This window comes from Leptospira fluminis (genome assembly GCF_004771275.1).
GTDB lineage: Bacteria > Spirochaetota > Leptospiria > Leptospirales > Leptospiraceae > Leptospira_B > Leptospira_B fluminis.
This window is the reverse complement of sequence record NZ_RQEV01000007.1, coordinates 57,672-115,342: the sequence shown is the minus strand read 5'-3', so window position 1 is coordinate 115,342 and position 57,671 is coordinate 57,672. Positions and strand designations below refer to the sequence as shown.

Here is a 57,671-nt window from a genome sequence, read left to right as displayed (position 1 = left end):
TTCATATTAAAAAAAGACCTTTCCCGCGTTTTTGTGGCAAGCACTATCTTCGGAAATTTCTTTACTAGCGAATTCGACGCGGAACCTTAGTGCATTAAAACAGTTTTTCGAAACTAGCCGTTCTGTAATCCGCGGTCAGATAAAAAGTATGGGAACAGGTCGGGCAACGATAATTCCCTTTTCCTTGCACTCTCAAAGTTTGGAAGCAGATCGGACACGCTACAAATCCGGGGGATCTCGTTTCTTTCGGATCCGATTCCCGGTTTAAAAAGGACTTGGCGTCTTCTCTGGAGTTGAACATCGGGATTGCTTTCTCCAAACCGGAGAGAGTCCATTCTTCTCTTAAACCCTCTACTAGATTGCACACGGCAAATCTTGATTCCGGATGACCGATCGCGGCCTCTCGGAGAAGGTCTAGCGCACCCCGTTCCCAATCACCGATCCCCGAGGCGTCCAAAAGAATCTTATAGGGATTCGAGGACAATACCTGCCCTATCTTTTCCCGAAATGCCGCCCCCAGCTGCAAGTCAAGTTTACCTTCCAGGTTGACGATTAATTCTTTCACGGATCTACACGGGAGATTCGTTTAGATTCTCGATTTCCGCAACCGAAAAAACCCAAAAAGATTGGACTTTTGGCATTTAAAGATATTTTTTTCCTTAATGGAACATTGGAACCGCCGGACCTTGATCTTTCCTTTGGATCTCTGCTTTATGGTCCTGTCCTACTTTTTGGCCCACTTGATTCGATTCGAATCTCTATCCTTTCTCCAAAGAACGGATACCTTTCTAATTCCTTTGGTGATCGTGGTCGTCTGCCGGTCTGTGGTTTTTCTATTTTCCAATATCTATCGTTCCATCTGGGCCTATGCTTCCATACATGATCTTTTAGAAATCATTAAAATAACCGTACTCTCCTCCTTCATCGCCACTACCGTTCTATTGTTTTATAACCGATTCGACCAGATGTCCCGGATGGTTCCGGTACTAGATACGATTCTTCTACTCAGTTTTCTTTGTCTTCGCAGTCTTTCCTGGAGAATTTTCCGGGACCAGTACATCATTCGCAAAACCAGGGAACACGGAGCTCCTACGTTGATCCTAGGTGCCGGAAAAATGGGAGCTTCCTTACTCTCCGAATTTCGCAGACACAGCGAACTGAAACTAAATCCCGTCGGATTTTTGGACGACGATGAAAGTAAAATCGGCGCTTTGATCCAAGGTGTTCCGATTCTCGGAAACATTTCCAAAGCGGAAGATACCATCCGTAAATTAGGGATCAAACAGGTCATCATAGCGATCAAAAACCCGGATGGGAAATTGATCGGAAAATTGCTCAAGACGTTCGAATCCACCGAGGTGGGTTTTAAGATCCTTCCGTCCATCGGCTCCCTCCTCTTCGATTCTCCTAAGATTCAGCAACTCCGCGAAATTCGGGTGGAAGACCTGCTCGGACGACCCGTTGTGGATTTGGAAATCGAATCCATTCGTTCTTATATCCGAGGTAAATCCATCCTAGTAACGGGCGCGGGGGGTTCGATCGGGAGCGAGATCTGTAGACAGGTCGCGGTCTTCCAACCTTCGAAACTCATTCTTGTTGATTCCTCGGAAACTCCTCTTTACGAAATCGATTACGAGCTTAGAAAAATCTTTCCGGATTCCGAAATCGAATTCTTTCCCGTGGTTGCGGATGTGAAGAATCTTTCCAGAGTCAGCTCCGTCTTCGAAGCCCATTCTCCCGAAGTGGTCTTCCACTCGGCGGCCTACAAGCACGTACCTATGATGGAAACCAATCCCTGCGAGGCGGTATTGAACAACGTCCTCGGGACCAAGAATGTAGCGGACATTTCCCGTCTGTCCGGAGTGGAACGCTTCGTTCTGATTTCCACGGACAAGGCGGTAAATCCGGTGAACATCATGGGAGCCTCCAAACGCGTGGCGGAATTGTACATCCAACATGTGTCCCGAGAAACCCGTACGAAATTCATCACGGTCCGATTCGGGAACGTGTTGGGCTCCAACGGCTCGGTCATCCCTAGGTTCCGAGAACAGATCCAAAACGGCGGACCGGTCACTGTGACCCATCCGGAAGTCATACGTTATTTTATGACCATCCCGGAAGCCACGCAGTTGGTCCTACAAGCGGGTTCCATGGGAGAACGCGGAGAGATTTTCCTATTGGAAATGGGAGAACCCGTTCGAATCCTAAGTTTAGCGGAGGAGATGATTCGACTGTCCGGACTCCGTCCGTACATAGACATTCCGATCGAATTTACGGGTTTGAGACCCGGGGAAAAATTGTTCGAAGAACTGCTGTTAGATTTAGAAGGCATCAAAAAAACCCACCATCCTAAAATCAGGATTGCAGCCCCCTTGGAAGACAATGATATTAGCAGCTTCCAAGCCCGTTTCCAAGCCATACTGAACGCCGCACGCTCCAACCAGGAAAAGGAAATCTTTTTGAGATTCAAGGAGCTCGTACCGGAATATAAGATTCATAAGGATTATATCACGGAAGAGGAAGCTAGGACCATAGGAAAGAATGGATCATAACCCCGAAGATAGCGCTGTCCTCCGTGAGTTCAAAAAACAGCTCTTCTCCCTCTATTGGGAGAGATTCGGGACGTTCTATTTGCACGCGATGCCTCATCCCGATCTGAAGATAGGCAAACGAGGATTGATCGGAGACGAACCGGAGTCCGGGATCATATTGGTCATCGGCCCCAGAGCGACTCGGGACATCCGAATCGAAGAGGACTGGGTCTATGCGGAACTCCAATTCGGCTACACTTGGGAACAGGTTTTCATTCCTTGGGACAGCGTATTCCGTTACTTCGACAAATCCCAACAAACCGTCTCCCAAATGAGAATCTTCTTGGGAAAATTGGAAGATCGTCGATCCGCAGAAGACGGACAAAGTTCCGGAACGACCTCTTCGGAACTTCCGCAAGAAGAGGTAAGCGAATCGAAATCGAAAGGGAAAAAGCGCAAAGACAACGTCATCGAAGTGGATTTCGGGAGTAAAAACAAAAAATGAGCAAATACAATTGGTTCGTACCGGGGGACCTGGACGGCTTCTTCGGTTTGATGATCGATAACCTGATCCAGATTCTAGTCCTAGTCACTCTTTGTATGGGTCCCTGCGGAATGCCCCAAGAGTTCGTTTTCCGTGTCGTCATTCCTGGCGCGGCCGTTTCCCTTTTGTTGGGAAATTTGTTTTATGCTTGGCAGGCCAGACAACTGGCCAAATCGGAAGGGAGAAGCGACGTTACCGCACTTCCTTACGGGATCAATACGGTTTCTTTATTCGCCTTCGTTTTCTTCGTTATGTTCCCCGTTTATTTGAAGACGGGAAGTTATAAGGCCGCCTGGGCCATGGGATTGTTGGCTAGCTTTCTCTCCGGACTGATAGAAATGTCCGGAGCCTTTGTAGCGGAAAGAGTGCGCAGGGCGACACCTAGAGCCGCTCTTCTTTCCGCTCTGGCCGGAATCGCACTCACGTTTATCTCCATGGACTTTCTGATCCGTACGTTCCAAAATCCGTTGGTCGCATTCGTTCCCTTTGGAATCATATTGCTACAGTATTTCGGGAGAGTGGTATTTCCCTTTAAAATTCCGGGGGGATTGATTTCCGTAATTGCCGGGACCTTGCTCGCTTGGTATTCCCCGTATTTCTCCGGAAAAGCGATTATGGATGCGGATGCGCTCCAGTCTTCGTTCCGAGTCGGATTGTATCTTCCCGTATGGAGTGCCGGAGAAATCTTTTCCCTATTTTCGGGAGCGGACGTACGGGAATACCTTTCCGTAATCCTCCCTATGGGAATTTTCAACGTAATCGGTTCCTTGCAGAACATAGAATCCGCGGAAGCTGCCGGAGACAAATTCAATACCAGAAATTCCTTATTGGTGAACGGACTCGGAACAGTAGCGGGAGCCTTTTTCGGATCCCCTTTTCCGACTACGATTTACATCGGCCATCCGGGTTGGAAGGCATTGGGCGCCAGAGCGGGGTATTCCACTCTGAACGGAGTCTTCATGACCTTGGCCGCCTTTTTCGGATTGATGGGTTTCCTTTCCAAATTGATTCCGATCGAAGCCGGAATGGCGATCGTACTCTGGATCGGAATCGTCATCGGTTCTCAAGCCTTCGAAGCCACACCGACGAGACACGCCCCCGCAGTTGTGATCGGACTCCTCCCCGCTCTTGCCGGCTGGGGAGTACTGTTGATCCAAAGTACGTTCAATTATGTGGACCCGATTTTAACGAAAGCCATCGAAGGAACGGCTGCCGCTTCCCAAACCCAGAATCTCTGGCTTTCTCTTGTTCCCCCGAACCAGCCGATTTTTCCGTATCCGCTGGAAGGACTCTTAAGCCTTTCCCAAGGTTTCTTATTGTCTTCTATGGTATGGGCAGCGATCGCTACCTTCGTCATCGATCGGGATTTTAAAAAAGCGATCCTTGCCAGCTTGACCGGAGTCTTCCTCTCGGCGACCGGATTTATCCATGCCTATTCCTTGCGCGGGAATGCGATTTTGACGCCTTTCGAACTGAATTTCGGACCGTTTGCCAAGGGTTATCTGCTTTTGGCAGCGCTTTTTCTATTAGCTTCCTTTCTTAGAAAGGAGCCGAGAACAGTCTAATATGAAACCGGGAAGGAACACCCGAGGGAGATTTGGATCCCGAATGTTTCTATAGATAAGGAGAAAAACTCACCTATGTGGATGATTCGTAGAATCGGATTGTTTGCGATTACAAACCTGGCCGTCGTCTTTACGATCGCGTTTTTGATCAGGATAACCGGCCTCGCCGGTTACTTGGAGAAGTCCGGAATTTCGTACGGCGGATTGCTTCTGTTCTGCACGGTTTGGGGAATGGGCGGAGCTTTTATTTCCCTGATGATTTCCAAATTCACCGCCAAGATGGCGATGGGAGTGGAGATCATAGATCCGAGCACGGCCTCGGGATGGCAGAGAGACCTGGTAGCCAGAGTCAAAAGATTAGCCGACGCGGCCGGACTTCCTATGCCGGAAGTAGGGTATTACCAATCTCCGGAAGTCAATGCGTTCGCGACGGGTCCCGGTAGATCTAGTGCCTTGGTTTGCGTTTCCACCGGACTATTGAACGGAATGGATAGCGGAGAAATCGACGGAGTACTCGGTCACGAATTGTCCCACGTAGCCAACGGGGATATGGTGACCATGACCTTGGTACAGGGAGTGGTGAACTCTTTCGTATTCTTCTTCGCATGGATCGTGAGCACGCTCATCGCCTCTCAATTGAGTCGGAACGACGAAAGGGAAGGAGGCGGAGGCTATTTTATGCGCTTTATGATACAGCAAGTTCTGGTCATGGTCTTCGGTCTACTCGGTTCCATCGTGGTCGCCTACGTTTCTAGAGCCAGAGAGTATAGAGCCGATGCGGGCGGAGCAAGATTGGCGGGACGGAGCAATATGATCGCGGCTTTGGAACGATTGAAAGCAGGCTTTACTATGGATCCGGTGGACCAAAGAGGAGAATCCATCGCTACTCTTAAGATTTCGAACCGAGCGGGAGGACTGGCATCTCTATTTGCGACCCACCCTCCTCTAGACGAAAGGATTGCCGCCTTACGGGCCAAAGCATATTAAAACCGAACGGAAGGCCGCTCTTAAATAGGGGCGGCTTCCAAAAAAGAATTGTTCCCGCGCTTCCGAAGATTGGAATAGGACTTCGAGCCTATGTCCGTCGTTAAATCAAAAATCCGAACCATTCCAGATTATCCGAAGAAGGGCATCCTTTTTCGAGACATTACCTCCCTATTACTCGATCCGGAAGGCTTGGCGCTTACCATCGGTACTTTTGTGGATCGATATACCGGTAAAGGAATCACGAAAGTGGCCGGAATCGAAGCCAGAGGTTTTATCGTCGGAGCTCCGGTGGCATTTCAATTGGGTGCCGGATTCATTCCGATCCGAAAAAAAGGAAAACTTCCCGCGGAGACCGTAACGGAAGAATACGATCTGGAATACGGAAAGGACGTCATCGAGATCCATAAGGACTCCATCACTCCGGGTGACAGGATTCTTTTGATGGACGATTTGATCGCGACGGGAGGCACCATGCTCGCCGCCGCCAGATTATTGAAACGTTTAGGAGCCGAAGTGGCGGAAGCGGGAGTGATCATAGACTTACCCGATTTGGGCGGAGCCGCCAAACTAAAAAGGGACTTGGGCATAGAAGTCTATTCTATCTGCGAATTCGAGGGCCATTGACGCTCGATGTCTGCTCTGAAAAAACTTTCCTTAAGCATTCTTATCCTTCTCATTTCCGTCCCCGCAGCCGCGGAAGAAAAAACGGATTTCGACGGAATCCGAAAAGCCGTCGTTCAAATTAAAGTCTATTCCCAGGCAATCAATCCGTATTCCCCTTGGACCACGGACGGAGTCCGAGCCGGATCCGGAACCGGATTCCTGATCGGAAACAAACGGATCCTTACGAACGCACATGTGGTATCCAATGCAAAATTCATCCAAGTGCAAAGATACGACCAAACGGAATGGTATAGGGTCAAGATTCTCTTCATCGCCCACGATTGCGACCTCGCGATTTTGGAAGCGGAAGACGGAACGTTTTATAAGGACTCCCGAGACCTGGAGCTCGGAGGAATTCCGGAATTAAACTCTCCCTTGATCGTGGTAGGATATCCGATCGGAGGGAATAAGGTCTCCGTCACACGAGGAATCGTTTCCAGAAAGGAACAATCGGAATATTCCCACTCTTCCGTAGACAGTCATTTGGTACTCCAAGTGGATGCCGCCATCAACCCCGGAAATTCGGGGGGACCTGCAATCCAAGGAGACAAGGCCGTCGGAGTCGCGTTTCAAGTGGCGACAAAGGGAGAAAACATAGGCTATCTCATTCCCACGAACGTAATCCGACATTTTCTGACGGACATAGAGGACGGAAGTTACGACGGTTACGTCGAACTCGGAATCAGTTTTTTGAATTCGTTTAACGCATCCCTTAGAAAAGCGAAAGGAATTCCGGACGGGTTGGAAGGAGTGTTCGTCACGAGGATTCTCCCCCATGGCTCGGCGGACGGATATTTAAAGGAAGGGGATTATCTTACGGAAATCGACGGAAGCCCCATAGGCCGAAACGGAACCACGACTCTCGACAAGGACGCGAGGGTGGATTTTACCGAGAACGTGGACAACAAACACGCGGGAGACAAGATCAGGTTTAAGGTTTTTCGCGAAGGGAAATTCACGGACATCTCATTCGAGGCCAAGAGAATGCCCGACTTCGATTTCATGCGGAACAGATACGATGCCCCGTACGATTACGCGATGATCGGAGGCCTCCTCTTTCAGGAAATGTCCCAGGATTTGCTGGCGACTTGGAGTCGTGCCGGAAATACTTCCGGCGGGAGCCAATTCCTATACCGGTACAAATACTTTATCCCGGACGGAATCAACAGATCCAAAAAAGCGGACGTGGTTCTGTACAGAAAGTTGGCGCATCCCGTAAATTCTTCTTCCGATTATTTTTTAAATCTGGTCGTCGAGTCGGTCAACGGTTCTCCCGTGAACAGTCTCGCGGATTTGAAATCCGCTTTGGCTAAAACGAAGGATCGATACCTAAGATTGAAATTTCTGGATGTGGAACTTCCCCTGATTCTAGATCGCTCGGAAGCGGAAGCCGCCGACAAACAAATCCGTTCCACGTACGGACTGGAGTGATTCTTTGAAATTACGCATTCTATTTCTCTTATTCCTTCTCGTATTTACCGTTTCCTCGACCGAATCCAAAAACGGGAAAACCTCAAAATTTTCGGTTAAAAAAAACTCCGAGACGAAAACTTCCGGAACCGTCTCCAATCGGTCCGACAACGGTTTTGAAAAAAGCATCGTTCAAATCAAAGTTTCCTACCAAGAGCCGGACTATATTTCTCCTTGGAAAAAAAAGAACCCTCGGGTAAGAAGAGGAGTCGGCATAGTCGTGAACGGAAACCGCATTTTGGTTCCCGCGCAGATCCTCCAGTATTCCACTTTGGTGGAAGTCAAAAAATTCTCCTCCTATACGGAAACCAAAGCGGATATCTCCCGTACCGATTCGGAAACGAACCTCGCGCTATTGACCGTAGAGGAAAAAGGCTTCTTCGAAGACCTAAAGCCCCTGGAATTCCAGCAAAAAATCGTCTACCCTCAACAGATCGCAATTTATCAATTGGATAACTCGGGGTCCATACAAAGTGCGAGCGGGGCCTTACTCAGTTTGGATCTGGACCTGTATCCTCAAGGCCAAGTCGAGCTGCCGATCTTGGATGTGAACTCCGCGGAAACCCTGAACGGAAACGGGGAGGTGATCGTTTCGGATGGAAAAGCCGCCGGTATCCTGTTCGATTTTACCGGAGATAAAAACGCGGGTAGAGCCATTCCTTCCTTTTTGATCCGTAAATTTTTAGGGCTTTCCGGCAAATCCGATCGGATCGCGTACAAGGGGTTCCGCCATCGCCCCGTCACGGATTCCGCTACGAAAGAGTTCTACGGAATCTCCGGCAAAAACGAAGGAATTCTCGTGGCGGAAGTGCTTCCCGGAAGTTCTGCGGACGGAGTACTCAAAGCGGGGGACGTAATTCTGGAATTCGGCGGCAAGAAGATAGATTCCAAAGGCTACTTCGAACATTCTACGTACGGCAAACAGGTTTTTTCCTTTCTTGCCCACGCAGGAGACGAATTCGGTTATGAAATAGGGAAAACCGTTCCGGTTCTGATCCTGAGAGATAAGAAAAAGATGGAAATGGACCTTCCCTTAAAACCCTTTCCCTATTCCGCCGTTCGGATTCCACATAGAGACCCTTCCAACCGGCCCGATTATTACTTAAACGGCGGCTTCTTATTCTTGGAACTTTCCGAAAATTACCTTTTGGAATGGGGAAAGGATTGGAGATCGAGGGTGGATAAAAAACTTCTGTATCTCTACGATTACCACAAATTCCGTTCTTTAGGGGAACCGCAAAGTCGTATCGTACTCCTATCCCAGGTGATCCCCGACGAATCCAATAACGGATACCACGACATTTTCGGAAGAATCCTGGAATCCGCGGACGGAATTTCAGTGAATTCCATCCAAGACCTCATGCGCAAAGTCCGAGAGTCCAAAAAAGATACCGTCTCTCTAAAGTTAGACGACGGAACCGAAGTGGTACTGGATAAGAAAGAGATGGCAAAAGCGAATTCCAGAATAGGAGCGCAGTACAAAATTCCCGCCTCCGCTATGGGTGAACGGAAATAACGACTACCAGATCGAGTACGCCAAGGGCTTGGAAATAAAGGCGATCTTTACGAAAAAAAGCGCCAATACGAACGCGACAATCCCCCAGTAATGCCAAGCGGAAAGATTTTCGTCTTCCGCCTGCCAAAACACCAAAAGCGGAATGGAAACCGTAAACATGCGGGAAATGTTTTCGTACGTAGCCCAATACAACACGTAACCGGCCGAAAAAACGGAAAATAAGGTCAGACCCAGTCCCAAACGGAACGGAAATCCTTTTCTTCTATCTCCTTGAAAGAGAAGGATGCATCCGCTGAAAAACAATAAAAGAAGGGAAAAGCGGGAGAATTTCTTCGCTATCGCCCGCAACCTTCCGCCCTCTTCCGACAATGATCCGGAAAAAAAAGCCTCATAAAGCTCTCTAAGATAGCCCGTAATACCGCCTAACGGATCGAAAAATTCCGCGAACCTGGCCGGCGAGGATTCCGACAAAACGGAACGAAGATAAAGATTCCAAACTAACGGCAAAACGAGACTACTCGCGACCCAAAGAGCTCGGCGGAATTCCTTTTTCATGAGTGCATCCAAACCGAGGGGGAACAAGAGAAAAAGCGCCTGCTCTTTCGTAAGGAGAGCAAGTCCGCCCAACAAAGAGAAAAGCAAAAACCGATCCTTTCGGTACGCCCAATAACAGAGGACCAAAAGACTCGCCAAGATCGCGTCCGAAACGAGAAGAACATAGCCCCCCAGTGCGAAGGGAGAAAAAAGATAGAACGAAGCCAAGAATTTTCTGGTTTCCGGCAACAAATCGTAAAGCGCCAAAAAAGAGAGGACCAAAAGTAAAAAATGCAGGAAGTACATTCCGAAGATCGTACCTGTCCTGCCGAACCATCCGAAAGGAGAAACCAAGAGAGGATACCCTATCCTCGGCGCCCTGACACTCGTTTCGAACCCCTTAGGCCAATCCAATCCGAAATCGGAAAGCATCCTGGAATAGAAGTAAAAAATCTGACCGTCATAACCGGATCCGAGATTTCCCTCTTCGCCCAAAAATACGATCGCGCCGTCCGGAGTGCGATCCGCGTTGAGCTGGCAGAATTCTCGGCCGAAATTCACCTGAGAACTGGGATTCCAACCGTACTTTTTCCAGACTAAAACGGAGGAAAAGACGTACGTCAGAAAAAAAATCAATAATACTACATTTCGTTTTTCTAATATTTTTATCGCGTCGGACCGGAATTTTCGAAAAACGGGAAAGGATCTGAATTGAAACAAGAGAAACTCCTATTCGATGGAAGATAATTCGGAGAAGATCCAATTCGAATACTCGTCGGTAGCGAATCTGGCGGCCCGAAAGGTCAAATGATGCGGATCCAAAAAGTCCTTCTTGTCCGAGAATAAATTCCTAGCGTCCTTAAAGGTATATCTGTTTCCGCCTAGATTTTCCAGGTACGAAACGTATCCTTTGTACCAAGGACTTTCCTCGTATAACGATCTTTCCAGCGGATTTTCCGGGGAATTGATCAATAGGACCCGGATCCCTTTCTGCTCCAAAAACCCGATTCCTTTTTTCAGATATTCCAGTTCCGACCAGGAAAAATAGGAATTTGATTCCCGCAGCTTTCGTTTGGCCATCCGAATCACTTTCAAACGAGTCAGTGCTGCCTCTCCATCTTCGCTCCTATAAATTCTTTTTTCATAATCTTCTAAATAAGCGGCGTCGCTCAGAGCGGAAATCCGATCGTCGTCTATTCCGGGAATCCGATCGTAGGAGATATTTTTACGAAAATCCCTACGGCAGAAATTCTGGGAAAGTCTGAACCCGTAAATCTCCGGAATTCCGAAGATGCGATCGTCCACTTCGTCGGAAGAAACTGGCGGTTCGATCTCGAAACGTAGTCGGACTTTCTCCACGTTACCCGGAAACCGCAACTCCAATCCGTGCCAACCTCGGTTTTCGAAGTTCTCGTTCAATAACAATAGTTCTTCCGGAGTTTCCTGAAAGATCTTTAATCCGGTGTTCTTCTTTTGGGAAAAAAAGCTATCGACCAATTTTCCGTCCTTGAGTTCGCACTCGATATGGAACTTCGGCTTGGTCCAGCCTCTTAGGTAAATTCCTTCCTCCGGCAGAATACCCGTATAATAATGATACGAACGTCCGCTACGAAGATGGTGTTCGATAAACGAATCGAACGGATCATATACGAAATTACGGTACCGAGTCAGCAGGAACAAGGATCTAGACAAGAGTTCCAAGAACACCGGTTTGCCTAACTTCCAAATCCGATCGGCATTTTCCCGAAAGAATTGATCCGGATACAGAATCCTATTTTGGTGTCTTCCCCGACTGAAATCCGAAAATAATCTTTCCTCTTCGAACGGGATGGAAGGGTCCAGCTTTCCGGTCTTCAATTCCAGTTCGCTTACGAGATAATCCAATTGTAAATCCGCCGGATTCAGAACATAGACGACCAATTTCGGCTTCTTGGAGGCTATGTCTTCCCGATAATAATAAAAATCCGATGGTGTCAAGGCGGGGTGGGCATAGAATTCCGCCCGGATCGGATTTGTTCCGGTTTCAGCCTTTCGTCTTAAATTTTCCGTTAACCGATCCGGAAACAGGGAATACAGGGCAACACTGCTTCCTACCGCTAAAATACCGGACTCGTCCCGATCGAACCGAATCCTCCGCCTCTTCTCCAGAAAATTGTACCATGGGGAAGTATCCCATTCTAATTCATTAGGAAAATTGAATAGAATAGAAGGGAATATGATTCTATCTAAAAAAAAGAAGGAGAGCAGAAACGCTATGCTCAAAAAGAGAACGCGCACTTTAGTTTTTTTTTCGTTCATTTTTGGATTTTATTGCATTCCGAACAGACGCCGTAGAGTAGGATCTCGTGGGAATCCACCCGAAAGCCTTTGGGTAGGTTCTCGATCGGAAAAGGACAGACTTCCACGTCAAAGACACGATCGCATTCGGTGCAATGAAAGTGGTGATGGTGCTCCAGATGACTGGTTTCGAAGCGTGATGATTCTCCGGGTAATTTGATTTCGTGGATCTTTTCGGATTCCAACAGATGATTCACCGTACGATAGACCGTGGCGATTCCTATATTTTTCAGGGAAAGTTTGGAGAGGTCGTGTATTTCCTTTACGGAGAGAGGGCCTTTCGCATCCTGAATTACGCGAAAAATCTCTTCTTTCTGTTTCGTTTTTCTGGAAGCGCCCTTTTTATCTTCGCTCATATTGCAATCCCGAAGAAAACTTGCGGTTTCACAGTAAGGATCTTGCGATTTATTCGCGGGCTATGTCAACCCGGATTAAATCCCGGGCCCGAAGACGTTCCGGGAAAAAACGGGCTTCCAATCCGATTCCTCTTTCTTAAAATGCATCCGTGGGCAGAATTTTTTTTCTCTTCGGCTTCCTACTTTGCCATTGCCTTTTTCATACCAAGGCTGGACTGCCTATACGGAATTCTTCGGGAAAAACGATCGCATTTTATCACCAGGATACTCGTTGGATCGGCTTTGACCAGACTCCCGAATTAATGGATCTAGCTTCCTTTTCGAAGGTGGAAACCTTGGAATTTCCCGCTTCGGATCTGGTTTCCTTGGAAGCCCTACCCGATCTGCCGAAATTGCGTTATTTGAATCTTTCGGGAACGAAGGTTCGGAATTTCAAACCCTTGGAGAAAGTTCGCAAATTGGATTCTCTGATACTGAACGGAATCCCGCTGCAAAATTCGGATCTCGCCACTTATACCTCCTGGAACCAATTGACTCGGATCGAACTTTCCGACACGAAAGTGGATTCCCTGGACTTTCTCGGCAAAGGTTGTGCCGTTCGTCATCTGGAGCTCAGGAATACTTTCGTATCGGATTTAAAGCCCCTTTTGAACTGTTCCCAATTAAGGGAATTGTACCTGCAAAGAACGAAAGTAAGGAACCTACTCCCGCTGTACGGATTAAGCGAACTCTTACATCTTCAATTGGATGGGACGGAGGTATCCGACGAGGAAATTTCCGAAATACGAAGGAAACTTCCCTATCTCAAAATCTTTCCGGGCTTACGTAAAATACTCGATTCCGAAACCGGGCTGGACCCTAAACCCTAACTCGAAAATCATTCGTAAGCCAACGGTCCCGCTTCTCCGGGATTCGTGTACAGGATCAGATCTCCCGGACGGAGAATGTTTCCGTCGGCCTGTATTTCTCCCGTAGTTTCCACCGTTTTCAAGGACCTTAACCTTGTCCTTTTACCGTCAGGTTTTTCGATCACCAAAGTCGCTTCCTTTCTTACCCTCGCGAGTCGAATCCCCCAAATCTCCAGAATTCCTTCCTTTGCTCTCAATACGACTGCGGTCACTCTTCCCGGGACCGAGGAAGCGGAGCGCCTCAATAGAAGCCCTTCCTCCTCTCCCTCGGGTCCGGGAACGAGACGGATCTCGTTCGGACCCGCTTTCCATATTAGAAATTCGAAATGATCACATTCGAATGCACGGGTCAACGCCCATCGATCCCCCGGACCCTTACTGGTGAATATCCTGCAAAGCTTGGGACGAAAGCGAAATCCTTTCCCTTCCGGATCTGCCACGAGCTTTCCTTCGAACCTTGTTTCTTCCCAATTCTTAGCTTCGGTCACGGTGAGCTGGCTGATCAAAAATTCCGGTCTATGCCTTTTGTTGTTCATGAATACCTGTCGAACATAGAAGCCGGTGGGAAGAGATCGTATCGGAGAGAAATATTCACCGTCTTCGGGAAGTGCGGTAATCCCTTCGGGGTAGTTCATTATATCCGGACGATCTATCGGAGAAGGACGAAAGGAACATTGTAAAACGAACAAAGTGATAAAAAATATATTTCCAAAATTGGAAAAATATTTCCAACGATTAAAATGCAAAAAGGTCAATGCGACTTGCTCCGAAACGGGGATCCTTCTTAATTGACCGTAGGATAGGTCGATCACCGCGTAAAGCAGATTCCTATTCCGGAAAGAGTTCCTCATGAACGGATTCCAAACTGGAGAATCGGTCTTTCTGAAAGTCCTTTTCCGGACAGGAATCGGCACGTCTCTTCGGGTTTTACGGTTTTTCCTTCTAACGATCCTTGCCCTCTTCTTAGGATATTGTTCCAATCTTCTTCATCCGAATCTGAAAGAGGACGGAAATTCGTCCTCGGCAAGCCAGTTGCTTTCGTTAGTGGCGTATTCTCCGAACTGTTCCGGAGACGGAGCGTTTTGGGCGAGAGACTTGGTTTCCAACGCCTCCTATTGCACCCAAGCACACCTCGCCGCTTCGGGTCAATACGTGAACGTCTATGCCGAGAATACTCTTCCTAATACATTAGATTATCAGAATATATCATTCGAATTCGACTCGCAAATCCATCCTAGATTGACGTCGGCTTTCGGAACGCCGAACGACCTGGACAAGGATGGAAAAGTTACCATTCTTATCCTTGATATCCGGGACGGCAGTCTCCCGGGCGGTTCCTTCGTGGCGGGCTATTTCGATCCTGCAGACTATTATCCGGACAGTATTTTCTCCCGCATCCGATCCAACTATCAGGACATGCTTTATTTGGACGGGGTCCAACTGGTGGATCTTCGGAACAGGGATTTGGCTGCGGGAAAACCGGACACGTTGTTGGCGACTCTTTCCCACGAGTACCAACATTTGGTGCGTTTCCAATATGAAGCTTTGGCTCTAGCCCAAGGAGGAAATCGGGACGAAACCTGGATCAACGAAGGCACCAGCGAAGTGGCTTCGGATATCGCAGGTTACTCTCCGCAATCCGCAAGAATCCGTTGTTATCGGGGAAATATGCCCGGGGCCTGTGCCAGAGGTGTCAACGGAACCGCACTTTTCGGGAGTCCGCTTTACAACTCCGTGGTGGACTACGCCTTCTCTTATCCGTTCATGAAATACCTATATCTTTCCGCGGGAGGAAGCGCCGATGAGAGGGATTTATTTTTCAGAGCCAGCGTGCAGGGAATTGCCGGCTTCCGTGGAACCGACGCGGTCAATCTTTTCGAAACTTTTCGTAGGACTTCTGCAGCCTACACGACACAGGATCCGATCGTCGGAGAATTGGGTCCTGCGGCGGCGGATACGTTCCGTAAAATGTTCGCGTCCTTTCTCTGGCAATCGATAGGCGATAATACGCCGGATTTCGTACAAGCGGGAACGGATACGACGGGATCTGCGGCGTTATTGCAATCTCTCGAATCGGTGATGTTTCGATTTCCGTTAATCGGAATCAATATGGATGGAATCGATTTGGAAGGACTTTACCTTCCGTACCGTTTATCCGACATTTCCCCTCTCTGGACGCTGAATCCGGGACAATTCCAATTCGTAAGGGTGGACAGACAAAACGTAAACGCTAGCCCTGGCCTATTCCTGATCAAGAAGAATTTTAGCGGAACCTTATATTCCATGCAGATCAATACGGAGCCCTATCGCGCAGGCGGAATTTCCTTTTCCTACGCCCGAACGAGCTCGGACGAGGAGACGACGGCCGGGATCGTGTTACCGGATTCGGACGAACCGAACCCTGTTTGTCCTCATGATTTTTTAAAGAATTCCGCTTCGAATCGGACGACGATCCTATCCCCCTTTTGAAGGACTAAGGCATATTGGAAAGAAGACCCTTGAACTCTCCCATCCTTTCTTCGGCCGCTTTTTGAGCTAAATCTATGGATTGGTTCACTGCCTGCTTGATGCTTTTTTGCAGAAGCTTTTTATCGTTTTTTGCCAGCAGTTCGTCTTCGATGCGGATTTCCTGGACCGTCAATTTGCCGTCCGAAATGCAGGTCACCCATTCGTTTTTGGATTTGCCTTCGAACGAGAGCGCCTGTAATTCTTTCTCCAGACGCTTCATCCGAACGCGCATCTGATTCATCTGTTTCAGGTTTTCCAGGCTTTTGCCTAACATCTTCTATTCCTCTTCCGGAAAAATCCGAGTCTTAAGAGAAAGGATTTTCTCCCTCGCACATGAGGCAAGTATTTCTCTCCTTCAAGAGGATTCTTCCGAATCTCGCTTTTTGTCGATCCGTTCCTCTATCAATCGGAATAGACTTCCCGACGGATAAGATCCGAATTTGGTCATTCTTCCGGCGGGAGCTCCGAACACCTCTGGGATTAAGTCCTCCACATGAGAGCAGGAAACGATTTTAAATCTGCCGGTTTTCATGGAGTTTAGAATCTCCTTGGGTAGATTTAAGTCCCTCACATTGTCTTTCGGAAGATAAAGAGTATACGTTTCACTCGGAGAACCCGCCAACTTTGTCACGTCATACCAAGCTTGGATCTTCGTATTCACGGATCCGACCGGTAGAATATCGCCGTATTGGGACAAGGCGCCGGTGACCGCGATATTGCAGGGGATCTCCAAATCGGACAAGGCAGAGAGAAGGGCGAGCAATTCGGCACAACTAGCGGAATCTCCGTCGATCGGGGAGCTGTTCTGTTCGAACAAAATCGAAGCGTCCAGTCCGAAGGATTGGATATGGGAAAACATTCCTTTGATATAGGACTGAAGAATAAACACTCCCTTGTCGTGCAGATCGCCGGAAAGGTTCACTTCCCTCTCTATATTGATCAGATTTCCGCTTCCCAAGGAAACCCGAGCGGAGACCTGATTTACTTGTCCGAAATCCAAAAGGGAGGATTGCAAAAGAATCACGGAGAGACCGTTGATGCGTCCCGTCTTTTTCCCCTTCAACGGAACCGAAATTAAACCTTCCTTAATGTTCTCCCGGTATTTTCTCTTATGAATTGCCGTACGTTTTTGGATCTCCTCCGGAGCGGCCTCGATCTGGGCTCGGCCCAAGGTTCTTTTGCTTTTCTTGCTCAGAGCCAGTACTTCGGTCACAAAAGAACGTAATTCCGAAAGATGCAGGGAAAGTTTTGTCTGACTATCGTTCCACCGAAGAGCCAATTCCAAAAGAGCGTCTAACGCGCTTTGGTCCAAGGAAGGATAGCCCGGTTTTTCCCAGGATTTTACCAATCCGGAAAATACGGGAAGCCAGGCGGAGGTAAGATTGACTTCGTAAGGCATGTGGATTTTAAAATCGAATCCGCCGTAAAAATCCGGATCCAATTGGGAAATGGAATCCACTTCCGTTTCCTCCCCGATTAGGATCAGTCGGAACCGGGACTCTATGCTAGGATGAAACCGATTGATATGACGCGAATCCGGTCCTTCCGGTAAGGCGAGAAAATCTATCTTTCCGGTCAGCAATACGCCTTTCAAAAAGTAATAGAGATCCGGGTCTTCCACTAAAGGGCGCAAAGGCAGTAGCAATAAACCGTCCTCCGCTTCGGCGATCCTCCCGGGCCGGTACTTTTCCGAATTGGGATAGCCCGCGAGGGAAAGTAAGGTCGGCGTAGGTTCCGCGATGACCGGCCTATGTTTCACCTGCTCCGTCAAGTACTGGGCGAATTGTAGAAGATTGGATTCGATTTCCGGTCCGGTGATCAGAATGTGCCGGAATAGCTCCGGATTTTCCAGAGCCTGGTGAAATGTCCGAACCTCTTCCTTGTGGAACACCAAAAAATCCGGCAGACCTTTCAGTTGCTTCGGTTTTACGGCCTTGAATTTCGTTTGAGCTTGGGAAGGAAGTACTCTGCGCAGCACCTCTCCATACTCCGTCCGACGTCGGATTTGCTCAATAAAAATAAGAAAGAAGGATAAAAGAGAATCTTAGAGCCGATTCAGTAGGAGCATCGCATCTCCGTAGGAATAAAAGCGGAAACCGTTCCGCAAAGCGTAGCGATACGCATTTAAAACGGCATCCTTTCCCGCGAACGCGCAGACCAAAAGCAGCAAGCTGCTCTCCGGCAAATGGAAATTCGTGATCAAACAGTCGCAGCTCAGAATCGGATCTCCCGGTTGAAGGAATAACCTCGTACTGGATTCCCCGGAAAGAAAACTTCGGGTCCCCGAATCGAAGGAGGCTTCGAGAGCTCTCAGAGTGGTAGTGCCTACGGAGATGATCCTTCTTCCTTGCTTTTTTGCAAGATTTAACGTTTCGGCAACTTCGGAAGAAATGGAAAAAAATTCTTCATGAAGTTTCTTTTCCCGAAATTGTTTGGCGGTAAGAGTGGAAAAGGTTCCGTAACCTACGCGCAATTCCAATTCCACGAATTCGACGCCGAGACGACGGACCTGTTCCAATAATTCGGGTGTAAAGTGAAGCCCGGCGGTAGGTGCGGCGACCGATCCCAAAGTCTTCGCATAAACGGTCTGGTAACGGACGGAATCTTCTTCCGAACTTTCCCGCTTGAAATAAGGAGGGATCGGAATTCTACCTATCGTTTCGAAATCGATTTCCCTGAAATCGGGAGGGGTCGCAAGTAACGTGATCTCTTCTTCTCTACCGGTAACGGTAAATTGAAAGCGACCGGACATCTCGTCTTGCAGAACCGTTCCGGGTTTCAATTTTTTGGAATTGCGGACTAAGGCTTTCCACTCGTTCCGCCTTTCGCTCGGATCCAAAAATAAAGCCTCGTGCCTTCTTCCGGAAAGAGTACGGAGAAACACCCGTCTCCGAGCGACTCTTGTGGAATTGGCGACTAATACGTCGCCTTCTTTTAGATATTTCAGAATTTCCGTAAAGAACGGTTCCTCTTTCAAAACACCGTCGGTAGAGGAAAGAACCAAAAGTCGGCTTCCGTCCCGATTGACAGCCGGCACCTTCGCGATGGACTCTTCGGGAAGATTGAAAGAATACTCGGAAAGATCTCCAATCTCCATACCTCCAGAAAAATCGGCGCTCTCCCGGAGAAAATCGATTTTTCTACCTCCGAATTTCGGCGGAGAGACCGGTCGGTTATTTGGTTGGCTTTTCGGGGCTACCGGAAAACAGTACCTGAATGCGGATCGATCTTCGGAGACGAGGGCCTCTATTTTTATTCCTCGCACTTTTAATCTTTCTGTTTTTGAACGGGATCTCCAGGATCTCGGTGTCCTCGGATTTCAAAGATTATTTCGAGGCTTCCAAAAACTTTTCCGCTCATAAGGACCTGTATGATTTGGACGTACTGGATGAGTTGGTCCAGGAACTGGAGTCCGGGAAACTCGACCTGAAGGACATCTTCAAACCTGAGGTTTTTGTACGACTCCAAACCAAAATGGATAACGTGGGGGCTTACATCTATCCGCCCACGTTCGCTTTTTTACTTTCTCCCCTTTCCTATCTGGAATATCCCGTCGCTTCGGGGATTTTTTTCTCCCTGAATTTTGCGGCCATGGTCGCGAGCCTTTTCCTGATCGCAGGACTCCTCGGGCGGGAAAAAAAATTCCTATTTCTGACCTGCCTCGTTTTTCTCTGTTACCGTTTTATCGAAAACCACCAGAACAACAATCAGGTCGGGTTCATTCTGCTCTTCCTCGTTCTTTCCGCCGTGTCCGTCAAAAAGGATTGGTTAGCCGGGCTTTTACTTAGTTTAGCGATCGTGATTAAAATCACTCCGGCGGCGTTCCTATTCTATTTCTTGGTTAAAAAAAGATATTCCGTGATATTCTATACGTTAGGTTTCGGATTCCTTTGGGTGGTCCTACCTGCGATCGCGGATCCTGCCTTTACTTGGAAAATGAACGGTACCTGGTACGAATTAGTGCTGGAAAAATATTTGAAATCGCCCGCATTACGAGCGTGGAAAAACAACCAAAGTTTGAGTTCCACGATCGCGAAATATTTTCTTCCATATGCCGACATCATGAATCAGGGACGATTCGGTATGCCTTTTTGGGAATTGAATGTAAAACAAGTCAAGTGGATCCTTACGCTTTCGACTTTAGGGATTTCCGCGCCATATCTTTACAAAGCTTACAAGGGCGCTTCGGACGGCTTTCTCTTGTCGGGGCTATTCTTTTTTTCCGTGATGTTCAGCGGAATCTCCTGGGTTCACGCTTTTGTTTTCCTATTATTCCCCGCCGCTTTCGTACTATCCTCCTTCTGGCCTGTAGAAGAGCGGTTACCTAATTTGGCGGAATGGGAAGAAGTCCTGCAAAAGAATAAGGCGGCCGTTATTTTCCTAATTCTGGCATTGCTAGTTCTGTTATTGAACCGCTCCTTTATCGGTTCGACGGCGGAGGAGAAATTGATGATGTTTTCCTACTTGTTCTATATCTGCTTCATCCAATATCTCTGCCTTTTCTTTTTAAGACCCGAACGGACTTAAGAATATGCTGATCGCCAAGGAAACCTTGAAGTACAAACCCAGAATCGCCGTCGATGCGAGGCCTTTATCCTACGGGATGAACGGAAATTCTAGGTACTTGGCGGAAGTTCTGGAGCGGGTCTTGAATCCGAATTCACCTTTGGAATACTATCTATATTCGAATAAACCCGTTCATCCGACATTCCAGGAATTGGCGAAAAGAACTCCCGCATTTCTGCCGAGTAAACTTCCCGGTCTCTTTTGGCTGAACTTTACCATGCCTTCCATATTTCGCGCTCATAGAATCGACGTTTTTTGGGGAACGCTCCAACTACTGCCCTTCCTGGGTAGGAGCATTCCGATGGCGGTAAATTATCACGATTTGAATTTTAGATCCGCACCGGAAACGATGACGACCGCGAATTATTGGCAACATAGAATTTTCTCCCCGCTAACCTTAAAAAGAGCGGGAAAAATCTTCTGTTTATCCAAAAATACGGAGAGAGAAATTCGGGAATTCTCTCCGAGCACCGCGGAAAAACTGGAGGTCGTCTATCCCGGTGCACAAGGATTCGAATCTGTGACACCTCCCGCGAAAGTCCTTCCCACGAATTTTCTTTTTTCCGTAGGGACATTGGAGCCGCGAAAAAACATCGGCACTCTCGTGGAAGCGTATCGTACATTAAAAAAAAGTGATCCTAAATATCCGTTCGCATTGGTCCTCGCCGGACGTCTAGGATGGAAATCCGCCGGATTGACCGAGATTTTGCGGGACGGTAGCACGGAATCCGAAGGGATTTATTTCATCGAAAACCCGAGCGACGGCGAACTCGGATGGCTATATAGAAACTGTTCCTATTTTTTGTTCCCTTCCCTGCATGAAGGTTTCGGACTACCGCTCCTGGAAGCGATTCGCGAAGGCAAACCCTGTATCGCTTCGGATATCCCCGTATTCCACGAGGTCCTAGATTCGGAAACGGACGATTTTGTTCCGCCGAAAGACGTTTCCCTTTGGGTGCAGGCCTTACGAAAAGCGGGAACGCGAGGCACTCCGCCTCCTCGGAAAAAGTCCCAAGATTGGTCCTGGGATTCCACGGCAAAACAGGTGGAGGAAGGCCTTCTTTCCCTTTGGAAGAATAGAAAGCGTAAGACGGGAATCCGAGTCGAGGAAAAAGTATGAATCAAACGAAAGTCCCGGAGCAAAAAAACGGTTCCTGGAGAGATTGGATGCAATCTTCTTCTCCAGGCGGAAAGAAGCGGATTTCCGCACTGCTTTTGAAAAAGAACGTGATCCCCGCGATTTTAGGAATCTTCGTGTATGCATTTTTCTTGAATTTCCTTCTCGCTTTTCAAAAACCCTTGGCGGACCTACTCTTCAAGTTCGTGGACTTTCTTCAGATTCCGAAAGTACTAAAGCTTCCTTTACTCGTGAACCCTGTTCTATATAAATATTCCGCCATGATCATCGTAGGATACGTCGCTTTCGCTTTCTTTCTGGATCTGTACCGCTTTTTGGACAGGAACTTATTCAACGACCTTCAGTGGGAAGGTTCCCGATTGAAACTTACCAGACGAGGATGGTTGGGCGGAGAATCCATCCATTGGGAACCCAATCAATCCGGATTGCAGATCCTCCACAAGTCGGGAGTAATAAGAAAATTATTGGGCCTGGAAAAGATCGTATTCTTTCTCCAAGCGCAAGGAGCGGAACTCTCCGTGATCGCCGAATCCCCCTATTTTTCTTCTCGAAAAAACGGAGAATTCCTAGACCGGCTCTTCCACTCTTAAAATGGCTTCCTTGTCCAAGATCCTGATTTCCCCCGTTCTTGCCTTGAGGAACGGATTGCTGTACAAAATCCCTTGGAAAGGTACTCTATTTCTGGCCTTACTTGCCGGAGCTCTATTCCTTTTCGATCTCCGCTTTCTTTCCCGCCATTACGATTGGGATTCCATAGTATATACTCATAATATTCGATCGGATAAGGTTTCGAAGATTTTTTTCAATCCGCATCATATCGGATTCGAAAGCACCGGTTATATTTACGCGAAATTCTGGAAATGGGCCCACGGCCCCGATTCTTTGATGTTCGGACTCCGGATCCGAACCTTAGCCGTGGCGATAACCTTTATTTTTACGCTAATGTTCGCTTATTGGCGAATGTATTCCGATATGTTAGGATCCGTTCTTCTCGGACTCGGCGTGCATTTCACGCAAGGGTTCTGGTTTTACGCCCAACACAACGATACGCCTCTGATCCATTCCTGTCTTACGGCCTGCCTTTACTTGTATTGCGTTTGGAACGCGCAAAAAGGATGGTCCGCGGGAAAATTATTCTTCGCGTATCTTTTACAGGTTTGGAACGTTTACTTCCACCAATCCGATACCATCTTTCTGACCTTCGTCCCTGCTTCGCTGCTCTTTTCCAAAGAATGGGCAGGCGCGAAATTCCACCTTTCCTCCAAGATGAAATGGATTCTGATCTATCTGTTCGGCACCGTATTAACTCTGACCGCATCCTATCTATACCTCGGTTTCGTCGTCTTGGGACGGGATCTTGTTTCCCCAACGACGAGCGAACGGAATTTCGCGAACTGGCTTTTCCTATACGCGTCCCAGGAAAAATGGGGAGCTTCCGACGGGCCAAAAAACTATGTGATGAATTTCTATAGAGGAATCGGAGACGCTTTTTTGAATTTCGAAGGCGTGAGAAACGGTCTTAGGATTCGGGCCGCCGATCTTACGGACCCTAAAGCCTATCCTTATAATTTGAATCTGTATTTTTGGATCGGTATCTTATCCGTAGCGACGATCAATCTGATCCGACTTTGGAAGGAATTCAAGATCGAACTCGTCCTGCTTTTCCTATGGGTAGGTCCTTCCTTATTGTTTTACACTTGGTGGGAAGGCTATTTTTTCGAATTCTGGGTTTCGACCGTGATCGGCTTATTGATCTTTGCCTCGCTTGTTCTGCGCTCCTTCATACTGAGCCCAGTCTATTTCGGCACGAGAGCCTTGACCCACCTCCTCCTGTTGGCCTATCTGCTTCTGCTCTTTTGCGTCAACTTCACGTTCTCCACCTATCCTCGTTCGGTAAAACCGACCGTCAGTTTTATCGAGGGGATCGAAGACAAGTACAAAGACATCACTCCGGAGCCGGTGTACGGTAAGGAATGGGAAGGACCCGAAGTTCAAAAATAGGGTTGTGAGTTTCGCTCATCGCAAAAAACTGCTCAGGAGTCGAGGAAAACCGCACTCATGCTGTTCAATTCCGCCCATTTCATGATCTTTTTGCCGATCGTTCTGATCGTAACGAAGATTTTGAAGGGAACCAATCGGAGGGTCTTCCTCCTACTTTCCAGTCTGTATTTTTATAACGCTTGGCATCCGGCGACCATCAAATGCGCCGAACTTCGCACAAGCAGTTGGTACGAATTCTGGATCGATAAATCCTTCTGCGACTTCGGGATCAACTTATACATTCTCATCCTGATCGTCTCTATGGTGGTGGATTATTTCGCCGGCCTTCTGATGAGCAAGGAAGGAGTCACGGATAGGTTCCGTAAAATCTGCCTCGTGGCCTCCTTGATCACCAATCTCGGCATTTTAGGTTACTTTAAGTACACGAATTTTCTTTTGGAGGTCTTTGCGGATCTCCAACATCTCGGCCCGACGAAAATAGACCCCTTAAAGATCATCCTTCCCGTCGGAATTTCCTTTTATACTTTCCAGTCCATGAGTTACACCATCGATGTGTTCCGCAGACAACTGGAGGCTCGAAAGTCCTTCCTGGATTTCGCGCTGTACGTTTCGTTTTTTCCCCAGTTAGTGGCCGGCCCCATCGTCAGGGCTCATACTTTCTTTCGGGATTTGGACCATCCTCCGACGGTTACCCGTCAGGATGTGGAGATCGCTTTCTGCCAGATCCTCATGGGGTTCACACGGAAGATCGTCTTTGCGGATAACCTGGGAAAAGTGACGGACTTCACTTTCAGGAATTATTCGACTCTAAATCCCGTCGAGATTTGGACCGGAACGCTGGCATTCGGCTGGCAGATCTATTTCGACTTTGCCGGATACACGGATATCGCCATCGGAGTGGCGAGGTTGTTCGGATACAAATTCGATCCGAACTTCAATTTTCCCATGGTGGCGAGAAACATCGCGGACCACTGGACTCGTTGGCATATCTCCTTTTCCACCTGGATCCGGGATTATATCTACATTCCTCTCGGAGGTTCCAGAGCGGGGAAGTGGATAACATATAGGAATCTATTCATCACTTGGCTCTTTGCGGGAGTTTGGCACGGAGCGGCGTACCATTTCGTCGGATGGGGACTCTGGCAAGGAGTGATGCTCGCAGTCCATCGCGAATACGGAGCTACCAAACTATCCGTGTGGTTAAACGAAAAAGGAGGAAGGTTATACGATATATTCGCCAGAGTACTTACGATGTTCTTTCTTGCTTTCGGATTCATCATGTTCCGCGCGGAAACGATGGGCAAAGCTTGGGAAATGATGAAATCCCTCCTCTTCCTCGTGCCCGGCGGATTCCGATCGGTACAGTCTTACGTCAATTACGATTACGGACTGTTGTTGGCGGTTTGCTATGCCGCTTCGTATTATTTTTCCAAGAATACGATCGAATCCTTGGCGGAGAGCAAACGGAAGTTTGCCCTCTTCTTTTTAGCGAACGTGTTTCTGCTTCTAATCTTCGGAATCACCGAAAGCAAGAACTTCCTTTATTTCGATTTCTGAGGCGACGAACAAATGAATCCGATGATAAGCCTAGTTCGAGACAGAAAATTCTGGATTCCGGTACTTGTCCTGATATGTTTCGACCTCTGTCTGCAAGCGGGAGTCTATCGGCCTTATCTTAAAAAAGGCTCCTTTGCCGCGAACGTGGTCAGAAACACCGAATACGTTTTGGAAAAAAAAGCGGTATTCGATCCGAGCGTGATCCTTCTCGGAACCTCCGTAGCCCACCAAGGATTATCTCTCAGAATCCTGAACGGCGCTCTCGAACCGTACGGAGAAAGAGTGCAATCTTTTGCGATGGAAGGAACGGAGATCATTGTGCAGGACGCTCTAGTGCAGAAACTATTGCCCCAATTTCCGAACGTGCATACGGTCATCCACGTTCTGGAAGTGTCCACGCCCTGGCTGGACTTACCGAATCTGGAGCTGCATACGCTTTCCATGTTAAGCGAATTGGACAGGCCCCTCGCCCTCCAAAAAATCTACGACTTCGGATACAACGTTCATTACGACGACTTGGCCTTTCTGACTTTGAAAAGCGTGGCTTACAGGCGGGATATGCGCGATTTCTTTTTGGATCCGTCCAAACGCCTGAAAGACATAGGCAGGAGAAGAAAAGAACAGAAGATAGATCCTTGGCCTTACGAGAACCCGAACCTCGCTCGCATCAGCATGTATCCGGCGGCAAAAGATGTGAATAGCTGCTTGGCTGCAACGAATCCGATAAACGGGGAATCGATTCCTGCCGGCTCGGACCATTTTCATAAAAAGGCGATTTGGGATACCTGCGTTCTAGCGGAGCGTACCCCTACTAGCGTGGGTAAAAACGCGGCCGTAGACAAATTCTTCCGACGCCTGCGGATCCTCTACGACGACATTCGTAGGATCGGAAAGCAGAACGGAAAAGAAATCAGGATCATTCCCGTTCTCGCACCGTACAGCGATATCGTCAAAGCCTGGAGAACTCCCGAAAGAAACAAGATCTGGCAGGAAGAATTGGAAAAGATACTCCCCGGAGCCAGACTCCTGGATTACCAAGCCAGCCTCGACGGACCGGAAAACGGCGACTATTATTACGACCTGATCCATTTGAATAAACTAGGAATGATTCGGTTTTCGGAAGCGATCGTTCGAGATCTGCCGGCGGAGTTGGGTCACAAAGAGAAACTAGCGAAATGATTTTTACTTCCACGTTATTCTTCCTATTCTTCCTGGTCGTTTATTTGATTTATTGGAGCTGGAACGGGCGAAAATTCCGCGAATGGGTCCTCTTAATCGCATCTTTGGCGTTTTACGCGTCTTGGAATCCTCCGTTTTTACTTCATTTATTGGGGGTTGTTTTTCTAAATTATCTTTTTCTAAAACCGATACAGCGGACGAAAAGCAAGAAACTTCTCGCTACGATCATCGTCCTCGACCTGCTCAATCTCGCGCTATTTAAGTATTTTTATTTCGTGACGGATAATCTTTTCTACGTCACGAAATGGTCGGTGTTCGACACGTCTACGATGCCCTTCCGAATCATACTTCCGTTGGCCATCAGCTTTTACACGTTCCAGATCATGGCCTATGTGATAGACGCGTACAAAGGGAAAGTTGAGGAGAATGTTTCTTTCTTTCACTTTACGCTTTTTTTACTTTTTTTCCCCCAGTTGATCGCAGGACCGATCATGCGGGCGCGGGACTTCTTTCCGAGGCTGGAACACCTCCGCATTCATAAGACGGCGATCTATACGGGACTGTTTCTCGTCGGTTTGGGAGCGAGTAAAAAGCTGCTCATCGCCGATAACCTGGGAGTGTTGATCGATCCGGTATTTGCCAGACCCAAGGATTACGGTGGACTTTCCCTTTTTCTCGCTTTAAACGGATTCGCGTGGCAAGTCTATTCGGACTTTTCCGGTTACACCGACGTGGCTCGCGGTTGCGCGCTTTTGTTCGGGTTCAATATACCTCGGAATTTTCATGCACCTTTTTTTAGCAGGAACGTGCACGAGCTTTGGAGGAGATGGCATATCACTCTGGGAACCTGGCTGAAAGATTACATCTACATCCCTCTAGGCGGGAATCGAATGTCCGAGTTCCGGACGAACTTCAACCAAACTCTGACTTTCGCGTTAGGCGGTCTTTGGCACGGGGCAAATTGGACTTATATCGCTTGGGGAGTTTCCCACGGACTTTTTTTGACCGTGGAAAGATTTCTGGAAAAGAACGGCATTCGAATCCTTCCCGCCGAGGGAAAAATTTTCCATGGAATCCGTATCTTTTGGACATACATCCTATTCGTATTTGCAATCGCTTTTTTTCGCGCTTTCACTATCTCCGATTCTTTCTATTTTATAAAAAACGGATTCTTCGGTTTCAAACCGGAAAATAAGGAAACATTCTTATCCTTCGACCTTCTCTTACCGTTTCTTTTAGGCGGATTGTTATTCCACGCCTTGGAGGAACCGAAGAGATACCCGATGTGGTTCCACAGAAATCGCGGCAAATTGCTTCTCGCTTTCCTGTTGTTAGGAGCCTTGATCTTTGGAAACTATGCGGGAAAGGGACAAGAATTCATTTATTTCGCTTTTTAGGATAGAATATGAGAACCGCAGACGTCAATTTTCCGATTCTTAGCCGTAAAATCCTTTGGATTCCGTTAGGAATCGCCGTACTCGCCATTTTTTGGGACCGTTTGCTTTCCTCGGAATGGGTCCGCCCTTATACGGAATCGGGAGCGGAATATTACTTTTATGAAATGAAAGGCCGGATCCTGGACACGATGAAACGGGAAACCGATTCCAAATCTCCGAAAGAGAAGGTGCTCACGTTCTTCGGAACTTCCCATATGGGCGAAATTTCCCTTACGGAGATCCATCGGGAAAATCCGGATTTGATCGTTTACAACCTTTCCGCTCCGTCTGCGCCCTATTCTTTCCATAACTATACTCTGGAAAGACTCTTAGACCGAAAAATCCCTTTGGACTATGCGATCTTGGAGTACTATCCGGATTCCGCTACGGATTTTGCCAATCGATTCGCCCTCCGTTATTCCTATGATTCCTCGTATTTCCTGGAACACTGGAAAGTCTTTTCCACGAACGATTGGGATACGTTTTTAAAAAGCAGGGTCTTCCGAACGTCCATCTTTCCTCCCAGATTCAAAGAGGCCCTTTCCAGGATCAAACGTCCCGAAGAACTTGCATATCTCATGGCGATCCGGAGTAAATTGAAGGACGAATCGGACCGTTTCAAAGGGGGAATTCCGAATGCCTTACTGGCCAATACTCCCGAAGACAAACTGGATTCGGAATCCGAGCGGATTTACCGGGATACGTACCGAAATTTCAGACGATCGGACGTACAAGTCGCTTTTCTAAAGGAATTCATAAGAAGGGCTTCCGCAAAAGGAATCAAGGTGGTATTGTGGTCTCCTCTCCTTTATTCCAAATTGACTGAGAAAGTAAGACAGTCTCCCTTTTACGCGGACTGGACGAAACTTCGGCAGGAACTGGTCGCGGAATTTCCGGAAACCTTGGTGCTGGATCTGGAAGAATTTCGAAATCGGGTCGGATGCCAGAAATTCATCGACCCTCACCACTTGAGCGGAGGATGTTTCGAGGAACCTACCAAAATACTGATTTCGTTTTTGGAGGAAAAGGCGGGTCTAAACAAATCTATGGGATCTAAAACGCGGTGACTTTCGACGAAGCACAACAATCGGTCGACGAATGGATCCGAACGATCGGAGTTCGCTATTTTTCCGAACTTACCAACCTGGCATTGCTGATGGAGGAAGTCGGAGAATTTTCCCGATTGGTGGCACGGAAGTATGGAGACCAATCCTTCAAAAAAGGAGAAGACCCGGAAGGAATTCCGAAAGAACTCGGAGACATCCTTTTCGTGTTGGTCTGCCTTGCTAATCAGATGGGAATTTCCCTCGAGGAAGCCTTCCGCAAAACCTTGGAAAAAAATACGAACCGAGATAAGGAAAGACACAAGAATAATCCCAAGTTGGGCGGATCCGAATCCCCTACTTAGTTTTTCGGACGGCGAGTTCTAGGGAACCGACACCTGCCTTTCTCAACAAATCCAGGATTCTAACCGCAACTCCGTAATCGGCGCTTTCGTCGGCAAAGAAACGGACCTCTTTGCCCCGTAAACCGCCGGCAGCAAGCTTACCTTCCAAGTCCGACCGATCCAATTCAGAACCGCTCCAAAGAAAAGAACCGCCGGGTAAAAGAACGATTTCGATCCTTTCCCCTTTCGGATCATCCCCGTTTCCTACGGAAGGCAAATTCAACGGAATGGACCGGATCTCCTTCCGAAAACTCACCGACAACATTACGAAAATCAAAAGAATAAAAACCACGTCGATAAAACTGGTGAGGTCGAAAGACTCCTCATCCTCGCGGAGAACCGATCTTTTCATCTGTTTCCTGTCGGAGGGATTTTGGGCCATGAAAGCGCTTCCCTTTCTAGACCCAGAATCCTGTTTTTCAGGAACTGAAACGCCCATAAGGAAGGAATCGCGACCGACAGTCCGAAAATCGTAGTCACTAAAGCCAAACGGATCCCGCCCGCAAATGCGTCCAAGCTGACGGTGCCGGCCGCTTGTAGGGAAGAAAATGCTTCCGAAATTCCCAAGACGGTTCCGAGTAGGCCCAGCATCGTAGCGATTCCGGCTAGGTGACGGACCCACACCAATCTCGTTTCCAGGAGAAACAATTTTGCCGAGACTTTCTCTTCCCAAATCCCGGAATCGATCTCGGAGCTAAACTCCGATAACAGCTCTTTTTTGAATTTAGGCACGCTCGTAATCACATGAAAAAAAGTGCCTAAATTCCAAACGGAGAGCATCCCGATCAAAGTCGATACCCAATCCCAACCATTTGCGAACATACGACTCGAAGTTTCTCTCCTTTCTCTTTTACAGGATTTGGAAAGTGACGGAACCTGTCGATCGAACAAGCGATCCGAATCCCTCTTGCCAAAGAGACTTTTCGAAAAAAATCTGAAGAAAATGACAGGATTCCGAATGCCGTCGGCGGAGAACAAGGCCGCTTTCGTAAAAAAAAACTTCGATCGAATCGCATCCAAGTACGATCGTTTCAACGATTGGAATAGCTTTTATCTGCATAGACTCTGGAAGAATCGATTGGTTAGAGAAATCGAATCCAAAACGACAGATAACATTTCTGTCCTGGACTTATGTTGCGGAACCGGCGACATCTCCGTCAGGCTGGAGCAATCCGGAAAAGTCCGGCAACTTCTCTGTATCGATTTTTCGGAGAAAATGCTGGATGTTGCGAGACATAGGCTGGAAGTCCCCGTCCGAAGCGGTCGTGTTACGATCCGTGTCGGAGACGCGACAAAATTAACTTCGATTCCTTCCGGAAGTTTGGATGCGGTGAGCGTAGGATTCGGTCTCCGCAACGTGGACGATTTGGATTCGGCCCTTTCGGAAATCCATCGGGTCCTGAAACCGGGCGGAGTATTCGCGAATTTGGATGTGGGCAAAGTCAAAAACCCCTTCGTCCGAAAAATCGCAGACTTTTACTTCTTTCGCATCGTTCCGGTATTGGGTTATCTCCTTTGGGGAGGCAAAAACGAAATGTTCGATTATTTGCCTGTCTCTTCCCTCTCCTATCCGGACCAGGAATCCCTTAAGGAACAACTCCAAGCGCAGGGTTTTACGGAAGTAGAATATACCAATTTTGTATTCGGAAACGCGACATTACATATCGCTAAAAAAAACTAATCCTTTTGTAGTACCTGCCGGAAACCCTACGTCTTTTAGTTAGAAGCATCAAACACAGGGTTCCTTTTATGAATGTTATAAGAATCGTTTTACCGGTTTTGCTAATTGCAATCTTCGGAAATTGTTCCGGGGGCAAGAAAAATGGCCTACTATTGCCTTTCCTAGCTCTTCTCAATAATCCCGGAACTTCCACCGCCTCGGGATCGACAGGTAGCACTGCGGGAAACACCGGCAGTTCCGGAGTTGTATTCGTTTCCGGAGATGGTTCCGGAAATCCCTCCACTTCTACGAGCGTTTCCTCATCGTCCGGATCGGGGAGTACTTCGGGAAATTCGAACTCTGCAGGCAATTCTTCCGGAACCGCGAGTTCATCCGGAAATTCCGGTTCCTCTGGGAATTCGAATACTTCTGGAAACTCCGGCTCCTCCGGAGATTCTAATTCTTCAGGAAATTCTAGCTCTTCCGGGAATTCGCATACCTCTGGAAACTCCGATTCTTCCGGAAGTTCCAGCTCCTCGGGTAATTCCAACTCGGATGGAAATTCGAATGTTTCCGGAAACTCGAACGGTTCCAACCAATCCGGAAACACCGCGGGTAACAGTTCTTCTTCCGGCTCATCCTCCTCAGGAAACTCAAACTCCGGAGGCAACCAAGACGGTAACGGCGGATCCGGAACCCCCACTTCGGCAGTGGTCGTAGTGGATGACCCCAAGGGAAATCCCCCGTTCAATTTCAATACCACTCAATCGATCCCGATGAATATAACGATCTTGGATAAGGGATCCAAACCTGTGGCAGGGGCTTCCGTTCTAATCTACGACGATCAAAACAACTTGCTGTTCCAAGGGGTGGCAGACTCTTCCGGCAAACTAACGGGAACCTTAACCGCGCCCACGTCCGTGGGAAGCATCACGATAGACGTCACGATCGGAGGACAATCCATCTCCCAGTACGTACAATTGGATAAAGTGCTCGGAATCACAAGAACGATCCGCTATCAAACCGATTTACCGGATAAGAAGGTTGCCGATTCGGACGGAGACGGAGTCGCCGATGACACCGACATCTACCCGAACGACAAGGATCGTTGTACCGAATTGTCCTATCCCAGCGAAGGAGTATATACTCTAGCTTTCGAGGATCTCTATCCTTCTGCAGGAGACGCAGACCTGAACGATTACGTAGTTCAATTGAAGAACCAGGAAGATCTGAACGCAGCCGGCAAGATCGTCCGCCTTCGGGGAAGATACCAACACGTAGCCAGAGGAGCCGGATACCGGCACAAACTGATGTTAAAACTTCCGGTTCGGGTAGGCGCGACCGTATCGTACCGTAGGGAAGACGGCAATGGAAAAGAAAAGGTGGCAAAAAATTCCACGAAAGTAACCGCCGACCAGTTGAACGCCGGAATAGAACTCCTTCCCGATTCCAGCTCGACTTTGGACGGACAGAACGCGAACCCCGGAGAAGTATTTAAACCGGGACACGTCGCAACCGTGGAAATCGTATTCGATACTCCTGTGTCGAGAGCGTCCTTAGGATCCTTTCCTTATGATACGTTCGCTCATGTGATCAGCACCAATAAGGATATCCACTTTCCCGGCCTGTACAAAAACGGGGACGGATCCGATTCCTATCTGGATTCCTCCGGGTTCCCCTGGGCCATCCTGGTTCCGGGAAGTTGGAAATACCCTTATGAAAAACAGGACATTCGAAATCCGTCCCAAACCGGATATTCCGAATTCTCCCAATGGGTAGCTTCCAGAGGTGGAGATCATAAACTCTGGTACCAGCACATCAGCAACGAAGCAAAGGTGTTTCCGGTTTCCGATTCTTCCGACTTTCTAGGTTATCTACTCCTGTCGGTTCGGAAATTCGCGGTCTTATACGCGGCCGGACTGTTAGGCATCGGAGGAATCGCCCTGTACTTTCTTAGGAAGAAACAGGTAAGAATCGCTTAAGAATTTCCTTCGATTTACGAAACGGGTAGGCATCGTCCGATACTAATGGGGGCGATGCCTTTTTTTGTACCATGAACGTTTCGATAGACCTACTCAAACCTTTAACGGCTGTGGCGGCGGCCTGGTTCTATTGGTACTTCTATAAGCGCACCTATTATTCCGGCCAAGGAAAGCTCGTTTCCACCATCGCTTTTTTTTCCGGAATGGTGGCGACCGGAATCGCGTTGGTTTGGGAAGCGTTCGTATTCGATTTCTTTCAAGGTCTGAACCCTTTTTTACAGGCATTCCTCTTCGGCGCCCTTCCGGAAGAAAGTGCAAAAGCCATCCTGGCGATATGGTATCTCCGGAAAACGAAGAACAGTTCCAACCTAGCCGACGGATTGTATTTCGGACTTACCTTAGGCGCGTCCTTCGGTTGTATAGAAAACGTCTTTTATTCCTTTAAGCTGGAATTTTGGCCCGGATTGCTTAGAGCTGGGACCTCCTTACCTTTGCATGCGTTTACCGGAGGAATCCTGGGGTTCTTTCTTTTACGGAATTTTCAGATTAGGAAAGCTTCCTTGTCCGGCTTAGAAGCGGTTTCCGCGTTCTTAGGAGCCGTTCTGCTTCATACGTTCTACAACAGACTCTTAGCCGGGGGCGAAACCGGAATCTTATGGATCCCTCTCCTTTTAGGAGTGACCTTGCTAGCGCTGGAATTTCTGATCGCGCAAGCCGAGGTTTCCTTACCTTTTGAGCTAATGCAAGCGGGGGGATTATTCCTAGACGACTACTCCATGATCCAGAAATTTACGCGGTACGATTCCTGGTTGAGAAAGACGCAGAATTTCGAACGGGTGGAGACGGTTCGCTTATTCAGGAGCCTATTCTCTCCGGGCAGGACCTTGATCGCCATTCTGCTTTTCGGCATCCCTCTCTTCTGCTTAAACTTCTATCTCTTTGCGCCTCACCTGATTCCTTTCTATCTGGTGAACATAGACTTTCTGCAATTCATCGCGCTCTTCATGGAATATCCGGCCTGGTTGGGAGTTTTATTCCTTTTCCGCGGGTTCATCAACCCGGCGTTCTTTCAGGAGAGAATCCTGAAAGTTCCTCTCTTCCTCTCCGTAACTTTGGGCCCTCCCGATAAGGAGGAACCTACTCTGGCATACTCCCTTTCCAGAAGAGGATTCTATTCCCCTCTCACACAAGAGCCTATTTTAGAGAAAGATACCGAAGTTTCCTTTTATATTGCGGGAAAAAACTTTCAGGCGATCCGAGCCGTCCCGGTCTGGAAGAATTTCCGCCAAGACGATCCGAACCACGAAGGAGGAGCGCTATTTCGATTTCCTGAAATCCCATGGTCTTTAGTCGCTTGGAGATGGCTGGTTCGGATCCGGCAACAGGTCCGCAATTTGCTCGACGCGATACTCTCGCTTCGAGCTTCCGTCAAACGGAATTCCTGAACGTGAAGGAATCAGCGGATCCTGTTGAGACCGTCGAAATCTTCGGTAGAAATCAGGAATTCGGAAGGCCCCGCTTCGAACCAGGACATCCGCAAGATCTTTCCCGTCAAAAACTTGGCTCCGGAAGGAACCGTAAGAGAAACCGCATTGGAAACATTAGGCAAGGGAGTGCTTCTGGACTGCAGCTCGATTCCTTTTTCGTCCGAAAAAACCCATTTTAAATATACCGGTTTCCCCGGTTTCGGATCGATAGGAAGCAGGACTCTCAGATTCACCGCATTCTTATCTCCTATAACCCAAGAAGTTCCGGAGCGGAAGGAGTGGACTCGGATTCCGTTCTTAGAAACGTTCTTTTCCTTTGCGGAAAGCTGGAAAGTTTTCCTTTCTTCGTAGCGGAATTCGGGCCCCTGTGCAAGCCCGGAGAGACGGACCAACGTTTTCATCGTGATTCCGATTCCGAAAATGAGACAAACCAAATTGAAGATCGGGATGATCCACCATTTCGGGAGCATTCTAGTGGAAGCTCCCGAAGAGCCCAGGATATAAAAGAGAAGAAATGCCAGACTCCCGGCAGCCCCGACCCAAGGGAGAAAAAAGAAAATCGGAAACACTAGTAGAAGCAGAGTCCAATACGTCCCTCTAGAAAAAGACTCGAAGCCGATCCAAACGAAGAACAATAAAAAGAATGTCACGCCGCCTTCGTTTAACAAAAACGCCAAGGAACTGAGGGAAAAATCCTGCTGCCCGAACGCGGGTATGGACCCCTTCGGTCCCAATTCGATCCACCTGAGAGCGAAACTACCGAAACCGTGTCCGAAAAAAGGAGCCTCCTTCCACCAGTTCCAAGCGGATAAGGTTTGGATCCAACCGTCCTTCCAGGACAGTTCCAGAAATTTCGAGATCCCCTTACCTTTACTCCAGGCCTGTGCCCAATGATCGTGAAAGAGATGGCAAGCGGTAGGAGACCATTCTTGACCTCCCAGAAAATACATTCCGACAAAGAGCCCTACGGAAACGAGAAGTACGATAGGTAAAAATGCGAATTTCCAAATCCGATTTCTGATCCCGCCTTGGTAGGATAGTCCGGTACAGACGGTCGATTGTAGCAAGGTCAGGATCCAGAATCCGGGCCCCTGGAATCTTCCCGCGATCGCCATGGGCAGTAAAATCGCGGAGGTCAAAACGATCCGAGTGACGATCCGCCAATTTCTACTATGAACGAAATATAGAAAATAGCCCGCTAAAATCGGCATCGCGATCCCGAACGCTGCCGCATCGGAAAAGAATCCGGAAACACCGAATGTAAGCGCGTTCCCCGAACTAAACGGGAAATCCGTTTCCGGAAAAATCGCCTGCAGCATTCCTAGGATCAGACTTCCCGTAAAGCCCGCAAGGATTCCGGTCCTCCAATGTTTTACCGGAGGATCCGTATCATGGGAACTGGTCTCTTCCGCCAAAAAATAAAGAAGTGCGGAAAGCCATGCCCCCAACCCATCCAAGGTAAGAGCGAAGGCATATTTAGAGGAGATCCCGGGGGCGAATTCCGTATCCTGCAAAATGCCTTCCGTAAAAGGAGTAATGCCGAAATACGTCAGCAATCGTTCCAAGACTAGAAATAACAGAGCCACCAAAAGACCCGCCTTCGGATTCTTAGTGAACTCCAAGGAATTCTTATACGGTCGATTGATATAGAAATACCTGAGCAACGGATCCTCCTCGTTAGAAGGATGACCGTAAAAAGTGGAAACGTACTGGCGCAGAAAAACTCCCAATGTCGCCCCTGCAAACAAGGCGGAGAGATAAAGAGTTCCGTTTGCGGACGCCAAAAGAAGTCCTGGAGAAAAAAGCGCGAATGCGGCCGTAAAGATTCGGCCCGATTTCCTATGGTGAAGATTCGGTAAAAGTCCGGCGATAAATTGGAGCCAGGCAACCCCGAAGTTTGCGTCCGTATTCCGGACCAGAAGAGTCCATCGAAGCAGGAAATAAGAAAGGAAAACACTTAGGATCAGTGTTAAAAACGTAGGGGTTCGAAGCGGCCTCAAACGGGCGAATATGCTTGGCACGAAATGGAAATGCTCCCGGAAAATCAGGAGATTTCAATCTAAAAATAAGAAAAGGAAATTCTCAGTCGTCCAGAGAATCCAAGTCCGTGGGAATTTTATACGTTCCCGTAAGGGTGGTGGAAAGTGGGCTTTTTTTGCCCGAAGCGCGGTGCTTAGAAACCGCTTCGGCATATTCCACAGTATAGCGCGTCCATGGGATGGCTTTCAAACGGGCCAGAGGAATCTTTTTACCCGTACCTTCGCAGATTCCGTAGGTGCCGTCTTCGATTTTTTCCAATGCGGCATCGATTTCCCGAATCGTATCGATCTCGGATTCCGTGAGCACGGAGCTAAGCATCTCTTCGTTGATTTCGGAGGCAATATCGGCGATGTCCCCCATTTCTTTTAAGCCGGAAGGTTTACTATTGTCTTCCCACTTGGCATACTTTTCCAATAGAGAATTTTTTCTCTCTATCAGTAATTCCTGTAATTCGGCCAGGATCTTCTTATCGTATGCCTGTTTCTTTGCGACCATCGCCTACTCGATTAAACTTTGGATTCCTTATGTTCGACGTGCGCTCTGCAGAATTTACAGAATTTTTTTGTAACCAATTTCTCGGATTTCGCCTTTTTATTCTTGGTCTGGAAATAAGCGTTCTTCTTACATACCTGGCAAGAAAGTTTAATGATCTCTCTCATGGCGGATTTCTCTGTTCAAAAATTAACCTATTTCTCCGGGCGGAACGGTTTTTCTACCCTAAGGGCTAAAAATCCGAGACGTTCGGTAGGTTGCATATGCTATAAAAAAAAAAAGACCCGAAAAATCAAGGAAGATCGCTAGGAAGTTCTGAAATTTCACTCTCGCGAACCCTAGGAATTTTCCTCCAGATGGCGGCCAAAACGCTTCCGATCACGGAATGAATAAAACTAGAGAGCGCGGCCGGAATCGCAACCATAGGATCGGAGAAATTGTTTTTTGCCAAAACCACCCCGAGACCGCTATTTTGCATTCCGACCTCGATAGATACCGTTCGGGAAACGATCTCGGACCCGGTTCCCCATTTTGCCAGCCAGTAACCGAAAAAATATCCGGAGGCATGCAGTAAAAAAACCGCCGATAAAAGGGTAAATCCGGATTTGACGACCGCATCCCTTCCCGTTCCCAAGATGGACGCAACGATCAGGGTGATCAGAAGGACGGCCAGGAGGGGCGAAACCACCTTGATTTTGGCGGCGAATCTCGGCGTAAATCGATTCAGTAAGATTCCCAAAGCTACGGGGAGAATAACCACTTCGAACGTATTCAAAAAGAGTCCCAAGGAATTTGCCTCGATTCGATTTCCCGCCAATAGCAAAGTTAAGGTAGGAGTAAAAATCACGGAAAGAAGCGTGGAAAGAGCGGTCATCGAAACCGAGAGTGCAACATCTCCTTTGGCCAAAAAGGAGATTACATTGGACGCGACTCCTCCCGGGCAGCAGGAAACCACGATCAGGCCGGTCGCCAAGGAGGAAGGAAGGTCCAACAGGTTCGCGATAGCCCACCCGGATACCGGCATGATGGTATATTGGCCGACGACACCCAGGATCACCGGCTTCGGTGTCTCGAACACCCTCTTGAAATCTTCCGGCACCAAAGTGATCCCCATTCCGAGCATGGTAAGCCCGAGACTGTACGTAATCCAAGGGCCTGTGAACCAGGCAAACCAAGTCGGCCGGATCCAACTCAAAGATACTCCGAGGATGACCCAAAGGGGAAAAAGTAAGGTTGCCCGTTCTAGAAATTTTGCCAAAAGATACTACCCTTCCAAGAGATCCATCACTCGATCCAATTGTTCTTTGGAAATATAAATATGAGGGGAAAACCGTACCCTTCCCAAACGAAGCGCGCACATGATCCCTTTCTTTTTCAATTCGTTCACCGTATCTTCCGAAGAAATTCCCGGTTTTTCCGCCACGACAATTCCCGTCTTGAAATCCGGAAAATGATCCGAGGCAAGTTCCCAGCCGGCTTCCCGGAGTCCGTCCGACAAATAATCCGCAAGTTCATAGATCCTCTCCATGGAATTGTGGAAGCCTATCCCACTCAGCATTTCCAACGTGGATTGAAAATAAACCCAATCGATAAAATTGACCGTCGAAATCTCGTACCGGTCTGTTCCTTTTAATTCCTCGCGGTACGGAAGATATGCCTCGTCGTTGATCACCGATCCTGTACCTTTGAACGGAAAACGAAGAGTTGCCAGTTTTTCCTTAGCTACGTAAAGCACACCCAAGCCCAAAGGTCCCAATAACCACTTCCAAGCGGGAAAAGCCATATAGGAGATCTTCATTTCCTTCGGACGGATGGGCAGCAATCCCACTCCCTGAGCCCCGTCCAAAACGAACTCAATTCCCTTGGAAGCCAAAAATGTGCCGATTTCCTCCAGAGGAAAGGGCATACCGGTACACCAATGGACTGCGGAAAGGCTCACCAATCTCGTCTTCGCAGTGACGGAGTTCTTTAAATTCTCCAGAAATCCTTCGGGAGTTTCCGACATGGGAACGAAAGATATTTCCACTCCTTTACCCTTCCAATGTTCCCACGGATAGATATTAGAAGGATATTCGTTTTCCAAAAGTAGGATCTGATCTCCTTCTTGCAAAGAAAGGCCTAAGGAAAGAAAATTCATTCCTTCATTGGTATGATGGATCAAGCTCAATTCTTCGGGAGAACATCCCAATAACTCCGCAAGAATGGAACGAATCGCGCGCTTTACCGTAGCATAACGTCTCACATCGGTCTGACCTCCGTGAGCCGCATAGCCGCGAAGGTATTCCTCCACCCATCGGATCGTTTCCGTATTGCAAGGCGTAGTGCCGCAATTATTCAGCCAGATCATTTCCCGATTTACTGGATAGAGAGCTTGGATTTGTAACCAATCCGGAGAGCCGTTCGTTTTCATCTTGGGTCCAGATTGAAGGAAGCAGGCGGGAGGAAAAACCCTTTTTTAAAGCGGAGTCGGGAAAGGTTCCCGGCTCCGCTTCCTAGTTCTGTCGTTCTAACGTTTTTTCTTTGCGGCCGCTTTCTTCTTGGGGGAAGCTTTTTTTGCGACCGTTTTTTTCTTTGCCGTAGTGGCCGCTTTCTTTTTGGCCGCAGGTTTTTTAAGCGCGGCTTTTTTGGCGACTTTCTTTGCGGCCGCTTTTTTCTGTCCGACGGACTTGGCGGATTTCGTTCCTTTTACCGGCTGGTCGACAGCCTTTGCCACTTCCTCCGCCTGCTCGTCCCAAAAGAAGGCTCCCCGTCCGGAATGAGTCTGATCGAGTGCGTTCAACTCCGCTTCGAGAAGGGATTGGTAGTTCTGGCTATATTCCATCAACTTAGTAAACAAAAGTTTGATATTCGGATCCGAGAATTTGGTGGTCAACTTCTCGTAAAAAGCCACCGAGTTTTCCGCTTCTCGGATTGCCAGTTCCAGCGCCTCGTGCGCGTCTCTGGAACCCGAACCGGTAATGGTCCGCTCCACCTTGTTCATTAATTTCTGAATCGTAGTCTGATGGAATTTATGGATGGCGGTGAGTTGCTTCAAGTTCGGCAATTCGGCTCCTTCCGCATCTTCATAGATTTCCGTGATGAATTTGATGTGGTCGTCCACTTCTTCCGCGAGTTTCTCGAACAACTCCCTAGTACGACCCGGCGGGAGTTTTTCATACGTATCCATATAAAACTCGAAGTAGTCCTTTTCGTGCTGGATCGCGGCCGCAACGGCTTCGAGGAAAGTAGTTTCTTTAAGGGGTTTGATACTCATCTGTTTACTCCGGTTGCTAATTCTAGAAAAAATTTCGGAAGCATTCAATACTAATTTTTCGATTTCGGATCAGCTTTCTTCTTCCGTGGAAACGTAAATTAAGAACTGGGCCAAATAGTAGGTGCCCATGATCCAAGCACCGTGAGAAGGAAGACGAATCTCCGCAAAACGTCCTAAGGCGATGAGGGAATCCGAAAGAATGAAAAATACCGCTCCTGCAATTCCCAACCAAAGATCGAACTTTTCGCAGGCTCGGGAAGCGGCCCGCCAACCCATAGCGACGATGGCTAGTATATAAATCGCTACGGGAATTCGTAATGTTTCCGGAACGGACGGGAAAAGCCAGTAACAAAACCCTCCGCCAAAGGCTAAAAAAGGAAGGAGACGGATCAATTGAACCGGGTTTCCGACGGAAAATCCCCAGGCATAGGAAAGTTGAGCGAGCAAAAAACTTCCCAGACCGAAAACAAAATACTCCGGAGGAAAAGCTAAAATCGCATCGCCGATCGCGGAAAATACCAATCCGAAACCGATCCACATTCCGCTCCGACCTTGCCAACGAGCATCCGCGCTAAAATCCCAAATCAATACGAGAATCGGAAGAACTTTGGATCCGAGATGCAAAAGAAAAAGATCCGGCCATTGGCTTGCGACGAATAGGTGAAAGAGGCAAAGAATCGGATAGACGATATAGATCATTTTACCACCGTACGGAAAAAAGAAAGACGGGATTTGGGATTGTCTTCCCAATCTCAGGCTGGAACCTGTCTTTCATCCACACTTTTCAGGTTCGGACTCTGCGATGCTCTCTTTTAGCCCAAAAGATTCTACACTTTTTCTGATTTTCGGCGCGATCGTCGGTCTTTTAATTTATCTGGATTTATTCGTATTCAACAAGCGCGCACACAAACCTTCCCTTCGGGAGTCCGCAATCTGGACTCTGTTCTGGGTTTCTCTGGCTCTGACCTTCTCCCTTCTGATTTATATTTTCCACTTGGACTCCGCAAATCCGGGACTAGCACAGCAAAAGACTTTGGAATTTTTGGCCGGTTATCTTTTGGAATATTCTCTCTCCGTAGACAACCTTTTCGTTTTCATCATGATCTTCGCAAAATTCCGGATCCAACAACAATACCAACCCATGATTCTAAAATGGGGAATCATGGGTGCGCTCCTATTCCGTGGGGCGATGATTTTTTCCGGCGCGGAACTGGTTTCGAGATTCGAATGGATCCTGTATTTCTTCGGGATCCTACTCCTATACTCCGCCTGGAAAATGTACTCCCACGACGAAGAAGAGGATTTCGATCCGGAAGAAATGAAATTGCTGAAAGTCGCCAAAAAATTTCTGCCGATGACTTCTTCTTCCCACCCCGAAAAATTCCTGGTGACCGAGCACGGAAAGAAACTTTTCACTTCCACTTTTTTGGTTCTTCTAGTGGTGGAGTTCAGCGATATATTGTTCGCAGTGGATTCGATTCCTGCGATTTTTTCCATCACCCAGGATAGTTTCGTTATCTATACTTCCAACGTATTCGCGATACTGGGTCTACGATCCTTGTTCTTTCTCTTAGGAGGAGTCATGGAATTATTCGTGCATCTGAAAAAAGGGGTCTCTTTACTTCTGGCGTTCGTAGGAATCAAACTCCTGCTTCCTCTCTTTTCCAAGTGGATGTTAGGGTGGGAAATACACGTCTCCATAGAAGTTTCCCTTTTCGTAATCGTGGGCACCTTGACTCTTGCCGTTCTGCTTTCCCTTCCGCATTATCTATCCACGAAAAAAGGGACCTAAAACGGCTTTTTAGACTTTACATGAAGGATTTCACTAATTCCCTAGAAGGAGAATCTTTTCTGCAGAGAAGAGAATATGAAAATGTCCGAAAAACTCTTTAGCGAATTTCCGCCGGTTTCAACGGAAGATTGGAAGAATCAGATCCTTAAGGATCTGAAAGGAGCCGATTTCGAAAAAAAGCTCGTATGGGAAACGGGAGAAGGCTTCAAAGTCCAGCCGTTCTATAGAAAAGAAGATCTAGCGGATCTGGAATGGTCCGTGCAAAACCTTCCCGGAACGTTTCCTTACACCCGCTCCACTCGCAAACTGACTAACGACTGGAATATCCGTCAGGACATAGATTCTCCTGACCTACCCACTGCAAAAAAATTGGCGATGGAAAGCGTATCCAACGGAGTCGATTCCATCGGATTTGTCATCGAAAACTCCACGTCCGGAAGAAGAGGAATTCCTCTGAAAAGAAAGGAAGATCTGGAATTCCTATTGGCAGAACTTCCTCTTCATGAGAGTACCTTGCATTTCGTCGCGGAAGAAAATTCTCCTCTGATTCACGAATGGTTGCCCAAGATCAAACCTTTGATCGGAGGACTCGGTTACGATCCGCTTCGGATCCTCGCCCGTCACGGCCGTTCGGGCGGACACGGAATCCAAGCGCTGAAACCGATTTTGGAGGAATACGCCGCGACCTGGCCGAATTTCAGAGGCCTCACGGTTCATTCCTCCACGTTCCGGGATAGCGGTTCGGAAATCGTAGAAGAGCTGGCCTTTACCCTCGCTCTCGGATCCGAATATCTTTTTCTACTCTCGGAAGCCGGCCTGAAACCGGAGACGGTAAATTCCCAGATGATTCTGCAGTTCGTTGTAGGATCGGATTATTTCTTGGAGATCGCCAAATTCCGGGCCGCGAGAACCCTTTGGTCGCGGATTTTCCGGACCTATTCCTCCGATTCAGGAGAGGCATCGCTCCCTTTCATCACTGCGGAAACCGCAAAGTACAATTACGGAGTTTATGACGTTTACAATAACATGCTCCGCGCTACCACAGAAGCGATGGCCGCTGCCATCGGAGGTGCGGAAGTCGTCAGTGTTCTCCCCTTCGATCACCTTCTCCAGCCGGCGGATTCCTTTTCCTTACGGATTGCGAGAAACGTCCAGCTTTTGATGAGACACGAATCCCATCTCGGAAAGGTCGTAGATCCTGCCTCAGGTTCCTATTATCTGGAAAAATTAACCGACTCGATCGCGAACGAATCCTGGAAAATCTTCTGCGAAATCGAAGCGGAAGGCGGATTTCTCGCATCTTTGCAATCCGGAAAAATCCAGGAGAGAATCGCAAATTCCCGGAAAAGAAAGGAAGAAAATTACGCTACGAGAAAGGAAATCTCTCTCGGAACGACCCAATACCCGAACGCTCAAGACAAGATTTCGAGCGGGAAAGGAAACAAATTCTTTTTTCCCGGATCCTTGGAATCCAAACCGGGAGAATGGACCTGCGCTGCGATTCCGGAATATTTCGTCGGAGACGCGATCGAAAAGATACGATTCCGTACGGAGGAATGGGAAAAGAAAAACGGAAGAAGTCCCAAAATTCTGCTCCTCCCGGTAGGAGACCTGAAAATGAAAAAGGCTCGCGCCATCTTTTCCCTAAACTTTTTAGGATGCGGAGGATTCAACGTAATCGATCCGGGAAGTTATGAAACTGCGGAAGATGCCAAGGAAGGAATTCGAAAGGAAAAGCCGGACGCCCTAGTATTTTGTTCCTCCGACGATGAAGTCCTAAAATGGGTCCAGGAAATCCTTTCCGGTTCGGACGGAAAAAAAGGGCCCATCTCTCTCGTCGCCGGACTTCCGAAAGATTCCAAATCCGCCTTGGAAGCGCTGGGTGTGCAGGGCTTTCTGCATATCAAATCCAATCTACTCGATACTTTGACCGATCTCCAAAAAAGGCTAGGAATACAATGAAGCGACCCGTATTCGACCCCTCTCTCAAACATTCCTACCGAAAGGAAAACCCAAACGATTGGTCCAAAGAGGCTCTAGACGAACTCGGTCTTTCCGATCTAAAATCCGCCTTTTGGCAAACCCCGGAAAAAATTCCGGTCAAACCGGTCTATTTGCCGGAAGATGTAAAATCCCTGGATCACCTGGAATACGCCGCAGGAATTCCTCCTTTTTTAAGAGGACCGTACTCTACGATGTACACCCAACAGCCTTGGACAATCCGCCAGTACGCGGGCTTTTCCACCGCGGAGGAATCCAACGCGTTCTATAGGAGAAACCTCGCGGCGGGACAGAAGGGCCTTTCCGTCGCGTTCGACTTGGCGACGCATAGGGGTTACGATTCGGATCATGAAAGAGTCGTAGGCGACGTAGGTAAAGCCGGAGTCGCAATCGATTCCGTCCTTGACATGAAGGTTCTATTCGACCAAATCCCTTTGGACCAGATGTCCGTTTCCATGACGATGAACGGCGCGGTGATTCCCACTTTGGCCTTTTATATCGTGGCCGCGGAGGAACAAGGAGTCAAACCGGAGCTCCTTTCCGGAACGATCCAAAACGACATCCTCAAAGAATTCATGGTTCGGAATACGTACATCTATCCTCCCGCTCCTTCAATGAGGATCATCGCGGATATTTTCCAGTACACCACGAAGCACATGCCCAAATTCAATTCCATCTCCATTTCGGGCTACCACATGCAGGAAGCCGGAGCAACCGCCGATTTGGAATTGGCCTACACTCTCGCCGACGGATTGGAATATCTCAGAACCGGAATCAAGGCTGGGATGGACGTGGACAGTTTTGCTCCTCGCCTTTCGTTTTTCTGGGCGATCGGAATGAACCATTTTATGGAGATCGCAAAAATGCGGGCGGGTCGTCTGCTTTGGGCCAAGATCGTAAAAGGTTTTCAACCGAAAAACAGCAAATCTTTAGCTCTCCGTACCCATTGCCAGACTTCGGGTTGGAGCCTAACCGAGCAGGATCCGTTCAACAACGTGGCGAGGACCTGTATAGAAGCCTTGGCTGCCGCCCTGGGTCATACCCAATCGCTGCACACCAACGCGTTGGACGAAGCCATCGCATTGCCTACGGATTTTTCCGCGAGGATCGCAAGAAATACCCAGATCTATCTCCAGGAAGAGACGAATATCCATAGGGTCGTCGATCCTTGGGGAGGCTCTTTTTACGTGGAAGCTCTTACGAACGATCTGGCGTACCGCGCTTGGGAACTCATCCAAGAAGTGGAAAAGTTAGGCGGAATCGCCAAGGCTATCGAGACGGGAATCCCGAAGATGAGAATAGAGGAAGCCGCGGCGAGAAAACAGGCACGGATCGATTCCGGACGGGATGTGATCGTAGGAATCAACCGTTATCGCCCGAGCCAGGAAAAACCTTTAGAAATATTAGATATAGATAATACTGCCGTCCGGGAATCCCAGATCAGAAAACTGAACGAACTCAGGAAAAACAGGGATTCTGCCGCAGTTCAATCCGCCTTAGACGCGATCACGAAATGTGCGGAAGGAGAACCCGGCAATCTTTTGGAATTAGCCGTGGATGCCGCCCGCAAACGGGCGACCTTGGGAGAGATTTCGTTCGCGATGGAAAAAGTCTTCGGTCGTTACAAGGCCGTAACTCATTCCATCACGGGAGTGTATTCGGAGGAGATTATGGACGATCCCGACTTCAAAAAGGCCAAGGAACTCTCCGAACGATTCGCCAAATTGGAAGGTAGAAGGCCCAGAATCATGGTCGCAAAAATGGGCCAAGACGGGCATGATAGAGGGGCGAAAGTCATTTCCACAAGTTTTGCCGATATGGGCTTCGACGTCGATATAGGTCCCCTCTTCCAAACTCCCGCTGAAGCCGCTAAACAAGCCGTGGAAAATGATGTGCATGTCCTCGGAGTTTCCAGCCTCGCCGCCGGACACAAAACCCTCGTTCCGCAAGTGATCCAGGAATTAAAACGCCTAGGACGGGAGGATATTCTAGTCATCGCCGGCGGAGTGATTCCGCAACAGGATTACGATTTCCTGTACAAAGCGGGAGTGAACGGGATCTTCGGACCGGGAACGAAAATTTCGAAAGCCGGAGTGGACATCCTGGAACTTCTCATCAAGGCGACCGAGAGCGTCTGAATTCCGTGTCGGAACCGGCCAAAAACGAAGGACGCTTTCTGAGAGGAAGCGGACCGCGGAAAGTCCTGCCGAATGCGGAAACCTTCGTTCAAGGAATTCTAAACGGAGACCGGGTTTTACTTAGCCGTGCAATCACGTTGGTAGAAAGTACTCTGCCCGCCCACCAAGATCTCGCGGAACAAGTGATCGAACAATGCCTTCCTCATTCCGGAAAAAGTATCCGCATCGGAATCACCGGGATCCCGGGTGTAGGAAAGAGCACGTTCATAGAATCTTTCGGAAACCTACTCATCCAAAACGGAAGGCGATTGGCCGTCCTGACCGTGGATCCGACTTCCCAAATCTCTAAAGGCTCCATTCTCGGGGATAAAACCAGAATGGAAACCCTTTCCCGAAAAGAAGAAGCGTTCATACGTCCGAGCCCGTCGGGAGAATCCCTAGGCGGAGTGGCGCGCAAAACGAGAGAAGCCGTTTTTCTTTGCGAAGCCGCCGGTTATGATACGATTTTAATCGAAACCGTGGGAGTGGGCCAATCCGAGACTGCGGTGCATTCCATGACGGATCTCTTCCTACTACTACTCATTGCCGGAGCGGGAGACGAACTGCAAGGAATCAAACGAGGAATCATGGAAATGGCCGATCTGATAGCCATCACGAAAGCGGACGGAGAAAACGCATCCCGCGCGGAACGAGCCAAGGCGGAAACTCTTTCGGCGATCCATTTTCTCCCTCCGCACGAATCGGGAGTCCCTACGAACGTACTGGCCTGCTCCGCACTAACAGGAAAGGGAATTCCCGAGCTCTGGAAGGAAATTCTGAAATACGTGGAAACCGTTACTTCCAACGGTTATTTCCGGAAGAATAGAAAAGAACAGGCCAAGTATTGGCTGCACGAATCCGTGCAATCCTTGCTCGTGGAGGACTTCCGCGAAAAGACGGGAACGAGATATTCCGAGGCGGAACAAAGGGTTACGGAAGGCGGAATCAGTTCGCTGAAAGCTGCAAGAAATCTGCTCGATCTTTACCGAAAAGGAAAATAAATAAAATTATAATTTTGTAATATATCTTCCGCCTTTCGGAATTCGAAATTGCGGGATACGTCGTCCGTCGGATAGTTTGCCCGAAAAATAATTTAATGTTTAACCGTTTCACACGAATAAAAAACGGCCTCCCGTACCCTTCCGGGAAATTTTTTCTTGGAAAATATTTCTTCCCGGGCCGTTTAGACGAATGAGAAAAATTGGAACCTAACCAGGTTCCGGCTTTTCATAGACCCGGGTCGGTTTGTTTCCAAGGATACCAAAACGAATGTCTCTTCCGTCTTTCAAGGCGATCATTTTATCACTTTCTCTCGGAATTCTCTGCTCCTGCGCAACGGCAAGCGCGGGCCTTTCCACAAGTACAGTGCCGATGGCGGATAAAAAATATACCGTCCTCGGGCCTGTGGAAGGAAGGAAATATTGGGTCACATTCGATATCGCGATCATAGGCATCCCTTTAAAAACTCCTCCCGTCGACGCATTGCTGGAGGAACTCCAAAAGGAGAAAGAAGCGGATGCCCTTATCAATCTACGTTACTGGACGGATAAATTCATAATCGGCTTTTTAACGGTGAATCGATTGCACATCTCCGCGGAAGCCGTCCGCTTCGATGCGGCTCCGATACCTCCGATCCCGAATACGACGGAACCGAAACGAAGAGGACGCTGATTTCTCTTTTTTATGAATCCATATTCGAATATCGCGATTTTAAGCGCTGCTCTCGCTATTTTGGGGGCGTGTTCCGGAACGTTTTCCCGCGCGGATGTGGGTGGAAGGATCCGCGAAATCCGGATAACGGATTCCGCCACCATTGTCCGAAGCGCGGACTATGACGAGTTAGGTATCTCCACCGGAGAAAGCTCCGCCTTCTTTCTATTCGGACTCATCCCCGTCACCAACCCGATCAATATGGACTACGCATTAAGCGAAGCTGTTCGAAAAATTCCAGGCGGAAAATCCCTAGTCAAAGTCAGATATTGGCACGAAACCCATCTTTTCTTTCCCGTCGGCACAGTCAGCGTATTGAAAGTAAAAGGCATGGTGGTGGGGGCTCCTCCGAGCGACGAGGACGTAAAATGACGGGATCCTCGTTTTTGGGTCGGATCTTTTGTTCTATATTGCTTTTCGTCTGCGGAAATTGCGTTCGCCAAGATCTGATTTCCCAAGGAGATTCCAATAGCCAAATTTACGCGGCAGCGGAATATCTTGCCCGAAAATGCGGAAGTCCTATACCGACACCTTTTCCGGTTGCGATCGGGGACATACAAAAAAGAAACCTCGATCTCTGCACCATAGCCATCACAAAATCGGATTGCCCCTTCGTCAGTTATCCGATCGCATGTCTTCTCATTTATGTCGATCAACCTGCGGGAAATATTCCGTGGTACACGAACTTCAAGGACTTCTACGTCACCCCCAAGGTTCCTTAACTTCATGAAACGGCTCGGTCTCAAAATCCTTCTCCTGCTGGCGCTCGCACCCGCGGATATTTTTGCCGAAGTCGCGTTCAAGGGACGTTTATTTTCCAGGCAAAAGGGCCAAGGAGAATCGAAAGCGAACGTCCTTCTTTTCGAAACGAAAAAATTCTACAAAACCGATGCGGAAGGATACTTCGACGCGATCGTTCCCAAGGCGGGAACCTATACGTTTCGCGTCCTTCGTCTGGAAGGCATGCAAGAGATCCGAGGAAACGTGGACGCGTCCGGGCAGTTAGTCACCCTGTTTACCGACGCGGACTCGGCGGCGTCCGGGGGAATCGGAATCGGAGGCACGAAAAGCGGAGGTGTCACTTCCAAGGGTTCCATACAGGTGACGGCGGAGCGGGAAAAACCCATTCTTTCACGAACGACCATCAAGTACGACGAGATCAAGCGGATGCCCGGTACATTCGGAGAACCTCTCCGCTCTCTCGAAACCATCCCAGGCGTCGTTCCGGTGGCTTCCTTCGGAGGCGGTGCGAACAATTACGTGATCCGGGGAGCGGACCCGAACACCAACCTGTACCTTGTGGATGATCTTCCTATCTTGTATCCTTTCCACTTGGACGGATTGAGCGCTGTCGTAAATGCGAACCTGATCAAATCCATAGACGTGTATACGGGAGTGTATCCGGCCAATTTTAACAACGCACTCGGAGGGGTGATCCACATCGATACCGTGGATAAGGTCGACAATTCGCAAAAAAACCTGATCATCTCAGCTTGGGCCACAAGCGCGAACATCATGGCCCCCACTTTCGGAGGAAAGGGATATATCATCGCGGCGGCCCGCGTGGGATATCTCGACAAGACCTTCGGAGATTTAGGGAGTCGTTTAGGCGTGGGATTGCCTGACGGCTTGCGTCTTCCTCATTTCGTGGATTCCCAGGTCAAGTTCGTCCATAATTTCAGCAACGAACACCAGATATCCTTTCACTCTTTCACGTCCAAAGACGACTTCGCGTTGAACGCGCCTCCGAGAGCGAATAACGATCCCACCAAGGATCCGTTTGCCGCGATCGCGGGAGCGAACGTTTCTATCGGACAGGGATTCCGGACCCAAGCATTGAGATATACTTGGAAACCGGTCCAGTCCTTTTCGAATCGAATCACATTGATCAGTTACGATCCTTTCGCGGACAACAATATCTCTCTGGGTACAATACAAGGAAAGAACCGAGCTAGCGGAGCTTACAACGGAATTCGCCAGGACGCCTTCTTCGACCCGAACCGACACCTAAGCATAGAGTTCGGTTCCGAATTTAGAGCCTTGGATTACTCCACCGTAGGTTCGGCGATCGTGGTGACGAACCCGAACAACCAAAGCCCGAACCCTTACGACACGCAAAACCCCGCGTTTAAAACGGTACCAAATAACGTGTATGCGAAAGGAACGTATTACAACTCCTACGTCACCACAAAGCTACGCTACGGTGGATTCCAATTCGAACCGGGAGCTCGTTACGATTATATTCCTTACGTACATCATAGCGCTCTCGGTCCGAGAGGACAAGCCTCCTACAAATTCGAAGGGATCGGTAAAGGAACGACTCTCTTTGTCGGAGGCGGGGATTTTTATAATTTTCCCTTGGACACCCGATTCAATAAGGATAGCGGAAACCCCAATCTGAATTTTCAAAAAGCGTTTAAATACGGAGGCGGGATAGAGCAACTTCTGGAAGGCGATTACCAAATCAAAGGGGAAATCTTTAAGCAGGAGTTCTCCCATCTCATCGTAAGCGACCCGTATGCGACAGAAGCCATAGGAATCAATCCGGACCCTTATAGCAGGGTCTTTCAACCCTACATTCTGAATAAGAACGTCAACTATTCCAACAACGGCACCGGTTGGTCCCGCGGGTTCGAACTGGTACTTCGCAAAAACTCCCGTCCCGGAACCAGAAATTGGTTCGGGTGGATCACCTATACGTGGTCCCAAACCTTCCGGAACAATAATATTTTTACCCCGAATCCCGGAGATCCTACGCTCACGGCAACCCAAACGTATTTAGCCCAATTTTACCACAACTCCAAGCAAACCCTATTCGACTACGATCGTACCAACGTAATCAATGTGATTTACGGCTGGCGCTGGAGCCAAGAATGGCAATTTGGAGCGAGATGGTCCTACTTGACGAACACACCCTATACCCCGATTGTAGGTGATGACGGGGGTCGTTTCAGCAATCCAGCGACGGGACAGACCTATTGGAGTCCCCAATACGCGAATAATCCTTTCCTAGGAAATTACGTAAATTCGCAAAGATTGAAGCCGTACCATCGACTTGACATTCGGATTGACCGATTCTTTAATTATGAATGGGGATATATGAATACTTTCCTGGAAATCATCAACGTGTATCTCCGGGACAACGTAAACGGAGAAAGTTTCAATACTACCAGGCCTTTTTCCGGTACGAACCCCACTCCTAGTCCGACCTTCGGAACATTGAAATTGCCCGGCGGAGTCGTCTTTCCGTTCTTTAACGTGGGCTTGGAGGTGAAGTTTTGAGGAATCCGACGATCTCTTACCTTCACTTTCGCTCTTATTCTTTTGTGATCCTGCTAGGATTCCTGTTCTCTTTCTGTACGAACACAAATGACAAGTCTTCCAAACGAAACGCGGATCCCGGATTGATTCTTCAATCCTTGCTGCAAAATTCCCCGGATCCTAACTCGGAATGTGTCCGTTCCTACCGTGCGGAAGAAGCGTGTCTGAAACAAACGGCAGACCTTTCCCAAATCGACGAATCCGGACTTTCTGAAATCCTTTCAGGAAACAAAACAAGCACGTATTCCGGATATTGCTCTTCCTTGCTCTCTTCGGAATCTTTTATGAAATTAAACCCGAAAGCTCAGGAATGCGTGTTTTCTTGCAACGAATCGTATTGGTCCGAGCTGCGCTCTACGGACAGATGCACGGGACAAAGTTCGGATCTGATTTCCGGTTCGGGATCGGATTCCCTATCTTGCATACGCAATTGCGCGAGTATCTCCTCCGGTCTCTGAAAAACAGGGAACAAAAACGGAATGACGACGATCCTATCCTGCGAAAAAACAGAAATTAGGAAGGAAAGGTAGAATGAACTTTGAAATACTCGTAGAAATCGGAGAATCGGCGATATTCATTATTATGATTATTGCAAGCATCGTCGCCGTCGCGGTGACGGTCGAGCGTGCCATTATCTTCTTCAAAAATACGAAGGATTCCAAAACTCTTTTACCGGAAATCGTTCGTACGGTTCGTAACGGAGACGTATCCGAAACCGCAAAATTTACGGAAAGTCATCCGGAAAACGTGTACGCTCGTTTCTCGCATTTTGCCGCAGAACATTCCAAGAACGGAAAAGAAAGCTTGGCGGAACTGATGGAAGGACAAGCGATCGGAGAAAGAGTCTCCTTCGAAACCAGACTCTCCATCCTGAATACCTTAGGGAATAACGCGCCTTTTATCGGTCTCTTAGGAACCGTATTCGGAGTCATCAACGCATTCTATCGTCTCGGAACCTTGGGGAATACGGGTGCGGAAGTGGTGATGAGAAGCATCTCCACTGCATTATTGGCGACTGCGGCCGGATTGGCGGTGGCCATACCTGTGGTGATGGCGAACAACTATTTCACTCGTAAATTAAAAATCATTCAGTCCAACTTGGACATTCTAGCGAAGGAATTTTTGGCGAACCTTTCCCGAAAGTAAGGACTCGTAAATAAGGAGGAAAGGATATGGCGGGGCAAACCTCTTCCGGAGACGGGGAAGAAATAGGGAATATCAACATCACTCCCATGGTGGATGTGATTTTGGTATTACTCGTGATCTTTATGGTCACTGCGAACTTCCTGAAAAAAGAATCCATCAACATTAATCTTCCGAAAGTTCAGGCTGCGGATCCGAACGTAGCTCAATCCGTGCAGGTCGCACTTACCAAAGACGGAAAAATCGTTCTCGAAGGATCGGAAACGACCGCCGAAAAATTGGGATTCCAATTGGCGAGAGACGTAAAAATCCGTCCGAATATGAGATTGACCCTCTCTGCGGATTCCTCCATTTCCTACGGCAAGATCGCCGAGACGATGGGAGTCATCCGGAAAGCCGGAGTAACCAGGATCGCTCTTTCCGTAAAAAGGTAATCCGGACGCCGATTGATGAACGCAAAATTACTCATTCTCCGAGACTCGTTCCTCGATTGGTACGAAAACACGAACCTTTGGGACCGTTGTTTGTACGGTTCGATTTTAGCGCATTTTCTGTTTTTCGGAACCTACTACGTGGTTACTCATTGGAAGCCCGGAGAGATCGATTCCGATCGATTGGAATTTCAGGACGTCGAAGTGGACATCCAGGACATTCCCCCGGAACTGATCGGAGGAGAAAATTCTCCCGCTCCGGTGGAAAAACAGGAATGGGTGGAAGGATCCGATAAGGACGGGAAAGATCCGGAAGACAGCGAAGTGGATCCAAACAAACTCAGCGGAGACGGAACTGACAAAGACGGATTTCTATACGCTTACATGGGAGACAAACCTCCTACTCCCATCATAGATTTCGATTTGCGGGATTACTTTCCCGAAAAAGCGAAATCCCAGGGAATCTCCTACGCGGATACGATCCTGGAAGTCCGAGTGGACGAACAGGGAAATCTGATCGACGCAAAAGTTCTGAAGGCGGGAATCAAAGGATACGGCTTCGAAGAGGCGGCAATTCGGGTCGTAAAGGCCGCGCGATGGAGTCCAGGCTACGTGAAAGGCAGACCCATCAAAATGAACCACCGTATTCCCGTGAATTTCAAATTGGACGATTGACCTCCGGGGTCGTCGGATTCCTCTCTTTTTGCAACCGCGCCGTTTTTGCAAGAAAATTCGTTAATATCTTTTTTCCCGATCGGAGCCTTTCCGAAACGATTCCTCTAGGAAAATCGGTTGAAAAGGATCCGTCTTCGGAGGTAAGGTAATAAGCCCGTCCAAAACATCTTTTGGGAGCGACGAGAATGATCCGTCTGACCGTTTTCCTGGCAACCGCCTTCGTTTTTCTGATAGTCCCCGTATATGCGCTGACCCCTCCACCCGGTTTGGAGTCCCAGGTCAACCATTCGGATTTTATCGTCTTAGCGAGATTGTCCAACGTAAAAGAAAGTAAAATCTCCGCTCAATCCGTTTCGGTGACCGCTAGCGTGGAAGTCCTGAAACCCATCAAAGGCGGATCGGACTTACCTTCCAAATTCGATCTGGCCTTTATGATTTTTCCGGAATATTTCGGGAAATGGCTAAAGGCCTCTCCCCAGGAGGGAGATTATATTCTTTTCTTAATTAAGAAAAAGGTAAAGGATAGCAAGGGAAAGGAAACGGAAGTGGTCGCTCTTTACGAGCCTCACCCTTACGCCTTTCGCGAATATTCCAAGGAATTGGAAGAAAAAATACGATCCGAAATCAAAAGCCAACCGTAACAAGGAGTGACGAATGCGAAGATTTAAATACATATCCTATCTAATCTCGATCCTGCTGCTCTCGACGAGCGGTATATCGGGACAACAAACGAGAATCCAGTCTTTAGGAATGAAGCAGGAGCCGTTCGAGCTCCTATCCTCCCTGAAGGAAGCGAACCCGAACCGTATCTCTCATAGAGGTTTGGCGTCCAGCGTCGACCTTTCCGATTCTATGCCTCCCGTAGGGGACCAGGGACAGCAAAGTTCCTGCGTAGCATGGTCCACCGCTTATGCCACGAAATCCTATCTGGAATACGCGGGAAGAAAGGGATCTGCCAACTGGACCCTTCGAAACGCCGACGGATCCCCCAACTACTCCTCCATTTTCTCGCCGGCATTCATCTATAACCAGATCAACGGCGGCAGGGACAACGGTTCGCTGATTTCCGACGCGATGAAATTGGTGGTCGAAAACGGCGTCGCGACCTGGGACGCAATGCCGTATAACCCCAATGATTATATGACCAAACCCAACCAGTCGGCTATAGACGTCGCGCTCAAACACAAGGCCAAAGATTTCATGAGAGTGCGACAGTCGGATCCGAACGAGGTCAAAAACCAATTGAACGAAGGTAGACCCGTAGTGGCGGGAATCATAGTTTACGAAAACTTTATGAATCTCAAAGGCCAAGAGATATACAAGGACGGAGTAGGAAAGACCTACGGAGGACACGCGATAGCGATCGTAGGATACGACGATTCCAGAAACGCCTTCAAGTTCATCAACTCCTGGAGCACGCAGTGGGGAGACCAGGGATACGGTTATATAGATTACAAATGGTTCTCTAAAGTCTGCCAATCGGCCTTCGTACTCGTGGACCAAGTGGTGCAAGACCAGGTCACCGAACCTACACCGACTCATACCGATACCAATCAACCGGTAAACCCCGAAAAGACCAAACCTGTTCCGCCTAAAGAGATTGCAGCTTCGCAAGGTTCGTTTGCTGACAAGGTCCAAATCACTTGGGAGAGTGTTCCGAACGCCGTAGGTTACGAGATTTATCGGAAAGGACCGGGAGATTCTTCCTTTTCCAAGATCGGTCTTTCCCAATCCAACGGCTTTACCGACGACGGAATTCAAAAAGACGTGGCTTACTCCTATAAAGTGGTTACGTTAACGGATTCGGATTCCTCCGATCCTTCGGATGGAGAGGCGATCGGTTATGCCAAATCGCAAGAGCAGAAGGCTCCCACGAAAGTCGTAGGACTCAAGGCAAGCCAAGGCCAATATTCCAACAAAATAGACCTGACCTGGGAAGCTATCGATGATGTGACGGAATACAATATCTACAAATGGAACGCAATTCAAAAGAAATACGTGTCTGCCGGAAAAAGTAAGACGAACTCCTATGCCGATCTCGGAGCGGCCAAAAACGGAATCACGGAATTTTACGTGGTTTCCGGAGTGAGTGGAGGTAAGGTCGGAGATCCTTCCGACGCGGCGGCCGGAACCACTGCAAGGGCGAATTCCAAACCGCCGAAACCTCTGGGTTTGATGGCAACAAAGGGATTGTACAACAGCAAAGTGGAATTGAGATGGCAGAAAGTCGACGGCGCCTCCAGATACCTGATTTACCGCTATAATACCGGCGGTATGTTCGGCGGCGGTTCCTGGGCAAAACTCGCGGAAGAGCCGAAGGAAAGTTTCATCGATGAAAAACTTCCTGCGCAGTACGCGTACTATGCCGTTGCCGCGGTGAATCGGAACGGAGTCGCGGGTCCTTTTTCGGATTACGCTTACGGATACATAGACCCGAACAAACATAGGGGGGAAAGACTACCTTCTCCCACGAATCTCAAAGGTAGCCTGGACCAGAAAACCGGTAGAATGTCTTTGAAGTGGGAATCGGTTAAAGGAGCTTCGGAATATTACGTTTACCGCAAAAAGCGGGGATCCTCCTCCTGGAACTTCCTGGCTTCCAGCGGCAAAACGCCGACGTTCGCTTCCGATCTTCCCGAAAAGGAAACCTTCTTTCTCTATTCCGTTACGGCAAAAACCGATTTGGGAGGAGAAAGCGAATACTCCGCTCCCGTATCCGGAGTCCTATCCAGTGCGAAACCCGCTCCGGCGAATAGGGCTTTCGGCGGAGATTCTACATTAGAGAAATTTAAAGGACCCTGGACCGCCATGTCCTGGGACGGATCGAAAGGCGTGAACCAGGTGCTTTTGGAGATCGAAAGTCAGGACAACGTGAATTACGTGGTCAAATTCAATAAACAGAAGATCTTCGAAGGAAGATACGTGGAAAATAGCCCGATCATCGACAAGGAAGGTAAGTTCAGGATCGAGATCGAAAAAACGGGGGACGCTCTTTCCGTAACCCTAAAGGACAACGGAATCCTGAACCAAAAATCCACCTTAAGCTTCCTGAAGGAATAAAGAAGAAGTCACGGTAATGTTCGAAGCGCTTGCGGATCCTTTGTCCGCGGCGTTTTCGGACAATTTGCGAAAGGTCGGTGAAAAAATCTTGGGGGCTTTCCGAGCCGATCTCAAGCCAAAGAAACTTCTTTGGCTAGAGAGAATATATTGCCGGTTTCCTTTAATCGTTGGGTCAACTCTGCGGAACCTAAAATTTTCGTAACGGCCGCTTCGGGAAGCTTTTGCATTTCCTTAAAACGATCCTTGTATTCCTGAATCCATATCTTTCGGCAGAACAAATTCGCCTGGAAATAATACACTTGGTGAGTGATCAGGAAGTTCAGGGAGTCCAGGTCTTCCAAGGCTTCTGCAGTTATGATCGCCTCCCGGTTGTCCGATAATCGACGGCAATAATCGATGAACGCCAAGTTATCCAGGAATTTCGTAAGATCCTGATCCGCCTTGAACTTGAAACTGATCGGGTCGAGTTTGAATTCCTTGATCATTTCCCCCAAATCCAGCACAACTTGGTGGCTTTGGCTCTTTACCCCGAAATCGTCTGCGGCAAAGCTGATCCCGAAATTCCAAAACCGTCTACAAACGGACTTCAAGGTAGCCTCCCCTTCTTCGTACGGTTTTTCGATCAATTCCATCCGTATGTTCTGGGGATTCAGGTTCTGCTTCAAAAGCAATTCATGAAAGCGGGTTACTTTCTCGTCGGTATCGAACGTGTCGATCAACGTCTGAGGGGAGATATTGAATTTCAGAAGACCGGGGGAGCCGTTACAGGACATGATGAGCTTTTCCAGGATAAGCAGTTCGATCCGGTTCAGATCCTGATCATGGGGAATGTCCCGGATCAGGTCGGCATAGCCCGCATAAGCCACGCCGCCCACGAACACCTCGCCGCCTTTCATGGAGAAGGTATGATCTCTGTGATTATAATGGATGATCGGTTGGATTACGGCGTCCGCCCGATCGCTCGCAAAATAATCGTTCACGCGGTTTAGATACGTCCAGCTCCAACGTACCAGATTGTCCTTGAGATTCTTGAGGGAAGAGGAATCCAATTCCCGGAAGATTTCCTCCACGTAGGAAATGAAATTACACTGGGTCCGTCCGATTCCGAAATCGAAATTCAAACTTCCGTTCCGGACCGCACCGTCGTGAAATCTACCGATGGCGGCGTCGAAATTGGTTTGATTTTCGAAACTCGACTGCTCCA

The 57,671-nt window shown here is 48.4% G+C and carries 55 protein-coding genes (2 of these 55 cut by a window edge); 35 read left to right on the top strand and 20 right to left on the bottom strand.

The annotated features are described in order from the left end of the window. Together EHO61_RS05820 and EHO61_RS05815 are read right to left on the bottom strand one after the other, a co-directional pair. Positions 1-5: the 5' end (the start) of an adenylate/guanylate cyclase domain-containing protein gene (locus EHO61_RS05820; protein WP_135812696.1), read on the bottom strand. The gene continues 2,845 nt to the left of window position 1, outside the view; 5 of the gene's 2,850 nt are visible here — the first part of the coding sequence; its start codon is at positions 3-5; its stop codon lies off the left edge, out of view. A gap of 89 nt (positions 6-94) precedes the next feature. Then, complete coding sequence (locus EHO61_RS05815; RefSeq protein WP_135812695.1) at positions 95-565, bottom strand: STAS domain protein; 471 nt, start codon at positions 563-565, stop codon at positions 95-97. A 97-nt stretch (positions 566-662) separates the two neighbouring features. On the opposite strand from EHO61_RS05815, the gene EHO61_RS05810 reads away from it, so the two are divergent. The 7 genes from EHO61_RS05810 to EHO61_RS05780 all read left to right on the top strand — a co-directional run bounded on the left by EHO61_RS05810 (position 663) and on the right by EHO61_RS05780 (position 9,276). Beyond that, a complete protein-coding gene (locus EHO61_RS05810) occupies positions 663-2,552 on the top strand; it encodes a polysaccharide biosynthesis protein (protein ID WP_135812694.1) in 1,890 nt (629 codons plus the stop codon). Further along, positions 2,542-3,036, top strand: coding sequence for a ClpXP protease specificity-enhancing factor SspB (locus EHO61_RS05805; protein ID WP_135812693.1), 495 nt, complete (start codon positions 2,542-2,544; stop codon positions 3,034-3,036). Before EHO61_RS05810 ends, EHO61_RS05805 begins: the two co-directional genes overlap by 11 nt. Next, a complete protein-coding gene (locus EHO61_RS05800; RefSeq protein WP_135812692.1) occupies positions 3,033-4,640 on the top strand; it encodes an NCS2 family permease in 1,608 nt (535 codons plus the stop codon). Before EHO61_RS05805 ends, EHO61_RS05800 begins: the two co-directional genes overlap by 4 nt. Positions 4,641-4,715: 75 nt before the next feature. Then, positions 4,716-5,627, top strand: a complete 912-nt coding sequence (gene htpX, locus EHO61_RS05795) for a protease HtpX (RefSeq protein ID WP_135812691.1) — start codon at positions 4,716-4,718, stop codon at positions 5,625-5,627. Between the two features lie 90 nt (positions 5,628-5,717). Beyond that, positions 5,718-6,251, top strand: a complete 534-nt coding sequence (locus EHO61_RS05790; RefSeq protein WP_135812690.1) for an adenine phosphoribosyltransferase — start codon at positions 5,718-5,720, stop codon at positions 6,249-6,251. Between the two features lie 6 nt (positions 6,252-6,257). Then, a complete protein-coding gene (locus EHO61_RS05785; RefSeq protein ID WP_135812689.1) occupies positions 6,258-7,721 on the top strand; it encodes a S1C family serine protease in 1,464 nt (487 codons plus the stop codon). 4 nt (positions 7,722-7,725) lie between these two features. After that, the gene (locus tag EHO61_RS05780; RefSeq protein ID WP_135812688.1) at positions 7,726-9,276 is read left to right on the top strand and encodes a PDZ domain-containing protein; all 1,551 of its coding nucleotides are present in this window, start codon (positions 7,726-7,728) and stop codon (positions 9,274-9,276) included. A gap of 3 nt (positions 9,277-9,279) precedes the next feature. Here the strand turns inward: EHO61_RS05780 and EHO61_RS05775 are convergent, their stop codons facing one another. The 3 genes from EHO61_RS05775 to EHO61_RS05765 are packed head-to-tail and all read right to left on the bottom strand — an operon-like array spanning position 9,280 to position 12,503. Beyond that, positions 9,280-10,479: an AZOBR_p60025 family cell surface glycopolymer formation protein gene (locus EHO61_RS05775; protein ID WP_135812877.1), complete on the bottom strand. Its 1,200-nt coding sequence runs from the start codon at positions 10,477-10,479 to the stop codon at positions 9,280-9,282. Positions 10,480-10,539: 60 nt separating this feature from the next. Continuing rightward, positions 10,540-12,108: a hypothetical protein gene (locus EHO61_RS05770; protein WP_135812687.1), complete on the bottom strand. Its 1,569-nt coding sequence runs from the start codon at positions 12,106-12,108 to the stop codon at positions 10,540-10,542. After that, positions 12,105-12,503, bottom strand: a complete 399-nt coding sequence (locus tag EHO61_RS05765; RefSeq protein ID WP_135812686.1) for a Fur family transcriptional regulator — start codon at positions 12,501-12,503, stop codon at positions 12,105-12,107. Before EHO61_RS05765 ends, EHO61_RS05770 begins: the two co-directional genes overlap by 4 nt. Positions 12,504-12,652: 149 nt before the next feature. On the opposite strand from EHO61_RS05765, the gene EHO61_RS05760 reads away from it, so the two are divergent. Beyond that, the gene (locus EHO61_RS05760) at positions 12,653-13,372 is read left to right on the top strand and encodes a leucine-rich repeat domain-containing protein (RefSeq protein ID WP_246032029.1); all 720 of its coding nucleotides are present in this window, start codon (positions 12,653-12,655) and stop codon (positions 13,370-13,372) included. A gap of 8 nt (positions 13,373-13,380) precedes the next feature. On the opposite strand, the gene EHO61_RS05755 is transcribed toward EHO61_RS05760, so the two are convergent. Then, positions 13,381-14,262 carry a hypothetical protein gene (locus tag EHO61_RS05755; RefSeq protein ID WP_246032028.1) on the bottom strand — a complete coding sequence of 294 codons (882 nt, stop codon included), beginning with the start codon at positions 14,260-14,262 and terminating at the stop codon, positions 13,381-13,383. On the opposite strand from EHO61_RS05755, the gene EHO61_RS05750 reads away from it, so the two are divergent. Next, a complete protein-coding gene (locus EHO61_RS05750) occupies positions 14,261-15,880 on the top strand; it encodes a peptidase M30 (RefSeq protein WP_135812685.1) in 1,620 nt (539 codons plus the stop codon). The two genes, EHO61_RS05755 and EHO61_RS05750, sit on opposite strands and share 2 nt — an antisense overlap. A gap of 4 nt (positions 15,881-15,884) precedes the next feature. Here EHO61_RS05750 and EHO61_RS05745 read toward each other — a convergent pair whose 3' ends face one another. The 3 genes from EHO61_RS05745 to queA all read right to left on the bottom strand — a co-directional run bounded on the left by EHO61_RS05745 (position 15,885) and on the right by queA (position 19,016). Continuing rightward, on the bottom strand, positions 15,885-16,193 hold the full coding sequence (locus EHO61_RS05745; protein WP_135812684.1) for a YbaB/EbfC family nucleoid-associated protein: 309 nt from the start codon (positions 16,191-16,193) through the stop codon (positions 15,885-15,887). An 81-nt stretch (positions 16,194-16,274) separates the two neighbouring features. Then, positions 16,275-17,897, bottom strand: coding sequence for a S16 family serine protease (locus EHO61_RS05740; protein WP_135812683.1), 1,623 nt, complete (start codon positions 17,895-17,897; stop codon positions 16,275-16,277). Positions 17,898-17,963: 66 nt separating this feature from the next. Then, entirely contained in the window at positions 17,964-19,016 is a 1,053-nt protein-coding gene (queA, locus tag EHO61_RS05735) for a tRNA preQ1(34) S-adenosylmethionine ribosyltransferase-isomerase QueA (protein WP_135812682.1), read from the bottom strand. A 119-nt stretch (positions 19,017-19,135) separates the two neighbouring features. On the opposite strand from queA, the gene EHO61_RS05730 reads away from it, so the two are divergent. The 9 genes from EHO61_RS05730 to EHO61_RS05690 are packed head-to-tail and all read left to right on the top strand — an operon-like array spanning position 19,136 to position 29,204. After that, positions 19,136-20,446 carry a glycosyltransferase family 87 protein gene (locus EHO61_RS05730; protein WP_135812681.1) on the top strand — a complete coding sequence of 437 codons (1,311 nt, stop codon included), beginning with the start codon at positions 19,136-19,138 and terminating at the stop codon, positions 20,444-20,446. Positions 20,447-20,450: 4 nt separating this feature from the next. After that, on the top strand, positions 20,451-21,605 hold the full coding sequence (locus EHO61_RS05725) for a glycosyltransferase family 4 protein (protein WP_167884814.1): 1,155 nt from the start codon (positions 20,451-20,453) through the stop codon (positions 21,603-21,605). After that, positions 21,602-22,213 (top strand): LIC20162 family protein, encoded by a 612-nt coding sequence (locus EHO61_RS05720; protein WP_135812680.1) that lies wholly within the window; start codon positions 21,602-21,604, stop codon positions 22,211-22,213. The genes EHO61_RS05725 and EHO61_RS05720 overlap by 4 nt, the downstream gene beginning before the upstream one ends. Before the next feature lies 1 nt (position 22,214). After that, positions 22,215-23,624: a hypothetical protein gene (locus EHO61_RS05715; RefSeq protein ID WP_135812679.1), complete on the top strand. Its 1,410-nt coding sequence runs from the start codon at positions 22,215-22,217 to the stop codon at positions 23,622-23,624. 57 nt (positions 23,625-23,681) lie between these two features. Continuing rightward, positions 23,682-25,181, top strand: a complete 1,500-nt coding sequence (locus EHO61_RS05710) for an MBOAT family O-acyltransferase (RefSeq protein WP_135812678.1) — start codon at positions 23,682-23,684, stop codon at positions 25,179-25,181. Between the two features lie 12 nt (positions 25,182-25,193). Continuing rightward, positions 25,194-26,360, top strand: coding sequence for an SGNH/GDSL hydrolase family protein (locus EHO61_RS05705; protein WP_135812677.1), 1,167 nt, complete (start codon positions 25,194-25,196; stop codon positions 26,358-26,360). Continuing rightward, on the top strand, positions 26,357-27,757 hold the full coding sequence (locus tag EHO61_RS05700; RefSeq protein ID WP_135812676.1) for an MBOAT family O-acyltransferase: 1,401 nt from the start codon (positions 26,357-26,359) through the stop codon (positions 27,755-27,757). Before EHO61_RS05705 ends, EHO61_RS05700 begins: the two co-directional genes overlap by 4 nt. Before the next feature lie 8 nt (positions 27,758-27,765). Beyond that, positions 27,766-28,863, top strand: a complete 1,098-nt coding sequence (locus EHO61_RS05695; protein WP_135812675.1) for a DUF1574 family protein — start codon at positions 27,766-27,768, stop codon at positions 28,861-28,863. Then, positions 28,860-29,204 (top strand): nucleotide pyrophosphohydrolase, encoded by a 345-nt coding sequence (locus EHO61_RS05690; protein WP_135812674.1) that lies wholly within the window; start codon positions 28,860-28,862, stop codon positions 29,202-29,204. Before EHO61_RS05695 ends, EHO61_RS05690 begins: the two co-directional genes overlap by 4 nt. On the opposite strand, the gene EHO61_RS05685 is transcribed toward EHO61_RS05690, so the two are convergent. Together EHO61_RS05685 and EHO61_RS05680 are read right to left on the bottom strand one after the other, a co-directional pair. Further along, entirely contained in the window at positions 29,197-29,595 is a 399-nt protein-coding gene (locus EHO61_RS05685; protein ID WP_135812673.1) for an ExbD/TolR family protein, read from the bottom strand. The two genes, EHO61_RS05690 and EHO61_RS05685, sit on opposite strands and share 8 nt — an antisense overlap. Next, positions 29,592-30,065, bottom strand: a complete 474-nt coding sequence (locus EHO61_RS05680) for a MotA/TolQ/ExbB proton channel family protein (protein ID WP_135812672.1) — start codon at positions 30,063-30,065, stop codon at positions 29,592-29,594. The genes EHO61_RS05685 and EHO61_RS05680 overlap by 4 nt, the downstream gene beginning before the upstream one ends. Positions 30,066-30,186: 121 nt before the next feature. On the opposite strand from EHO61_RS05680, the gene EHO61_RS05675 reads away from it, so the two are divergent. After that, a complete protein-coding gene (locus tag EHO61_RS05675) occupies positions 30,187-30,924 on the top strand; it encodes a ubiquinone/menaquinone biosynthesis methyltransferase (RefSeq protein WP_135812671.1) in 738 nt (245 codons plus the stop codon). Here EHO61_RS05675 and EHO61_RS17415 read toward each other — a convergent pair. Further along, positions 30,911-31,636 (bottom strand): hypothetical protein, encoded by a 726-nt coding sequence (locus EHO61_RS17415; protein ID WP_342776050.1) that lies wholly within the window; start codon positions 31,634-31,636, stop codon positions 30,911-30,913. The genes EHO61_RS05675 and EHO61_RS17415 overlap by 14 nt on opposite strands. Positions 31,637-31,679: 43 nt before the next feature. Here EHO61_RS17415 and EHO61_RS17410 point away from each other — a divergent pair, with 43 nt between their 5' ends. Both EHO61_RS17410 and EHO61_RS05665 read left to right on the top strand, forming a co-directional pair. Beyond that, positions 31,680-32,885 (top strand): LruC domain-containing protein, encoded by a 1,206-nt coding sequence (locus tag EHO61_RS17410; protein ID WP_342776049.1) that lies wholly within the window; start codon positions 31,680-31,682, stop codon positions 32,883-32,885. Between the two features lie 71 nt (positions 32,886-32,956). Further along, positions 32,957-34,330: a PrsW family glutamic-type intramembrane protease gene (locus EHO61_RS05665; RefSeq protein ID WP_135812669.1), complete on the top strand. Its 1,374-nt coding sequence runs from the start codon at positions 32,957-32,959 to the stop codon at positions 34,328-34,330. A gap of 11 nt (positions 34,331-34,341) precedes the next feature. Here EHO61_RS05665 and EHO61_RS05660 read toward each other — a convergent pair whose 3' ends face one another. From EHO61_RS05660 to EHO61_RS05630, 7 genes are all read right to left on the bottom strand, one after another. Further along, a complete protein-coding gene (locus EHO61_RS05660; RefSeq protein ID WP_135812873.1) occupies positions 34,342-36,309 on the bottom strand; it encodes a hypothetical protein in 1,968 nt (655 codons plus the stop codon). 145 nt (positions 36,310-36,454) lie between these two features. Continuing rightward, positions 36,455-36,907 carry a TraR/DksA family transcriptional regulator gene (locus EHO61_RS05655; RefSeq protein WP_135812668.1) on the bottom strand — a complete coding sequence of 151 codons (453 nt, stop codon included), beginning with the start codon at positions 36,905-36,907 and terminating at the stop codon, positions 36,455-36,457. Between the two features lie 11 nt (positions 36,908-36,918). Then, the gene (gene rpmG, locus EHO61_RS05650; protein WP_135768596.1) at positions 36,919-37,071 is read right to left on the bottom strand and encodes a 50S ribosomal protein L33; all 153 of its coding nucleotides are present in this window, start codon (positions 37,069-37,071) and stop codon (positions 36,919-36,921) included. 125 nt (positions 37,072-37,196) lie between these two features. Further along, positions 37,197-38,162, bottom strand: coding sequence for a bile acid:sodium symporter family protein (locus EHO61_RS05645; protein ID WP_135812667.1), 966 nt, complete (start codon positions 38,160-38,162; stop codon positions 37,197-37,199). A gap of 6 nt (positions 38,163-38,168) precedes the next feature. Continuing rightward, positions 38,169-39,314: an aminotransferase class V-fold PLP-dependent enzyme gene (locus tag EHO61_RS05640; protein WP_135812666.1), complete on the bottom strand. Its 1,146-nt coding sequence runs from the start codon at positions 39,312-39,314 to the stop codon at positions 38,169-38,171. Positions 39,315-39,410: 96 nt separating this feature from the next. Then, positions 39,411-40,157 carry a ferritin-like domain-containing protein gene (locus EHO61_RS05635; RefSeq protein WP_135812665.1) on the bottom strand — a complete coding sequence of 249 codons (747 nt, stop codon included), beginning with the start codon at positions 40,155-40,157 and terminating at the stop codon, positions 39,411-39,413. Positions 40,158-40,226: 69 nt separating this feature from the next. Continuing rightward, positions 40,227-40,856 carry a lysoplasmalogenase gene (locus EHO61_RS05630; protein WP_135812664.1) on the bottom strand — a complete coding sequence of 210 codons (630 nt, stop codon included), beginning with the start codon at positions 40,854-40,856 and terminating at the stop codon, positions 40,227-40,229. 103 nt (positions 40,857-40,959) lie between these two features. Here EHO61_RS05630 and EHO61_RS05625 point away from each other — a divergent pair, with 103 nt between their 5' ends. The 14 genes from EHO61_RS05625 to EHO61_RS05560 all read left to right on the top strand — a co-directional run bounded on the left by EHO61_RS05625 (position 40,960) and on the right by EHO61_RS05560 (position 56,467). Then, on the top strand, positions 40,960-41,949 hold the full coding sequence (locus EHO61_RS05625; protein WP_135812663.1) for a TerC/Alx family metal homeostasis membrane protein: 990 nt from the start codon (positions 40,960-40,962) through the stop codon (positions 41,947-41,949). 81 nt (positions 41,950-42,030) lie between these two features. Then, positions 42,031-43,911, top strand: a complete 1,881-nt coding sequence (locus EHO61_RS05620) for a methylmalonyl-CoA mutase family protein (RefSeq protein ID WP_135812662.1) — start codon at positions 42,031-42,033, stop codon at positions 43,909-43,911. Then, on the top strand, positions 43,908-46,088 hold the full coding sequence (gene scpA / locus EHO61_RS05615; protein ID WP_135812661.1) for a methylmalonyl-CoA mutase: 2,181 nt from the start codon (positions 43,908-43,910) through the stop codon (positions 46,086-46,088). Before EHO61_RS05620 ends, scpA begins: the two co-directional genes overlap by 4 nt. Further along, entirely contained in the window at positions 46,085-47,128 is a 1,044-nt protein-coding gene (gene meaB, locus EHO61_RS05610; RefSeq protein WP_425460335.1) for a methylmalonyl Co-A mutase-associated GTPase MeaB, read from the top strand. The genes scpA and meaB overlap by 4 nt, the downstream gene beginning before the upstream one ends. Positions 47,129-47,396: 268 nt before the next feature. After that, the gene (locus tag EHO61_RS05605; protein WP_135812659.1) at positions 47,397-47,798 is read left to right on the top strand and encodes an LIC20211 family lipoprotein; all 402 of its coding nucleotides are present in this window, start codon (positions 47,397-47,399) and stop codon (positions 47,796-47,798) included. Positions 47,799-47,810: 12 nt separating this feature from the next. After that, positions 47,811-48,209 carry a hypothetical protein gene (locus tag EHO61_RS05600; RefSeq protein ID WP_135812658.1) on the top strand — a complete coding sequence of 133 codons (399 nt, stop codon included), beginning with the start codon at positions 47,811-47,813 and terminating at the stop codon, positions 48,207-48,209. Further along, positions 48,206-48,559, top strand: a complete 354-nt coding sequence (locus tag EHO61_RS05595; RefSeq protein ID WP_246032027.1) for a hypothetical protein — start codon at positions 48,206-48,208, stop codon at positions 48,557-48,559. Before EHO61_RS05600 ends, EHO61_RS05595 begins: the two co-directional genes overlap by 4 nt. A gap of 4 nt (positions 48,560-48,563) precedes the next feature. Next, complete coding sequence (locus EHO61_RS05590) at positions 48,564-51,119, top strand: TonB-dependent receptor plug domain-containing protein (RefSeq protein ID WP_135812657.1); 2,556 nt, start codon at positions 48,564-48,566, stop codon at positions 51,117-51,119. Then, positions 51,116-51,616, top strand: a complete 501-nt coding sequence (locus EHO61_RS05585) for a hypothetical protein (RefSeq protein ID WP_246032026.1) — start codon at positions 51,116-51,118, stop codon at positions 51,614-51,616. Before EHO61_RS05590 ends, EHO61_RS05585 begins: the two co-directional genes overlap by 4 nt. Positions 51,617-51,689: 73 nt before the next feature. Beyond that, a complete protein-coding gene (locus EHO61_RS05580; protein WP_135812656.1) occupies positions 51,690-52,304 on the top strand; it encodes a MotA/TolQ/ExbB proton channel family protein in 615 nt (204 codons plus the stop codon). A 26-nt stretch (positions 52,305-52,330) separates the two neighbouring features. Further along, positions 52,331-52,735 carry an ExbD/TolR family protein gene (locus tag EHO61_RS05575; RefSeq protein ID WP_135768582.1) on the top strand — a complete coding sequence of 135 codons (405 nt, stop codon included), beginning with the start codon at positions 52,331-52,333 and terminating at the stop codon, positions 52,733-52,735. A gap of 15 nt (positions 52,736-52,750) precedes the next feature. Then, positions 52,751-53,407, top strand: coding sequence for an energy transducer TonB (locus EHO61_RS05570; protein WP_135812655.1), 657 nt, complete (start codon positions 52,751-52,753; stop codon positions 53,405-53,407). Between the two features lie 188 nt (positions 53,408-53,595). Next, positions 53,596-54,048: an LIC_20196 family exoprotein gene (locus EHO61_RS05565; protein ID WP_425460334.1), complete on the top strand. Its 453-nt coding sequence runs from the start codon at positions 53,596-53,598 to the stop codon at positions 54,046-54,048. 13 nt (positions 54,049-54,061) lie between these two features. Then, the gene (locus tag EHO61_RS05560) at positions 54,062-56,467 is read left to right on the top strand and encodes a C1 family peptidase (RefSeq protein ID WP_135812653.1); all 2,406 of its coding nucleotides are present in this window, start codon (positions 54,062-54,064) and stop codon (positions 56,465-56,467) included. A 110-nt stretch (positions 56,468-56,577) separates the two neighbouring features. On the opposite strand, the gene EHO61_RS05555 is transcribed toward EHO61_RS05560, so the two are convergent. Then, on the bottom strand, positions 56,578-57,671 hold the 3' portion of the coding sequence (locus tag EHO61_RS05555; RefSeq protein ID WP_425460333.1) for an EAL domain-containing protein. It continues 280 nt past the right edge of the window; 1,094 of the gene's 1,374 nt are visible here — the last part of the coding sequence; its start codon lies off the right edge, out of view; it ends in the stop codon at positions 56,578-56,580.

Coding starts and splice junctions, on each gene's coding strand:
- EHO61_RS05600 (WP_135812658.1), top strand. CDS start 47,811: ATGAATCCATATTCGAATATCGCGATTTTAAGCGCTGCTCTCGCTATT.
- EHO61_RS05725 (WP_167884814.1), top strand. CDS start 20,451: ATGCTGATCGCCAAGGAAACCTTGAAGTACAAACCCAGAATCGCCGTC.
- EHO61_RS05790 (WP_135812690.1), top strand. CDS start 5,718: ATGTCCGTCGTTAAATCAAAAATCCGAACCATTCCAGATTATCCGAAG.
- EHO61_RS05695 (WP_135812675.1), top strand. CDS start 27,766: ATGAGAACCGCAGACGTCAATTTTCCGATTCTTAGCCGTAAAATCCTT.
- EHO61_RS05685 (WP_135812673.1), bottom strand. CDS start 29,595: ATGAAAAGATCGGTTCTCCGCGAGGATGAGGAGTCTTTCGACCTCACC.
- EHO61_RS05770 (WP_135812687.1), bottom strand. CDS start 12,108: ATGAACGAAAAAAAAACTAAAGTGCGCGTTCTCTTTTTGAGCATAGCG.
- EHO61_RS05675 (WP_135812671.1), top strand. CDS start 30,187: ATGACAGGATTCCGAATGCCGTCGGCGGAGAACAAGGCCGCTTTCGTA.
- EHO61_RS05630 (WP_135812664.1), bottom strand. CDS start 40,856: ATGATCTATATCGTCTATCCGATTCTTTGCCTCTTTCACCTATTCGTC.
- EHO61_RS05570 (WP_135812655.1), top strand. CDS start 52,751: ATGAACGCAAAATTACTCATTCTCCGAGACTCGTTCCTCGATTGGTAC.
- EHO61_RS05705 (WP_135812677.1), top strand. CDS start 25,194: ATGAATCCGATGATAAGCCTAGTTCGAGACAGAAAATTCTGGATTCCG.
- EHO61_RS17410 (WP_342776049.1), top strand. CDS start 31,680: ATGAATATAACGATCTTGGATAAGGGATCCAAACCTGTGGCAGGGGCT.
- EHO61_RS05655 (WP_135812668.1), bottom strand. CDS start 36,907: ATGGTCGCAAAGAAACAGGCATACGATAAGAAGATCCTGGCCGAATTA.
- EHO61_RS05720 (WP_135812680.1), top strand. CDS start 21,602: ATGAATCAAACGAAAGTCCCGGAGCAAAAAAACGGTTCCTGGAGAGAT.
- EHO61_RS05755 (WP_246032028.1), bottom strand. CDS start 14,262: ATGAGGAACTCTTTCCGGAATAGGAATCTGCTTTACGCGGTGATCGAC.
- EHO61_RS05625 (WP_135812663.1), top strand. CDS start 40,960: ATGCTCTCTTTTAGCCCAAAAGATTCTACACTTTTTCTGATTTTCGGC.
- EHO61_RS05730 (WP_135812681.1), top strand. CDS start 19,136: ATGCGGATCGATCTTCGGAGACGAGGGCCTCTATTTTTATTCCTCGCA.
- EHO61_RS05680 (WP_135812672.1), bottom strand. CDS start 30,065: ATGTTCGCAAATGGTTGGGATTGGGTATCGACTTTGATCGGGATGCTC.
- EHO61_RS05595 (WP_246032027.1), top strand. CDS start 48,206: ATGACGGGATCCTCGTTTTTGGGTCGGATCTTTTGTTCTATATTGCTT.
- rpmG (WP_135768596.1), bottom strand. CDS start 37,071: ATGAGAGAGATCATTAAACTTTCTTGCCAGGTATGTAAGAAGAACGCT.
- EHO61_RS05805 (WP_135812693.1), top strand. CDS start 2,542: ATGGATCATAACCCCGAAGATAGCGCTGTCCTCCGTGAGTTCAAAAAA.
- EHO61_RS05605 (WP_135812659.1), top strand. CDS start 47,397: ATGTCTCTTCCGTCTTTCAAGGCGATCATTTTATCACTTTCTCTCGGA.
- EHO61_RS05800 (WP_135812692.1), top strand. CDS start 3,033: ATGAGCAAATACAATTGGTTCGTACCGGGGGACCTGGACGGCTTCTTC.
- EHO61_RS05640 (WP_135812666.1), bottom strand. CDS start 39,314: ATGAAAACGAACGGCTCTCCGGATTGGTTACAAATCCAAGCTCTCTAT.
- EHO61_RS05575 (WP_135768582.1), top strand. CDS start 52,331: ATGGCGGGGCAAACCTCTTCCGGAGACGGGGAAGAAATAGGGAATATC.
- EHO61_RS05810 (WP_135812694.1), top strand. CDS start 663: ATGGAACATTGGAACCGCCGGACCTTGATCTTTCCTTTGGATCTCTGC.
- EHO61_RS05620 (WP_135812662.1), top strand. CDS start 42,031: ATGTCCGAAAAACTCTTTAGCGAATTTCCGCCGGTTTCAACGGAAGAT.
- scpA (WP_135812661.1), top strand. CDS start 43,908: ATGAAGCGACCCGTATTCGACCCCTCTCTCAAACATTCCTACCGAAAG.
- EHO61_RS05700 (WP_135812676.1), top strand. CDS start 26,357: ATGATTTTTACTTCCACGTTATTCTTCCTATTCTTCCTGGTCGTTTAT.
- queA (WP_135812682.1), bottom strand. CDS start 19,016: ATGGAGATTGGAGATCTTTCCGAGTATTCTTTCAATCTTCCCGAAGAG.
- EHO61_RS05765 (WP_135812686.1), bottom strand. CDS start 12,503: ATGAGCGAAGATAAAAAGGGCGCTTCCAGAAAAACGAAACAGAAAGAA.
- EHO61_RS05635 (WP_135812665.1), bottom strand. CDS start 40,157: ATGAGTATCAAACCCCTTAAAGAAACTACTTTCCTCGAAGCCGTTGCG.
- EHO61_RS05750 (WP_135812685.1), top strand. CDS start 14,261: ATGAACGGATTCCAAACTGGAGAATCGGTCTTTCTGAAAGTCCTTTTC.
- htpX (WP_135812691.1), top strand. CDS start 4,716: ATGTGGATGATTCGTAGAATCGGATTGTTTGCGATTACAAACCTGGCC.
- EHO61_RS05710 (WP_135812678.1), top strand. CDS start 23,682: ATGCTGTTCAATTCCGCCCATTTCATGATCTTTTTGCCGATCGTTCTG.
- EHO61_RS05745 (WP_135812684.1), bottom strand. CDS start 16,193: ATGTTAGGCAAAAGCCTGGAAAACCTGAAACAGATGAATCAGATGCGC.
- EHO61_RS05580 (WP_135812656.1), top strand. CDS start 51,690: ATGAACTTTGAAATACTCGTAGAAATCGGAGAATCGGCGATATTCATT.
- EHO61_RS05560 (WP_135812653.1), top strand. CDS start 54,062: ATGCGAAGATTTAAATACATATCCTATCTAATCTCGATCCTGCTGCTC.
- EHO61_RS05785 (WP_135812689.1), top strand. CDS start 6,258: ATGTCTGCTCTGAAAAAACTTTCCTTAAGCATTCTTATCCTTCTCATT.
- EHO61_RS05715 (WP_135812679.1), top strand. CDS start 22,215: ATGGCTTCCTTGTCCAAGATCCTGATTTCCCCCGTTCTTGCCTTGAGG.
- EHO61_RS05590 (WP_135812657.1), top strand. CDS start 48,564: ATGAAACGGCTCGGTCTCAAAATCCTTCTCCTGCTGGCGCTCGCACCC.
- EHO61_RS05665 (WP_135812669.1), top strand. CDS start 32,957: ATGAACGTTTCGATAGACCTACTCAAACCTTTAACGGCTGTGGCGGCG.